The sequence below is a fragment of the Tautonia sociabilis genome, assembly GCF_003977685.1.
Lineage (GTDB): Bacteria > Planctomycetota > Planctomycetia > Isosphaerales > Isosphaeraceae > Tautonia > Tautonia sociabilis.
This window is the reverse complement of the sequence record NZ_RYZH01000012.1, coordinates 64,778-122,237: the sequence shown is the minus strand read 5'-3', so window position 1 is coordinate 122,237 and position 57,460 is coordinate 64,778. Positions and strand designations below refer to the sequence as shown.

Genomic DNA, 57,460 nt, shown 5'->3' with positions numbered 1-57,460 from the left:
GCTCGCCGGTCGCCTTGTCGAAGGCGTGGATCCGTTCGTCCTTCGTGCCGGCGATGAACACCAGGCCGCCGGCGGTCACGATTGAGCCTCCGAAGGTTTCGGTGCCGGTCCGGGGGATGCCCCGGGCGGTCAGCTCGGGGTGTTCCCCGAGGGGCACCCGCCAGGCGAACGCTCCCGAGTTCAGGTCGATCGCGTTCAGGACGCCCCACGGGGGCTCGATCGCCGGGTAGCCCTCGAGGTCCCGGAACTGGACGTAGCCGAGGTGGCCGAACGGCCCGTAGCGACGCGATTGGTCCCCCGACTCCTCGACCAGGGTGATGATGTTCGGGACGTTGTTCGAGTTGACGTAGAGCAGCCCCGTCTCCGGGTCGAACGAGGCCCCGGACCAGTTCGCCCCGCCGTGGTAGCCCGGAATCACGACCGTTCCCTGGAGGCTGGGGGGAAGGAAGGCGGGACCGCTGCGGAGCTGCCGCAGTTGCCGGAGGACCGACTCGCGGTTGGCCTCGCCGATGGTGGTGATGTTCGACTCGTCGAGGTGCTGCGCGGAGATCGGCGGCGGCTTGACCGGGATCGGCTGCGTCGGGAAGGCCCGCTCGCCGGGGACGTCGGAGGCGGGGACCGGGCGCTCCTCGATCTCGAACAGCGGTGTTCCCGTCTCTCGGTCGAACAGATAAACGAATCCGGTCTTGGTGACCTGGGCCACGGCATCGACCGGCCGGCCGTCCCGAGTCACGGTCACGAGGTTCGGGTACACCGGCAGGTCGTGGTCCCAGAGGTCATGGTGAAGGGTCTGGAAGTGCCAGATCCGTTCGCCGGTCCGGGCGTCGAGGGCGATGGTGCAATTGGCGAAGAGGTTCGCGCCGAGGCGGTCGCCGCCGTAGAAGTCGAACGCCGCCGAGCCGAGCCCGGCGAAGACCATCCCGCGATCGGTGTCGACGCTGAACCCTCCCCAGGCGTTCGCGGCCCCTCGGTCCTTCCATGAGTCCCCTTCCCAGGTTTCGATCCCGAACTCTCCCGGCTCGGGGACGGTGTGGAATCGCCAGCGCTCCGCTCCCGAGCGGACGTCGAACGCCCGGATGTCTCCGGGGGCGGCGATTCCCGGTCCCTCCCCGCAGGAGACGCCGACGATGATCGTGTCCTCCCAGATCGCCGGCGCGGAGGTCGGGCCGTAGCTGAGCCGGGCGAACCTCGGCTCCAGGCCCTCGCGGAGGTTGACGATCCCGCCGTTCCCGAACGCCGGGTCGAGCGCTCCGGTCCTCGCGTCGATCGAGAACAGGCGGCCGTCCGACGTGCCGTGGATGATCCGCCGCTGGCCGTCGGGATCCCCGTCGCTCCAGTAGGCGCAGCCCCGGTTGACGCCGCCCGAGGCGGGAGCATGCTCCCAGGGATGCTCGTTCAGGGGATCGACCTCCCAGAGCGCCTCGCCGGACGCCGCGTCGAGGGCGACGACCCGGAGGTATCCCGTGGTGACATACATCACGCCGTCAATGATGATCGGTGTGCATTCGATCGTCTTTCCGACCCGGCCCTCGAGCTCCCCGGTGCGGTAGGTCCAGGCGGGCTCGAGCAGCTGGACGTTGCTCCGGTTGATCTGGTCCAGCTCCGAGTAGCGCATGCAGCCGGGGTCGTTTCCGACGGCGGGCCAGTCGACGGTCCTCGATGGCTGGCCGCCAGCGATCCCGGAGCAGGCCAGGAGGACGACGAGGGCGATCGGGTCAGGTCGCATGGTTCGGTTCCGGATGTCACTCAGGAGAAGAGGCCCCCAGTCTACCTGCCGGGGCCCCGGGGAGGGAGGTTCCGATCCCACCGAGGGGAGAACCGGGGCCGGGGGCGGGGGTGTGTTGACGATCGCCCCGCGGCGGGCTATTCAGGGTCGGTTCAGGCCGCTCGACGAGCCGTCCTCCTCGACGAACGACGCGGCTTCCGGGGCGTTGGGTCGCGCCCTGGTTTCTTCCAGAAGCGGAGTCGTCCTCTGATGCTTTCTCTCCTCGACCGAGCTACCGGGAGGGCCGCGATCGCCGCGGTTCTCGTCCTCGGGATGTCGACCACCCGGGAGGCGGTGGCCCAGGAGTCGCCGTCCGGGATCGCCGCGTCGAAGGCCGACCTACTGGCGATGACGAGTCAGTGGACCGGCGACCGATCCCCCGACGGCAGGCCGATGGTCCCCGACAACCTCCTCCGGCGGATGGAGAAGGTTTCGATCGAGGAGGCCTGGGACGTCCTCCGCCGGCACGGTTACGAGCACCAGTTTGAGGGAGGCTGGCAGACGATCCACCCGGACCGGCCGGTGGTCGGCCGGGCGCTGACGGCCGCCTACCTGCCGGCTCGCCCCGATCTCGTCGAGCAGGTCAACCGAACCGGGCAGGCCGAGGGCCGGATCGGCCCGTCGAATTCCTGGCCGATCGACCAGTTGCAGCCGGGGGACGTCTACATTGCCGACGGCTGCGGCAAGGTGGCCGATGGGACGCTCATCGGCGACAACCTCGGCAACGCCATCTACGCGCGCTCCGGCAACGGCGTCGTGTTCAACGCCGGCGCCCGGGACCTGGACGGGCTGAGCCAGATCGAGGGGTTCAACGCCTTCGTGCGCGGCTGGGATCCGTCGTTCTTGAAGGGGATGGTCCTGACCTCGATCAACCGGCCGATCCGGATCGGCGCGGTGACGGTCCTGCCCGGCGATGTGGTCCTGGCCAAGCGGGAGGGGGTGATAATCATCCCCCCCCACCTGGCGGAGGAGGTCGTGGTCACGTCCGAGGTCATCGCGCTGAAGGACGAGTTCGGCCACATCCGGCTCCGAGACGGCGTTTACACCCCCGGGCAGATCGATATCCCCTGGACGGAAGAGATCAAGGCCGACTTCTACAAGTGGCTCGACCAGAGGCCGGAGAAGCCTCCGATCCCTCGAGCGGTGATCGAGCCCCTGCTCTGACGCGGCCTCGCCCGCCGAGGGCCTCGGGGCCCTCGGCGTCCTCGGCGCCCTGCTGGGGGCTCGGGCCCGGTCACGCGCCGGCGAGGATCTCGCGGAGCCGGTCGCCGACGATCGCGTCGTCGCCGGGCTCCATCATCCAGACGCCGATGACCACGTCGCGACGGCCGGAGCCGGGGCTGGGCTCGATGCTGGGGTCGCCGTTGCGGAGCTTCTCGACCGCCTCGCTGGGCCGGATCCCCCGCTTCTCGGAGTCCCACCGGATGCGGAGGTGGGGGACGGCGTTGGCAATCTCGGGGACGTAGATCTCGGTCTGGACGTCGTCGAATTCCGAGAGGGCCTCGATGATCCGATGGCAGCGCCCCTCCCACTCCTTCCAGATCGCGTCATGGTCGAGCTGGAGGTAGCGTTCCAGGGCGACGAGCATGCCGACGATCTCCTCCTTGTTCACCTTGTTGGTGCGGCAGAGGGAGTCTGAATTGGGGCTGTTGTTGAGCTTGGCGGCCTCGATCAGGTCCTTGCGGCCGAGCAGCAGCCCCGAGGACTGCGGCCCCCGGAGCCCCTTGCCCCCGGAGAAGCCGACGAGGTCGAACCCCATCTTCGTGTACTTCCAGAGGTTGTCGACCGGGGGAACGTCGGCGGCGGCGTCGAGCAGCGTGGGGATGCCGTGGCTCTTGCCGATCTCGATGAACTCCTCGCGGTGGATCTGACCTCTCGGGTCGGCCGCGTTGAAGAAGAACATCATGGCGGTCCGGTCGCTGATCGCTCGCTCCAGCTCCTCTCGGGTTTCGACCTCGATCATGCGGACGCCGGCGTTGCGGATGGCGTGGTCGTAGCCGACGCGGTGGGTCCGCTGGACGAGGACCTCGTCCTTCATGCCCTGGGTGTCCGGGAGGCGTCGGATTCGCTCCGGGTCGTCGCCGGCGACGCAGGCCGCGGTGGCCAGCGACAGGGCCGAGGCGCAGCCGGCGGTCACCAGGGCGGCCTCGCAGCCGAGCAGCTCGGCGATCCGGGCCCCGACGGCGTTGTGCAGGTCCTCCAGGCGGACATACTTGCGCGCGGCGACCTGGATCGCCGAAACCACTTCCGGCGGCATCAGCGAGCCGGTCAGCGCCGTGAACGTGCCGGCCGCGTTGATGAACGAGCGGACGCCCAGCTCGCCGATCACGTCTCGGCCGGCGGCGGGCGTCCGGGCGTCTTCCCGGGGCGCCGCCCGGCCTTCGGAAGCCAGCAGGTGGAGGCCGGGCAGGCCGGCGAGCGAGGCGAAGAACGTCCGTCGCCGGGTGCGGAAGGGTTGGATCATCGTCGGTCTCCGAATGGTCCTCGGGTCGATCGTCATGCGCACGGGGGTTGGCTACGGCCTCTGGTCCGGTTCGTCTTCTTCCGAGGGCCCGGCCGGGGGCCCCGGGTCCCGAGGGGGCTGGAGCCGGCGATTGCGGCGGCCCAGGGTTCCGTCCCAGCGCGGGTCGCCGGTGTCCCGATAACCGGGGGGCAGCGTGGTCCAGTCCGGCCGGGTCAGCCCGTTCAGCTCGTAGACGACCTTGCCGTCTCTGAGGGTCATCTCGCAGGTCAGCTTCCGGTCGCCGTTGAGGCGGGCGTTGTACGAGTCGAGGAAGCCGAAGTTCCCCTCCTCCAGCCTCAGGACGGCCACATCGGCCGGAGCGCCGACGGAGAGATTCCCGAGCCGCTCCCTCCCGATCGCCCGGGCGGAATTCCAGGTCGATCGGAGGATCACCTCGTCGAGCGGCATGCCGAGGGCGAGGAATTTGCTCATAACGTTGAGCATGTCCTTCATCCCCTCGTTGATGCTGGCGGAATGCAGGTCGGTCGAGATCGTGTCGGGGGGGAAGCCCTCGCTGATGATCGGCACGGCCACCCCCCAGACGAAGCTTCCCCCGCCGTGGCCGACGTCGAAGAGGATCCCCCGGCATCGGCCCTCGAACAGCGCCGGGTTGGCGTGCCCGTCCGGGGTCAGTTCGCCCCGGAGGCCGGAGTAGACGTGGGTGTAGATGTCTCCGGGCCGGAGCTTCTCGGTCAGCAGGGCCTCGAGGGACTTCTCGGGATAGACCCGGCCGAAGTCGACCATCACGGGGAGGCCGGCCAGCGTCCCGGCCTCGACGGCCCGCTCGACCGCGGTGAATTCCCGGCCCATGTAGTGGGCGGTCTTGATCCCGACGATAAGGTCGGGGTGGCGCCGGGCCATCTCGGCGGCGGGCTCGGGCTGCATGTCGTCCAGGTCGCCTTCATAGCGGCGTCCCCGCATGCCGTGGCCGACGATGTTCAAAAAGGCGAGAACCCGGGTGCGGGAGCGGTCGATGACGAGCCGGCGGAACTCCTCGAAGTTCCGCCAGCCGGCGCAGCCGGCGTCCACCACGGTCGTGACGCCGCTTCGGATCGAGACGACGTCCGGATGGACACTGCTGTCCCCGGTGAACGAGCCGGGCTCCCCCGTCCCGGTGAAGACGTGGACGTGCAGGTCGATCAGGCCGGGGGTCACGTAGAGGCCGGAGACGTCGACGCTCTTCAGGGCCGCCTTCGGGTCGATCTCCGGAGCGACGGCCGCGATGACGCCGTCCCGGATCGCCACGTCGCGGACCGCGTCGATCGCGTTCGCCGGGTCGATCACGTGTCCGCCGCGGAGCACCAGGTCGAATGGCTCCTGGGCGGGAGCCGTCCCCGCGATCAAGAGGAGCAGCAAGGCGAGCAGCGGTCTCATGGAGCCCTCGGTGCGACAAGAGTCTTGGTGGTCCATCCCGGCCCCCGCTATGCTGCGTCATGGGACCCCCCGGGTCAATCGACTGGGAGATCGTCGGGGGACGGGGGAGGGCCCGAGGCGTCGTCGTCCGGCCCGTGACGGTGATCCCCCGGCCCCGGGGGGAACGATGGCTCGAGGCCGGTCGGGCTGCTAGACTCGCCCTCCGAGTCGTCGGATGATCCCTCCAGCCTCGTCGAAGGAGAGGAAGCGGCATGGAACGATCCGGAATCATCGTGCTCCCCGTCATCGCGATCGCGATCGCCCTCGGATCGGGCGATCCGGCCGCGGCCCAGCCCCCCGAGAAGCGGTTCCTCACTCGGGACGGAGCACGCCCGACGGGCCTCTTCGCCCCCGGGATCATGGTGGGCAAGACCGTCTATGTCGCGGGCAAGGGAGACTACCGCCCCAACGAGGACTTCCCGGAGAAGGTCGCCAACTGCCTCAACGAGGTCCGGGGGACCTTGCAACAGGCCGGCCTCGATCTGGGGGACGTCGTCAAGTCGTTCGTCTATCTCGAAGATCCCGAGATGTATGACGAATTCAACACGGAATATGCAAAATTCTTCCCGGAAGACCCCCCGGCTCGGACCACGCTTGGCGTCGCGCAGGTCCCGGGAGAGTCCCGGCTGGAGATCACCTGCATCGCCTACAGCGACCCCTCGGAACGACGTCGCATCGGCGATCCCCCCGGCGGGTTCCCGTTCAGCCCGGGGATCCTGGCCGGCGACACCCTCTACATCTCGGGCAAGGGGGACCAGCTCCCCGGCGGCGGCCACCCCGAAGGGTTCGAGGAACAGGTCCGCCAGGCGATGCGGAACGTCGAGGCGACGCTCCGCCAGGCGGGCCTGGGCTTCGAGCACGTGGTCATGAGCCACGTGTTCCTGGATGATCCCGCCAACGTCGCGGCGGCCAGCGCGGTCTACGGCGAGTTCTTCGACGACGGGAATGAGCCCGCCTGCGCCACCGTGGCGGTCGACTGGATCCCCGGCGGGTCCCACGTCGAGATCACCTGCATCGCCACCACCGACCTCGACGGTCGAGCGGTGGTCCGGGTCGTCGAGGCGGAGGAGGGGCTGGACGGGGCGGTGGTCGCCAGCCCCGCCGTCTGGGCCGGCGACACGCTCTATCTCTCCGGCCTCTCCGGGATCGGGCCCGATCCCGGGGAGGACCTCGGGGACCAGGTGCACCGGATGGCCCGCCGCCACTCCTCGATCCTCCGGGAGGCGGGCCTGGGGCTCGAGAACATCGTCTCGGGCTGCGTCTACCTCCAGGACATGGAGGATTATCAACCGATGAACGCGATCTATCGCGAGTACTTCTCCCGGGGACCGGGGGTCCGAACCTGCCTGATGCCGAACTCCGGCTCGGGGGAGATCGGCGGTCGGGTGGTGGCGTCGTTCATCGCGGCTCGGACGCGATAGGCCATCGGACGGCGACGGCCCGGCGACGGCGGTCGTCGCCTCGGTCGTCGCCGTTGTTGTTGCGGTTGCCGACCAACCCCTACGGCCCAGGTCGATCCCGAGAACCGGCGGTCGACCTGGGCCGTTGGGCGATTCGGGCGATGAAGCCGGAGAAGAGGTCGTCGAGCCCTCACCGGCGGGCGGACCCGACCCAACGGGGCCCGGCGGCGGTGGGGGGCGGGCGATCATCGCCGGTCGAGGATGAGGTCAGGGGCGAGGGCGATCACTCGGCTCGCTTCGCTTCCCAGGGACGCTTGACCGTCTCTCCCTGGCGATCGAACGAGATTTCCCCCTTGATCGTCTCGTCGTCCACCTTGCCCTGATACGAGATCACGAACCGGTTGCCGTTGAATTCTCGAGTCACCTTGAAGGTGATCGTGTCTTCCGAGACCTTGCCGTCCTCGATCTCGGTTTCGCCGCCCTGGCGTCCGCTGATGGTGCCGGTCAGCTTCTCCCCGTCCTGCTTGAGCTTCAGGGTCTGCTCGATCGTGTTGTCGCCGCGCTGGACCGTCCAGGTCCAGGTCCCGGTCGCGTCCGCCGCGAGGGCCGAAGACCCCAGGGACAGGAACGCCAGCAACACCGCGACCATCATTCGCCGAGGAGTGTCCGTTCGTCGCTTCACCGCAGCCTCCCTTGGATCTGATGGGGGAACGCCGGGTCGCGGGCCGAGTTGCGGAAGAGGTGTCGTGACCCCGGATCGACACGACCCGAGCCGGGGACCCGGCCCGCGATCGGCGCGATCATCATCGCCGGCGCCGGTCGCCGTGGCAATCCTGCGATCAGGAATTGCAGGACCGCTGTTCTTCGCCGACGGCCAGGGGAGGGACAGGCCGGGGGGCGGAGGATCTCGGCGAGGGGGGCGTCGGCCGCCAGGTCGGATCGCCCGAGTCGCTCTTGTGATCGGATCGCCCCGGCCTGATGCCGGACCTGGGGAGGGTGGGAGCGGGGATCGCGTGCGCGTGCCGGACGCTCCGGATCGCGGCCGGGCCGAGCCGAGCCCCGCCGGCTGGGCCGTCGCGATCGGAATAAGGGACGGGCCTTGCGCGTTTTTGGTTCTTGCAATCGATGCGGTTCTTCCGTGTAATCGCTCTTGGGTCAAACAAATGTGTTTCGTCACCAAATCTTCGATGTCCTCGGAGGGATTGCCGGGGAGGGGATTCGGTGTCCGGCCCGAGCGTGCTCGGCGCCGGGGAGGGACACGTCGAGGCCCAACTCGGTCTGAATGGTCCGCTTCGGTCCGTTCACTCCCAAGGGCAAGGGGATCCGACCATGAATCAGGAGATCCGGACGCGATCGCGCCGGCTCGGCTTCACGCTCATCGAATTGCTGGTCGTCATCGCCATTATCGGTGTGCTCATCGCCCTGCTGCTCCCGGCGGTGCAGTCGGCCCGAGAGGCCGCCCGACGCGCTCAGTGCACCAACAATCTCAAGCAGCTCGCGCTGGCCTGCCACAACTACCATGACGTCGTGGGCAAATTCCCCACGGGCATGTATCTCCACCCGGTCTTCGGGCCGGCCACGGGCCTGGCCTGGAACAATTCCAGCTGGCTGGTGTTGCTGACTCCCCAGATGGAGCAGCAGTCCCTGTACAACGCCGTCAATTTCAGCATCATGTGGGGCACCAACCTCGGCGGCGGCTGGCGCTGGAACCCCCAGTACATGGGTCATCAGAACGCCACGGTTCGCGAGACGGTGATCAACTCGCTGATCTGCCCCAGCGACGACAGCGATCCCATCGACACCACCAACGCCGACGAGATCTGGGACAGCCCCGCCGCTGGCACCTCCTACGTCGGCAACATGGGCGACAACTGCCTGGCCTGCTCCGGCAGCCTGGGCGATCCGCGCAACGGCCAGTTGATCCTCTGCTCCGACACCGGGCGCTACTGCCGGCTGCCGCAGTTGGGCCACAATCGGCTCTCCAACGAGCAGCATGACAACGGCACCACCGCCGGCAGCGGCATCTTCTGGGCCTGGGGGTCCAACGTCGGCATCGACAGCATCCGAGACGGCACCTCGAACACGTTCCTCGCCGGCGAGCAGATCCGCCGGGTCACCCGGTGGAACTCCTGGTGCCACGCCAACCAGTCGGTCGGCTCGACGGCCGTCCCGTTGAACTTCAAGCGGGTCGCCTCCAACGGCACCTACCCGGACGTCGGCAACTGGACCAAGCAGATCACCTTCCGGAGCCTCCATCCCGGCGGCGCCAACTTCGCCATGGCCGACGGCTCGGTGAAGTTCATCAAGGAGACGATCAACTTCAACATCTACCAGGCCCTGAGCACCCGGAAGCAGGGCGAGATCATCTCCGCGGACGCCTACTGATCCGAACGTCACGGAACCGGCCCCGCCGCGACCCGGCGCCCTCCGGCCCGGGCCGCGGCGGGGCCCCCTCCTGGGAGACATCGGGTGGTGATTGATCGAATCGGAATCCGGCGATCGTTCTCGAAGCTCGGCCTTGCCGTCGCCCTGGCGGTCGTCGCCCCGGGCTGCGGCAGTTCCGGCCCGGAGATGGCCCGCGTCTCGGGCACGGTGACCTACCAGGGACAGCCGCTCGAATCGGGGTCGGTCTCCTTCATCTCCACCGACCCCGAGCGGGCGAACGCCGTGGGGACCATCGGCCCGGACGGCTCCTACGAGCTCCAGACCCGCGAGCCCAACGACGGCGCCGAGCTGGGGGAATACAAGATCGCCATCAGCGACATCGACCCCGAAGCCATGAACTCCGCGCTGCCGGGGGAGCCCGTCCCACTGACCTCGAAGCTTCCCCAGAAGTACCAGGACCCGTCCACCTCCGGCCTTACCCGGACCGTCGAGCGCGGGCGCAACACCTTCGACTTCGACCTCCAGTAACCCCCCCTCCCCCCCTCGACCGGCCGCCCCCTCTCCGGAGGCGGCCGGCCCCGCCCCCCGTCGGCCCGCCCGGATCTGAGCCCCGAGGTGCCTCGATGACCCCCAGCCCTCCCCTGGCCTCCCGACTGATCGCCCTTCTCTTTCTCTTGCTCCTTGGCGCCGAGACGCCGGGGGCCGCCGGCCAGGAGGTCGACCCGGTCTCGGCCGCGTTCGACCGAGAGATCCGCCCCATCCTGGAAGGGCGCTGCCTGAAGTGCCACGGTCGGGGGAAGTACAAGGGGGGCCTTTCGCTGGAGAACCGAGCGGCCCTGCTCCGGGGAGGCGAGGGCGGCCCGGCCGCCGAGCCAGGAGACGCCGCCGCCAGCCTGATCGTCGAGCGCATCACCGAGCCCGACCCGCTTCTCCGGATGCCCGCCAACGCCGACCCCCTGCCTCCCGACGAGGTCGAGACGCTGCGGGCCTGGATCGATCGCGGGATGCCCTGGCCTGACGCCGTCGACTTCGGGTTCCGACGAGCGCCGATCGCCCCCCGATCTCCCGAGATCCCTCCTCCCCCCGCCGGCCTCCCGCTCGACAACCCGATCGATCGCTTCATCGCCCGATTCCTGGCCGACCGAGGAGTCGCCATCGACTGGGAGCCCGTCTCCGACCGCGCCTTCTACCGGAGGGCCTCCCTCGACCTCGTCGGCCTTCTCCCCTCCCCCGAGGACCTCGACGCCTTCGACCGCGACCGCCTCCCCGACAAGCGCGATCGCCTCGTCGCCCGCCTGCTCGCCAACCGCCGCTCCTACGCCGACCACTGGCTCACCTTCTGGAACGACGCCCTCCGCAACGAGTACCGCGGCACCGGATTCATTGACGACGGCCGGTCCTCGATCACCCGATGGCTCTACCGGGCCCTCTTCGAGAACCTCCCCTACGACCGCTTCGCCCGGGAGCTCGTCAGCCCCGTCCCCGGCTCCGGCGCCGAGGGGTTCACCAAGGGGATCATCTGGCGAGGGGTCGTCAACGCCAGCCAGACCCCCCCGGTCCAGGCGGCGCAGAACGTCTCCCAGGTCTTCCTCGCCACGAACCTCAAGTGCGCCAGTTGCCACGATAGCTTCGTCAACCACTGGACCCTGGACGAGGCGTATGCCCTGGCCGCCGTCTTCTCGGAGGAGTCGCTGGAGATCCACCGCTGCGACCAGCCGGTCGGCCGGATCGCCGAGCCCGGCTTCATCTACCCCGAGCTGGGAGCGATCGACCCGGACGCCCCCCGGGTCGACCGCATGGCCCGCCTGGCCGAGCTGCTCACCTCCCCGGACAACGGCCGGTTCGCCCGCACCATCGTCAACCGCCTGTGGGCCCAGCTCATGGGCCGGGGGCTCGTCGAGCCGCTCGACGACCTCGACCGAGAGCCCTGGAGCCAGGACCTGCTCGACTGGCTGGCCGCCGACCTCGTCTCCCACGGTTACGATCTCAAGCATACTCTGGCGTTGATCGCCTCCTCGGGCGCCTACCAGCTCCCCGCCGACCACCTCGACTCCCCGCCGTCGCCGGGAGAGCCGTATTCCTTCCGAGGGCCTCTGGTCAAGCGGATGACCGCCGAGCAGTTCCTCGACGCGTTTTCGACCGTCACCGGCTCGTGGCCCGAGCCCTCCGGCGCCATGCTCAAGGTCGACGGCCGAGGCCAGGGGGGCCAGCTTCAGGCGGTTCGAGCCGCCATCGCCGAGGCCGAGGGGGCCGCCCCGGCCGAAGGCCCAAGGCCCGCTCGCGTCGAGGCGTCCTGGATCTGGAACCATGCCGATGCGTTGAAGGACCCCGGCGGGACGATCTTCCTCCGCAAGGTGATCCGGCTCGACCAGGTCCCCGATCGGGCCCTGATCGCCGGGACGTGCGACAACGAGCTGGTTCTCCTTGTCAACGGCACCCCCGTCGCCCGGGGGAGCGACTGGAGCCGGCCCGTCTCGGCCGACGTCACGGCGCTGCTCCGCCCGGGGGAGAACGTGATCGCCGCCGAGGCGACCAACTGGCCCGACCCGGCCCGAGGCCGAGGCGTCCGAACGGCGGCGGGGCCGAACCCCGCCGCCTTCATCGCCTGGGTCGGCGGCTTCGAGGGGGATGCCCCCTCCTGGGGCTTCGGCACCGACGAAACCTGGCTCTGGTCCTCCTCCGACGCCGAGGGCTGGGCCCTTCCCGGCTTCGATGACGCCGGCTGGCAGCACGCCGTCTCCCTCCCCCTGGCCGGACGCACGTATCCCGGCATCGACCTCTCCGCCGCCCTGCTCGAGGCGACCGGAGACGCCGGAGGGCCGATCCGGGCCGCCCTCGCCTTCAGCGACCCCCTGTCGTCCGCCCTCGGCCGCCCGAGCCGGGAGCAGGTCGTCACCCGGCGCGATCCGGTCGCCTCCACGATCCAGGCGCTGGAGCTGACCAACGGCGAGGTCCTCTCGGGCCGGCTCGCCGAGGGGGCCGCCTTCGTCCTCGACCGGCTCGGCGACGACCCGGACGCCATCATCTCCGACCTCTTCCTCCGCTGCTTCGGCCGTCCCCCCGCTCCCGAGGAGCGGGAGATCTCCCGAGGCCTGCTCGGCGATCCGGCCGCCCCCGAAGGGGTCGAGGACCTGCTCTGGGCGCTCCTGATGCTTCCGGAATTCCAGCTGATCCCCTGAGCCCTCCCGGGCCCGCCGCCGCCTCTTGCCCCCGCCCCCGCCCCCGCCCCCGCCAGGCCCGCCGAGCCGAGGACGAGCACGATGAACCGCCCCTCCCACCGCCGAGACTTCCTCCGAACCGCTTCCGCCGCCACCCTCTCCGCCCTGCTGGCCAACCGCCCCGAGCCGGTGCTCGGCCAGGAGGAGCTGGACACCGCCCGCCGAGCCGCGACGGCCGACGCCGTGATCGTCCTCTGGATGGGAGGCGGCATGGCCCACGCCGAGACCTTCGACCCCAAGCGGCACACCCCCTTCCGCCCCGGGATGAAGGCCGCCGAGGTCGAGAGCACCTTCCCCAGCGTGCCCACGGTCGTCGACGGCCTCTCCTTCTCCGCCGGCCTGGAGCGGATCGGCCGGGTGATGGACCGGGGGACCCTGATCCGGACCCACACCGCCGCCGACCTCGGCGCGATCCTGCATTCCCGTCACCAGTTCCACTGGCACACCGGCTACGAGCCGCCGGTGAGCGTGGCGGCCCCTCATCTCGGCGCCTGGATTGCCTACGCGCTGGGGCCGAGGAACCCGGCGGTGCCCGCTTATATTGATATCGGCCAGCGCTACGAGGGCAACGGCGAGGCCGAGGAGCTGAAGGCCTTCCAGACCGGCGGCGTCCTGGGCGCCGAGTTCGGCCCCTTCCGCGTCCCCGACCCGGCCGACGCCGTCTCGGTCGTCCGTCCCCCCGCCGGCATGACCCCGAGCCGGTTCCGGGCCCGTCGGGCCGCCTACGAGGCGCTGCTGGCCGCCAGCCCGATCGGCACGTTCGGATCGGATTATCAGAAGGAATCAATGCTCCGGTCGCTGGAGAACGCCGACCGCCTGCTCAACTCGGAGGCCGCCGGCGCCTTCGACCTCGCCACCGAGCCCGAGGCCAGCTCCAAGGAGTACAACACCGGCCGATTCGGCCTGGGCTGCCTGCTGGCCCGCCGCCTGGTCGAGGCGGGAGCCCGCTACGTGGAGGTCACCACCGAGTACATCCCGTTCCTCAACTGGGACACCCACGACAACGGCCACACCCGGGCGGCTGACATGAAGCGGCAGATCGACGCCCCGGTCGCCCGGCTCGTGCTCGACCTGGAGGAGCGAGGGCTGCTGGATCGGACGCTGGTTGTGCTGGCCAGCGAGTTCAGCCGGTCGGTGCTCGTCGAGGGGAAGGCCGACCGCCGCGTGCCCAACCAGGTCGAGCAGCCGGACGAGCTCCAGGAGCTGGCCCACTTCGGCCACCATCGGCACTTCACCGGGGCCGGCTCGGTCCTGCTGTTCGGCGGGGGAGTGCGGCGGGGCCACGTCCACGGCGAGACGTCGGACGAAAAGCCGTACACCTCGATCACTCCCCCGGTGACGGTGACGGATCTGCACGCGACGATCTATCACCTGCTCGGGATCTCCCCCCGCTTCGGGATCATCACCGAGGAGCGGCCCTTCTACGTCACCCGGGACGGCCTCGGCCGCCCTGTGGCCGACCTGATCGCCTGAGCCCTCGGCCCTCGGGGCGTTCGGGCGGTCGGGCTCTGGACTTCGGTGGCACGCCGCTCCCGCCGATTCGCAGGGATTGGGAAGGGGGCCGCGCCCGCCGGCCGAGGCGGGCGGGGAGCCCTCGGACCGACCGGGAGGGAGGAGAGGCCGATGTCCACCGTCGTCGAGGCCCCGGGGCCGGGGGCCGTCCTGGCCCGATGGGCCGGGAGGATCGCGAGTCTGCTGTCGCTGGGGCTGCTGTCGCTGTTCGTGGCCGCGGAGCCGCCTTGGCCGTGGCGGCTGTCGCCGCTGGAGGGGGCGCTGGTGCTGTGCTTCCCGGTCGCGACCGCGTTGGGAATGGTGCTGGCCTGGTGGCGGGAGGGGTGGGGGGGGCTGGTGACGGTGCTCGGGGTGTCGGAGTTCTCCCTGATCCACCTGGCCGGCACCGGGAGGTTGCCGGGGGGGCCGTGGTTCCTGATCTTTTCGAGCCCGGCGGTCGGGTTCCTGGCGTCCTGGGCGCTGAGGGGAGGGTTCAGGCGGTGGCCTCGGTGGGCTCGGGGTCGGAGAGAAACCGGCTGGAGCGAGTGAAGGGCTCGGGGGGGGCCAGGCCGTCGCGCTCGGCCTCCCAGGTCTCGACCCATCGGGACCAGGAGATCGGGTCGAGCCGCAGCAGCAGGCGGTCGAGCTCCAGCGGAGGCAGGGGAGGCACGGGGCGGGGGCCGGAGATCTGGGGGTAGCTCAGGCGGGCGTCGGTCGTCAGGTCGTAGGTCGCCTCGGTCTGGAGGCGGTCGCCGACCCAGGCGACCATCCCCTGGTCGTTGAAGCCGAAGGAGCGGACCTGGGGAGGCAGCAGGTGCTCCAGTTGCGGCCGGGAGAGGTCGGCGTCGGCCATCCGGTCGAGCCCGGCCAGGGCGGCCTGGAGGACCCGGCGGCGGTCGTCGGAGAGGCGGTCGATCCAGCTCGGCGCCCGGACGTCGGACAGGATCCAGCCGGAGGCGTGCTCAAAGGCCAGCCAGAGCGGCTCGTCCCCCAGCTCGGGGAAGCGGAGGGCGATCCGGATGCGGTTGGAGCTGGTTTCCACCCCGGCGACCTCGCCGGGCAGATCCCCCCAGGCCCGGGTGTGGGCCAGCAGGTTGAGCAGTTCCCGGCGGATGAAGTCGGCGACCGCCTCCTCGACGTGGTGGCGGCCCTCGCGCAAGCGCTCCAGGCGGGCGTCGGCCTCCAGGGGGCGGCGCCGGCGACGGCCGGCCCGCCGCATGCGATTGAAGAGCCGGGGAAGCGTGCCGGAGTGGAAGCCGGGCCGGAGCAGCCGGGGCATCGTCTCGCCGTGGCCGCCAATGAGCACCGTGGGCAGGTGCTCCGGCCGGTTGGCCCGGTACAGCCGCCAGTTCTCCTTCAGCTCCCAGACGAGGAAGCCAAAGACCCCCGGCAGCAGCAACTGGGTGAGGAACCAGATGGTCGTGGCCAGCTCCTTGTCGTCGAGCCACTCGGCCAGCGGAGGGATCATCAGGATGAGGATCGGCGCCATCACCTTGTGGGAGACGGTGACCACCGGGAAGTGCTTGATCGGGTTGAGCTGCGGCTCGACCAGCAGGTTGATGACGAACCGGACGGCATAGGTGATGTAGAACCAGAAGACGCCGAGGACCGCCTTGCCGACGGCCGAGCCGCGGCTCTCGCCGCCTCGGAAGCGGAGCCACTCGTCGACGGTGTAGAGCAGCCGGTCGACGTTCTCCAGCACGGTGGCGAAGAAGTCCACGATGAACCGGAACAGATCCCCAAAGATGTTCACCCGGATGACTCGCCAGGTGTGCACGAGATAATCCGAGGTGATCTCCTCCATGTCCCGGCCGATGCGGAGGTTGAGCACCAGGCCGACGAGGACGAAGGTCAGCAGGGCGAGCTGCCGGGCGTCGTCGGGGCGGACCCCCGCCAGGGCCAGGACGAGCCAGGCCAGCAGCGCCGGCCCGATCGGCTTGACGAGCATCCGCCAGAGCAGCACGAAGCCCCGGGTCGAGATCAGCATCCGGACGTAGTGCTGCCGGAGGATCCAGCGGGGGAAGTCGAAGACGAACCCCTTGGCCACGTCGTAGAAGGCCCGCAGCAGCCAGCCGACCTGGCGGCGGAAGCGGGGGGCGTGCAGCAGGCCCATCAGGACGAGGCCGGCGACGAGCGTGACCCAGACCCAGCTCTCCAGGTCGTGGGGGATCAGGTGCAGGCCCCCCTCGTGCTCGGCGGCCTCGGGGGGCGTGCCGGCCTGCTCGGCGGCCAGCCGCTCGCCGACCAGCCGTTCGGCCTCGGCCAGCGCGGCGGCGTCGGTCGCCGTGCCGGCGAGCATCGCCGAGGCGCTGCCAAGCCCCCCCCCCGAGGCCGAGGCCGCCGCCCCGGCCGCCCCGGCCGCCTCGACCAGGCCCGCCGCCCCGGCCGCCGCCGCCCGGGCCGCCCGGGCCGCCTCCTCGGGGTCGATCCCGTAGCCGAGCTGCTTGGTGACGACCGCGAACAGGTGGTCGACGAAGAACAGCACCACGAACGCCCCGCCGAAGGGCAGCACCACGAACTGCGTGAGGAACCGGCCGCCCGGGGTGCCGAAGGCCAGCGAGCTGAACCGCTGGAGCCACCGGAGGTAGACCTCCCCCCGGCGGTAGATGCCGTCCAGCGCCACCGAGATCCGGCGGTTGGCCATCAGCAGGCGGTCTCCCCGGAAGAACTCTCGGGGGCCGGAGAGGTCCGGCAGCTTGACCTGGTTGCGGGCCACGGCGTCCCGGAGGTCCCCCATGGTGAGGAACCCCTGGGAGACGACCTTGTCGAGCAGCTCCTCGACGATCTTGTCGAAGGAGACGCGCTCGGCCACGTTGCCGGCCTCCAGGCCGGTGTGGCGGAGGGCTTCGGCCAGGGGCTCCCGGCAACGGTCTCGGAGGGTGACCTCGGCCCGGTGCCGGGCGCCGGCGATCAGGCGGCCGAGCTGACGGCGGTCCGGCTCCGAGATCCGGGCCCGACGCAGGCGACGCTGGGCCGACCGCAGGTGCTTGACCGCCAGCAGCTCCCGCTGGTAGGGCAGCAGCCGCTTGATCGGCCGCTTGCCCAGCGTGAGGAACCACTCGACGAGGTCAACGGTGTAGATCGGCCGCTCGTAGTCGACGCAAAGGCGCTGGAGGTCGAACAGCAGGCGGGCCTCGACGGCGTAGATCCCCTCCGACGCCGGCGCCAGCAGGGCCGGCAGGGCTCGCCTCCAGTCGTCGGCCTCGGCCGGGTCGAGCCCCAGCGCCTCGACCAGCCGCTCCCCCAGCAGCCCCAGCGCCAGCCGGGCCCGGGGCCAGGGGTGCGAGGCCGAGGGGGGGCCGAGCGGGTCGAGGAACTTGGTCGATCGGGCCAGTTGGATCGCCGCCCGGACGACGTTGCCGCGGCGCATGGACCGCTCCGAGCGCCGGACCAGCCGCTCGGCGAGCTGCCGGGCCGGCTGGGGGGAGGGGAGCGGGTAGGTGCCCACCGCCTCGTCGGGGGGAGGGGCGAAGTCGGCCGCTTCGATCAGGGCCCCCAGGGCCGAGGGCTCCGGGGCGCCGGGGGGGCGGGTCCGGGAGAAGAGGGCCGGGGCGTCGACGTCCTCGGCCAGCACCGCGTCGACCGCCTCGGGGTCCTCGATCGAGGGGAAGTAGCTGCCCAGCAGCCGGGGGGCGAAGTGCCGCACCTCCAGGTAGACGGCGGCGAACTCCCGGTAGTGCTCCCAGAGGTCTCGGGGGGGGAGCAGGTAGTCCTCGACCCGGAGGACCAGCCTCGCCTCGTCGAAGACCCCCTGGCCGATCCGGTCGACCCGGGCCCGGAGGTCGGCGTCGGTCAGCCGGCCGGCGGATCGCCGGCGCTCCAGGGCCTCGTCGACCCGGGCGTGGAAGAGCAGCCGCCAGTAGCGGAGCAGCGCCTGCCCCCTGGTCATCGAGGCGAGCCGCTCGGGGGTCGGCTCGGCCAGCAGGAAGACCGGGCCGCTGAGGGCGGCCTCGGCCTCGACGTCCAGCCGGAGCTCGTCGCGCTCGACGATCGTTGTGGCGGTGGCCGCGTCGAGGACATACGACTTGCGGTGCGGCACCTGGATGCCGAGGGTCGCCATCTTCCGGTCGTGCTTGATGACCCTCCTCAGGACGCGCGCCGGCACGAGGACCGCGTTCGGGTCGGCCGCCCGCATCGCGTCCCGCAGCTCCTCCAGCGACATCGCCCCGCTCTGGCCACCGCGACCGCCCGACTGGCTGACCATCGTCCACCTACTCCCGTCCTCGGCGACGTTCGACGACGCGAGGGTTGTATGCTATCCCGCCCGACCTCCCCTGACCAGTCGACGCACTCCCCGGGCCCGACGGGGCTCCGCCCCCCCTCCCCCACCCTCCAAGCCCTCCCCCCAGGCCGACTTGAATCACTCCCTCCGGCCCCTGGATCCTTCCGGCAGGGCGGGGACCGGCCTCGGCTCCTCCCCGCTCGGGAGCCCAGGGCAGGCCGATCGGTGCGCTTCCGGTGCGCTCCTGGTGCGCTCTCGGTGCGCTTCCGGTGCGCGTAGGCGATTTTCCCGATCTCATGGAATGGTTAGGTTTTGCGTCGGATGGCTTGGCTTCGTTCGGTCGAACGTTCCGCATTGGCTGGCCTCGCTGTTGAGGGTTCCGACCGGGACGAACGAGCACGGTGTTTGGTCACAACAGAGCAGAGAGCAAGGAGTTCTGCCTCGGGGAACGTCACGGTCGCTCGACCGGGACGGGCAAGGCCGACCACCAGGGGAAGGCCAGGGAACGCGACCCTCCCTTCGCTCCGAGAGCGGGCCGCCGGACTCGGGGCCGGCCCGCCGTGGTCGGTGGGGGAGTCGCTCGGATGGCCGAGACGGCCGAGGAGCGGGCGCCGCCTGCCGGAACGCCGCGATCATCGGGGCGGTGCGCTGCGGTGCGCTGTGGCGGGATCGGCCGATCTCGTGAAGTGGTCGTCGGTTGTGTCGATCGTTCTGGGTCGGAATGGGTTCGTTCCGTTGCCGAGGACGCCGCGGTCTGGATTCTCCCCGCCGGGGCTCCCCGAGGATTCGGGCCGGCCAGACTCGCCGGCTCCGTTCGCTCCGGTGCGCTCCTGATTGTCAAAGAGGGGGAATCGAGTTCGAGAGCGATCGGTCGGCGTTCGAGGCGGCCGAGACGGACGGAGAACGGCCCGGGAGCGCGTTCTCCCCTTTTCTTGGAATCATCGGGGAAGGACGCGCTCCTGGTCAGGAAAACCGGAGAGGTCGGAGGGGGGCCGGCGCAGGATCGGATCAGGAGGACGGGCCGGGGGTGGTGATCATCCAGCCGATCCCGAAGCGGTCGGTTACCATGCCGAAGCAGGGGGACCAGAACGTCCGGGTCAGCGGCATCTGGACGGTGCCGCCGTCGGCGAGGGCGTCGAAGGCGAGTCGGGCGTCGGCCTCGGTGGGCAGGGTGAGGGAGAGGCGGAAGCCGTCGAACCGGGAGGAGGCGTCGCAGCCGTCGGAGGCCATCAACCGCTGGCCCCACACGCGAATCGAAGCGTGCATGATCTTCGACTCGAAGCCGGGGGCGAGCAGGCCGGGAGGGTGAGGGTCGGGGCTCTCGTCGTGGCGCATGACCAGCTCGACCTCGGCGCCGAGGGCCGAGCGGTAGAACTCCAGGGCTTCGGCGCATCGGCCGCCGAAGAACAGGTAGGGGGTGAGGGCTGTCTCGGCCATGAGGACCTCCTTCCGGGGAGGAGGGTGGCGGGGAGGATCGGGCGAGCTCCCGTCGAGCCACCCCTCCTGAGAGATCGACGATCGGGAGGGGAGGGATTCGACATTGAGCTCGGGAACCGAACCGAGGGGGAAGATTCCCGGGAGAGGGCCTCAGGGCTCGAAGGCGGGCACGGGGGAGGGCTCGACGGTCGGCTCGTTCTGGGGGGAGAGCGCGGAGACTCGGCGAGACCAGGCCCAGAGCAGGAGCAGGCCGGCGACGATCAGGCCGAGGGCCAGGCCGATCCACATGCCGATCACCCCCCGGCCGAGGACGAAGCACAGGAGCACGCCGGTGGGCAGGCCGACGAGCCAGTGCGAGGCGAGGTTGGCGAGCATGGGGGTCCGGGTGTCTCCGGCTCCCCGGAGGATGCCGGTGGCGATCACCTGCACGCCGTCGAAGAGCTGGAAGACGGCGGCGGCGGCGAGCAGGATCACGCCGACGGCGAGCACTGCCGGCTGGTCGGTGAAGGCGGAGAGGATCGCCCGGGGGACCAGGACGAAGGCAACCGCCGCCAGGGCCATGAAGGCGGTGCCCAGGGCCAGGGCCGACCAGCCCGCCCGGCCGGCTCCGGCCGGGTCCTGCCGGCCCATCGCCTGGCCGACCCGGACGGCTCCGGCGGAGCTGATGCCGAGGGGGACCATGAACGTCAGGCTCGCGACGTTCAGGGCGATCTGGTGGGCGGCCAGGGAGGGGGCGTCGAGCCGTCCGATGAGCATGGTGGCGGTGGCGAAGGCCCCCATCTCCAGCAGGAGCTGACCGGCGGCGGGCAGGCCAAGGGCGATCAGGGAGCGGAAGCGCCGGAGCTCGGGGGCCCAGCCTCCCCGCCAGGCGGCCGGGCCGGCCCGGCGGTCGACTCGGACGATCTCGGCGAGCAGGACGAGGGCCATCCAGGATCGCGAGAGGACCGTCGCCCAGGCGGCTCCGGCGACACCGAGCCGGGGGAAGCCGAGGTTGCCGAAGATTAGCAGCCAGTTGACCGCCAGGTTCACGAGGTTGGCCGAGACCAGGGCGAAGACGATCGCGACCGTGCGGTCCTGGGCCTGGAGGTAGCGCCGGAAGGTGAAGTAGAGCAGCAGGGACGGAAGACTGAGCGTCACCAGGCGGACGTACGACTCGGCCCCGGGGAGGACGCTCGGCGCGACGCCGAGGGCCTCGAGCCGCCCGCCGACCGTCCAGGAGAGGGCCATCAGCGGAGGGCAGAGGGCGATCGCCAGGTAGACGCCGTGCCGGAGCCACCGACGGCAGTCGTCGGGACGGCCGGCGCCGAAGGCGTGGGAGATCAGGGTGTCCAGCCCCAGCAAGAGGCCGAGGCCGGCGATGGTGCTGGCGAAGAAGACGGCGTGGCCGAGGGCGACGGCTCCGATCGCCTCGGCGCTGAGCCGGCCGACGCACATCGTGTCGACGATGCCCATGGCCATCCAGCCCAGCTCGGCGAGCACGACCGGCCCGGCCAGGCGGGCCATCGGCGGCAACTCGGCCCGCAGGGCTCTGCCCGCCTCCCGAAACCTCGGGCCGGCGATCCTCCCCCGAAGCCCAGGCCGAGGCGTCGCTTGCGAATTCTCCCGAGGCATCGTCCTTTCCCCTGATTCGCCCGGGTTGCGGGCGCGCCGGAATCCCGCCCGATCTGATCCGATCCGATCTGATCCGATCCGATCTGATCCGATCCGATCCGATCCGATCCGATCCGATCCGGACACGCCCCGCCCGGGGTCGGTTCGGCCGGTCTCGGGGATGCTCCATCCTACCGGGCGGGAGAAGGTCCGGGCGGACACCTGGGCTGGTGGTCCGGAACGATCGTTCGAGGGCCCCGGGAGCGATCGGGGGGGCCCATCCCGAGGCCCGGATTGTCGCGGTCGGTGCCGACGCCGAGGCCGGGAGGAGGATCGAGGAGGCGATGGACTGGGAGCGAGCCCGCCGTTCGCCTGTACCCCCGGCCTGGTGCGCGGGGTATGCTGGGGCGAGGTCGGCATGCCGGACCTGAAGCGGCCGCGGGTCTCCGATCGCGAGCACCCCGCTCACGAGGCCGGGCTGCCCCGGGGGGCCGACCGGACCTTCGAGGGGTGCCGCCATGAAAGAGGTCGTACTCGGCCTCGGCCACCAGAAGAGCTTCTGGTCGATCGTGCAGTTAGCCGACGAGCAACTGAGGTCGATCCACGGGGCGCCGAGGAGGATGGTCGCCCGGTCGCCGGGGATCGAGATTGTGGCGTCTCGGCCGAACTTCGACGGCGAGTTCCACGACTTCACGGTGCGCTTCCCTCAGCCGGGGGTGCACCTGGCCGGTTCGCTTCGGGAGTTTGCCGGGCGAAGCCCGGTGTCTTGCGAGCTGGCCGAGGTGGACGGGGCGCTGGTGCTGCACTGCTCGGCGCCGTCGGGGGAGAACGTGCAGCAGTTGCACGATGCCTGCGACCTGATCTCCGGGGCCTTCCCGCTGCCGGAGGTTTGGCGGGTGCACGGGGAGGAGTACCGCTCGACGCCGCTGAGCCCCGAGACGCTGTTCAAGGCGATGATCAAGTTTCGGTCCAGCGACGTGCACCTGTATCCGGGAGCGCCGCCGGTGTTCCGAGTGGACAACGTGCTGCGGCGGGTCCAGGCGTTCGACACGCTCTCGTCGGAGCAGATCCTGGAGTTCCTCTCCGCGATCGCGCCGGAGAAGCACGCCCAGGAGTTCGCCGATCGGCAGCAGTGCAGCTTCATCTATCACCAGGTGGGGCTGGGGTACGCTCGGGTGTCGGCGTTCATCAAGGCGAGCGTTCCGCACCTGACGATGCGGTTTTTGCCCGAGACGATTCCGTCGTTCGAGGACCTGAACATCCCTCGGGGGGCGATGGAGCGTCTGGGGGCGTTGCACTTCGGGCTGATCCTGGTGACGGGGATGACCGGCAGCGGGAAGTCGACGACGGTGGCGTCGCTGGTCGACTGGATCAACACGCACAAGTCGCTGCACATCCTGAGCATCGAGGAGCCGGTCGAGTACGTGCACAAGAGCAAGAAGAGCGTCGTCTCGCAGCGGGACGTGGGGGAGGACATCGGCAGCTTCCACGAGGCGGTGCGGGGGGCCTTGCGGCACGACCCGGACGTGATCGTCGTGGGGGAGATGCGCGACCCGGACACGATCCGGTCGGCGATCAACGCGGCGGCCACCGGGCACCTGGTCATCAGCACGTTGCACTCGGGGACGGCCTACGAGGTGGTCAACCGGATCGTCAGCTTCTTCGACCCGGTGGAGCGGGACCTGGTGAAGCTGCAACTGCGGGACGCCTTGAAGTGCGTCATCTGCCAGCGGCTGCTGCCGAGGACCGGGGGCGGCCGGATCCCGGCCCTGGAGTTCCTCTTCAACGACACGAAGGCGATCGCCGACAGCATCCTGGCGGGGAACACCATCGGCATCAAGATCGGGATGCAGCAGGACGCCTCGGCGTCGTTCATCTTCGAGAAGTACTTGTACGACCTGTACAAGAAGGATCTAATCTCGCTGGATGACGCTCGGGATTACGCCTCGGAGCCGGCGATCTTCGACCAGATGAAGATGGGGACGTACGTGATTCCGTCGCTCGACTCGATGCTGCACCGCTGATCGGGGCTGATCGCCCGGGGGAGGTCCCTCCCCCGGGCGATTGGCGCGCGACGGCCGCCGGGATAGCCTGAATACCCGATCGGGGCCCCGGGCCCCTGGGGCGATGACGCCTCCACCGGGCCCCTCCGGCTGTTTCGACGCGGAGCCGCCCCCCCTTGCCCCCCCCCGACCCGACCTACCGCAATGCCCGTCGCGAGGCGATCGTCATCCTCTCGGTGTGGTTGGCGAGCACCGTCTACTGCTGCGTCTACGCGTATTTCGCCGGCTACCAGCGCTCGGGACATCCGCTCGGCGTTGGGGACATCCGGCCGGTGCTGGGGATCCCCTCCTGGGTCTTCTGGGGGGTGATGGCGCCTTGGCTGGTGTGCTCGGTGTTCACGGTCTGGTTCGCCGGCTGGAAGATGGCCGACGACGACCTGGGGCTCGACCACGCCGCCGAGCTGGACCGGGACATCCGAGAGGCCGCCGGGGAGGGGGACGCCGATGCCCGAGCTTGACGCCCCCTCGACCGGCGCCCCGCTGGTGGCGCTGGTGCTGTTCACGATGGTTTCGCTCGGCCTCGGCGTGGTGGCGCGCTGGGCGGAGCGAGGCGCCTTCCTCCGCCGCTACTTCCTGGGCAATCGGTCGCTCGGGCCGCTCTCGGTGGCGCTGACGGCCGCGGTGATGAGCGGGGGGACGTTCCTGGGCTTCCCGGGGTTCGTCTACGCCTTCGGCTGGGTGGTGGCCCTGTGGATCGCCAGCTACATGGTGGCGCCGCTGACGGTCTTCGGGCTGCTGGGAAAGCGGATCGGCCAGCTTTCGAGGAGGACCGGGGCGATCACGCTGCCCGACCTGCTCCGGGAGCGGTTCGGCAGCCCGGCGCTGGGCGTGGTGACGAGCCTGCTGATCATCGCGTTCCTGTCGGTGAATCTGATCCCCCAGTTCAAGGGGGGGGCGATCATCCTGAAGACGAGCCTGCCGACGTCGTGGATCGCGTCGTTCTCGGGGATGCTCCCCGGGCCGGTGGAGGACCCCGGCTACCTGCTGGGGCTGGTGATCTTCGCGACGACGGTGATCGCCTACACGGCCTACGGCGGCTTCCTGGCGGCGGTCTGGACCGACGTGTTCCAGAGCCTGGTGATGGCGGTGGGGGTGATGATCCTGCTGCCGCTGGCGCTGGTGGCCGCCGGGGGGCTGTCGGCGGCGACCGAGGCGGGGATCGCGCAGACGGACGTCAACTACGCCTTCGGCCCGGGAGCGGGACGGGCCTTCCACCCGATCGGCCTGGCGGTGTCGTTCTTCTTCATGTGGGCGATCACCGGGATCGGCCAGCCCTCGACGCTGGTTCGGCTGATGGCGTTCAAGGACTCGAGGACGCTGCGGTACGCGATCCTCTGGGTGACGCTGTATAACGTGGTGATCTATGTGCCGCTGATCCTTATCTTTGTGGCGGCCAGGGGGATTCTGCCGGAGCTGGAGAAGCCCGACGAGGCGATGCCGGCGCTGGTGCGGCGGCTGACCAACCCGTACGTCTCGGGGCTGATCATGGCCGCGCCGTACGGGGCGGTGATGAGCACGATCAGCGGGTTCTTGCTGGTGATCTCCTCCGGCCTGGTGCGGGACGTCTACCAGCGGTTCCTGAGGCCGAGGGCGTCGGAGGGGGAGATCGCCACGGCCGGGTACGCGGGGACGGTGGGGGTGGGAGTGCTGGCGGCGCTGGTGGCGACCCGGCCGCCGGACTTCCTCCAGTTGGTGATCGTCTTCTCCAGCGCGGGGATGGCCTCGGCGTTTTTGATTCCGGCGGCGATGGCCTGCTTCTGGAGGAGGGGGACGGCCGCCGGGGCGATGGCGGCGATGGTCGCCGGGGCCGCGACGGTGATCGGCCTGTATGCGGCCGGGATCATCGCGAGGAACGCGTTCGGTTACGAGCCGGCGGTCGGCCCCGGCTCGGCGATCGCGCCGTATTACCTGCTGGGCCTGGATCCGTGCGTCTGGGGGCTGGGCGGCTCGCTGCTGGCGGGAGTGGTCGGCAGCCTGCTGTCGCCGAGGCCGGACCCGGACCGCGTCTCGCTGCTGTTTGATCTCCAGCCGAGGGACGCCCCCGCGCCGGCCTCGCTGGAGCTGCACCCGGAGCTCTCCCGGCCGCCGATGCCCCCGGATCCGGCGGTTCCGTGACGGGAGGCCCGGGCACCTCCGGAGCGTCCGGGCGCATCCGATCCGGGGGGGGTTGACTATGATGGAGCATGCGTGGGCCGCCCGGAGGGACGGGCGGTGCGGCGAGATTTGGCGGGAACCTCCCGGGTCCCGGGGGCGTCCAAGGGCGTACGATGACCGGGACCGATGACGACCAGCCGTTGGTCGAGGCGGCCCGGGCGGGCCGGGCGGAGGCCTTCGGCGAACTGGTCAAGCGGCACCAGGATCGGCTCTACCCGACCTTGCTGCGGCTGACCGGATCGGCCGAGGACGCCCAGGACCTGCTCCAGGAGTCGTTCCTCCGCGCCTACAAGAAGCTCGGACGGTTCCGGGGCGGGAGTTCGTTCTACACGTGGCTCTACCGGCTGGCCGTCAACCTGGCGCTCAGCCACCGGCGCCGCCGGAAGGGGCCGGTGCGGCTCTCGGAGCTGCGGGGCGAGGGGGCCGCCCCTCTCGAACCCCCGGCCGACCCGACACGATCCGACCCCACCCTGCCGGCCGAACAGGCCGAGCGGGAGGCGATCATCCAGGCCGCCCTGGATGCCCTGGCACCCGACCACCGGGCCGTGGTGGTCCTCAAGGAGTTCGACGGCCTGCGGTACGAGGAGATCGCCGCGACTCTTGGGGTGCCGGTCGGCACGGTTCGCAGCCGGCTGCACCGCGCCCGCCGCGAGCTCCGGGACCGGCTCTCGGGGATCGTCGACGAGCCGGCCGTGCGCCAGGGCACCCCCGACGCCGAATGATCCCGAGAATTCGGCCGATCGCCGCTCGCGTCGCATCGCATCGCATCGCGAGGCATTGCGCCGGTTCCCGGATACCCGGAAACCGGGGTGCGTCGCGGGCCCGTGTCCGAGAGCTCTCCATCTTCCTCATCTTTCCGAATCGATCCGAGATGTCACAGTTTGACGAAACCCTGCTGAGCGCCTACCTCGACGACGAGCTCGATCCCGAGTCTCGCCGGGAGGTCGAGGAGGCGATGCGGGCCGATCCCCGGCTCTCTCGGGAGCTGGGGGAGCTGGCTCGGGTGCGGGGGCTGGTGGAGGGGCTGCGCCGGCCTCTGGAGGCGCCCGACGTCTCCGGGGAGGTGCTGGCCCGGATCGCCCTCGAGCGGGCCCCGACGCGGGCCCTCCCGCCGATTGCTGCCGCCTCGGCGCTGGCCGCCGCGGCGCTGCTCGTGCTGTTCTTCCTTGGGAGCCGGCCCCACCGGGCCGAGCCGCCGAGGGGAGGGCCGGTTGAGGTCGCCGGGGCGGACGTCCCGGAGCAGAGCGGATCGGGAACGGTCGCCATCGCCAGCGTCCCCGACCGGGACGACTCGGCCGAGGGGCTGGCCGGATTCCCCGAGGTGGCCGAGGGGGGGCCGGCGGTCGGCGACGCCGACCGCGCCGGTGCCGGCGACGGCGGCCTCCTGGGCTTCGTGCTGGACCTGATCGACTACCCCGAGGGTGAGCAATTCGAGATCGAGCCGGCCCCCGGCACCTCGGCCGAGGAGCTGGCCGCCGGGCTCGACGTCCTCCTCCGAGAGCAGATCGTCCGCCTCGATCCCCGATACGCCCTGATCCATACCGGAACATCCCCCGGGCCGGGGGCGATCGCCTTCGCGCTGGTGGCCCGGCCGTCGGAGCGGCAGACGCTGCTCAGTCTGATCGAGGAAGCCCTTGGCGCCCGCCCCCGGAAGGCCGGCTGGGCCGACCGGGAGGAGGCGGCCGGGATGCTGGTGGCCGAGGCCGGGGGGCTGACCCTCTCGACCGCGACGACCGGCGTGCCGATGCGCCGGGAGCTGCCCGACCGGATCCACGCCATCCCCGTCTTCCCGCAAGACTCGGCAACCTCTCCGGAGCCCGGCGAACTCGGGAGGCCGCTCCCCGGCGGCCTGCCTCCGGTGTCGGTGGCCCCGCCGGCCGCTCCGGTTTCCCCCCTCCCGGAGGGGACGGCGCCGGAGCCGACCGGGCCCGACTCGGGAGCCGAGCCGGAGCGGCCGGGCGTCATCCTGCTCTGGGTCCGGGACGCGGCGGGGGGCTCCCCCGCGCCGGGGAGCCCGGATTGATCGGAGGAGAGCACCGGGGCCCGGGAGGGGCGTGGCCTCCTGCCGGGCCATCGGAGCGTCGCGCCCGAGATGCGAGCCGAATCCGAAGCCGAACCCGATGACCTCCTCGGCGGTGTCGGCGAGCCGATGCCCCCCTTCACGTACATTCCCGGGGGGCCCTGGCCTCGCCCGAGCCTCGGCGCCGCCGGCCTCCTGGCCGGGAAGTCGCCGAGGGGGGAGATTCCCCCGATCGGGGAGGAGCACGGGGCGTCGTCGCCGGCCTTCCGGCTCGGGGTCCGGCTGTACAACGCCGGCTATTACTGGGAGGCTCACGAGGCCTGGGAGACGCTCTGGCATGCGATCGGGCGTACCGGGCCGACGGCCGATGTGCTGAAGGGGCTGATCACGCTGGCCGCGGCCGGGGTGAAGGTCCGGCAGGGGCAGCCCCGGGGCGTGGCGACCCACGCCGGTCGGGCCGCCGTGCTGTTCCGGGCCTCCCGGGAGCGGACCGGCCGGGACCGGCTGCTGGGGATCGACCTGGTCGGGCTGGAGGCGGTCGCGCTGCGGGTCGCGGCTCGTCCCCCGGTCGGGCCGGGCCCGGAGGCCGGGGTTGTGCCCGGCCTGCTCGGGCCTCCCATCGAGCCGTTGTCGGAGGAGTGACGGAGGCGGGGGCGGCTCGATTCCGGCCTCCCCGATCCTCGGACGGTCCCCGATCCGAGCAGCCGAGCGTCACCGGAGGGCGTGCTCGCTGGTTAACTGTGCTGGCGGTGCTCGGCGGGGTGCTCGGTGGCGGCGCTGAGGTTGTAGGCGGTGTTGATGAGGCCGATGTGAGTGAAGGCCTGGGGGAAGTTGCCCACGAGGCGGCCGGCGGCGACGTCGTACTCCTCGGAGAGCAGGCCGAGGTCGTTTCGGATCGAGAGCAGATTCTCGAACAGCTCGATGGCGTCGTCGCGCCGGCCCATCATGGCGTAGTTGTCGGCCAGCCAGAAGGAGCAGGGGAGGAAGGAGCCTTCGCCGGGGGGCAGGCCGTCGACGCGGGGATCCGACTCGTAGCGGTCGACGAAGCCGTCGCGTTTCAGGCGGCGCTCGATGGCTCGGACGGTGCCGACCATGCGGGGATCCCTCGGGGAGATGAAGCCGACCAGGGGCATCATCAGGACGCTGGCGTCGAGGAGCTTGGAGCCGTAGCTTTGCATGAAGGCGCCGACCTCGGGGTCGTAGGAGCGGTCGAGGATCTCCCGGTGGATCTGGTCGCGGAGGGATCGCCAGCGGTCGACGTTGCCGTCCCGGCCGAAGTGCTCGACGGCCTTGACGGCGCGGTCGAAGGCGACCCAGGCCATGACCTTGGAGTGGGTGAAGTGGCGACGGGGGCCGCGGACCTCCCAGATCCCCTCGTCGGGCTGGTCCCAGACACCTTCGAGGAAGTCCATCAGCTCTTTCTGGAGGTTCCAGGAGATGCCCATCGGTTCCAGTCCGACACGTCGGCACATATGAAGTGCATCCATGACCTCGCCGAGGACGTCGAGCTGGAACTGGTCGTAGGCGGCGTTGCCGATGCGGACGGGAGAGGAGCCCTCGTAGCCGGGGAGCCAGGGGAGCTGCAACTCGGGGAGTCGGCGCTCGCCGGCCAGGCCGTACATGATCTGCATCTGCGACGGCTTGCCGGCGACGGCCCGGAGCAGCCATTCGCGCCAAGAGCGGGCTTCCTCGTGGTAGCCGGCGATCATCATGGCGTAGAGGGTGAAGGTGGCGTCTCGGAGCCAGCAAAAGCGGTAGTCCCAGTTGCGGACGCCGCCGAGGTGCTCGGGCAGGCTGGTGGTGGGAGCGGCGACGATGCCGCCGGTGGGGGCGTAGGTGAGGGCCTTCAGCGTGATCAGGGAGCGTCGGACGGCCTCCGCCCAGTGCTCGCGGTCGAAGGCCCCGTCGCAGGAGCCCTCGCCGAAGGAGCAGCGGTCGGACCACTCGCGCCACCAGCGCTCGGTGTCGTGGATCGCGCCGGAGTGGTCGATCTGCCGGGGCTCTCGCTCATGGGAGGGATACCAGGTGAGATCGAAGGAGGCGGACTGCCCGGCCTGGAGTTCGAACTCGGCGACGGTGCGGAAGTTCTCGCCGTGGACGGGGACGTCGGTGCGGAGTCGGAGCATGTCGGGCCCGGCGATGGCGGAGATGCCGTGGTCGGTGCGCTGGACCCAGGGGACGATCGAGCCGTAGTCGAAGCGGATGACCAGGTCCATGCGCATCTTGACCGAGCCGCGACGGCATTCGACCAGGCGGAGGACGTCGGGCAGGGCGTCTCGGGGGGGCATGCAGTCGGTGAGGCGGACGGTGCCGCCGTCGACGTCGAACTCGGTTTCCAGCACGAGGGTGCCGGGGCGGTATCGGCGTCGGCAGGCTCGGATCTCTCCCTGGGGGGCGATACGCCAGTGGCCGTTCTCCTCGTCGCCGAGCAGCGCGGCGAAGACGGCGCCGGAGTCGAATCGGGGGAAGCAAAGCCAGTCGATCGAGCCGTCGCGGCCGACGAGGGCGGCGGTCTGGCAGTCGCCGATCAGGGCATAATCTTCCAGCGGCAGGGGCATGGGCGGGCTCCGGGATCGGGGGGCGTCCAAGACGGGCGCTCCGGGGCCTTCGGGTTCCTGCTACCCTAATGGGAGGCACGCCCCGGGGCAATTCCAGGGCTGGGCGGGGGGATCGGGGACGGGAGGGGTCGAGCCGTGGTGGCGATGCGGGTGAGGCTGGGGAGACTGGAGCTGGAGAACCCGGTGCTGGTGGCCTCGGGGACGTTCGGCTACGTCCGGGAGATGGCCGGGTTCGTGCCGCTGGCGAGGCTCGGGGGGGTGATCCCCAAGACCGTCACGGCGAAGCCCCGAGCCGGCAACCCGACACCCCGGACGGTGGAGACGGCCTCGGGCCTGCTCAACGCGATCGGCCTGGACAACGACGGGATCGAGCACTTCCGGGCCCATCACCTGCCGTACCTCCGTTCGGTGGGGACGAAGGTCATCGCCAACATCGCCGGCGAGGACGAGGACCAGTTCGTCCGGATGGCCGCCGACCTGGGAGAGGAGCCGGGGCTGGCGGCGGTGGAGCTGAACCTGTCGTGCCCGAACGTGAGTCACGGGCTGGACCTGGGGGTGGACCCGGCGGCCGTGGGGCGGGTCGTCTCGCGGTGCCGGCAGGAGTGCCCGCATCCGATCATCGCCAAGCTGACGCCGAACGTGACGAGCGTCGCGACGGTCGCGAAGGCCGCCCACGAAGCCGGGGCCGACGCGGTGAGCCTGATCAACACGGTGGTCGGCCTGGTCGTCGACTGGCGCCGTCGCCGGCCGATCCTGGCCAACGACATCGGCGGCCTGAGCGGCCCGGCGATCAAGCCGATCGCGCTGCGGATGGTCTGGCAGGTCCATCGCGCGGTCCCCGGGCTACCGATCATCGGCATCGGCGGCATCTGCTCCAGCGACGACGCGATGGAGTTCCTCGTCGCCGGGGCCTCGGCCATCCAGGTCGGCACGGCGACCTTCGCGGATCCGACGCTGGCCGGGAGGATGGTCGACGAACTGCCGGCGAAGCTGGCGGAGGCGGGAGTGTCGGACGTCAATGCGTTCATCGGCACGCTGAGATCGAACAAGGACTGATCCCTCGGGGAGCAGGAAGCCCGGGGACGAACTCCCCGGCTCCTCGCTCCACCGGACGGGCCGGCGGGCCAAGGGGCGCCCTCGGGGGGGATGACCGGGGCGGTCCGTCCTCGGTCGAGCCGGCAGGAGAGGAGGACCGGGCGGGGGCGGTCAAGGGGTCGGTCAATATGGGGGGCGGGGTCGCGAATCCACCACCCGGAGGGATGGACCGGGCCGACGCTCGGGCCGATCGGAAGGGATCGGGCGGGGTCGGGCCGACGACGATCACCCGAACCGGGCGAAGCGATGATGACCGACGCGACCGCCAACCCAATCACAACCGAGGGCGCACCGGAGCCCCAGACCCGGTATCACGGCTTCGACGCCCTGAGGGCCGTGATGATGCTGCTGGGCGTGGTTCTGCACACGTTCCAGTTCTACCTGCCCAATCCGCTGTTCCCCGGGTTCGACTTCCGGGACGTCCGCACCTCGGAGCTGGCGGGGCCGGTCTTCTTCGGCATCCACGCCTTCCGGATGCAGGTCTTCTTCGTGATGGCCGGCTTCTTCGCCGCGCTGCTCTGCGCGAAGCGAGGGGTGAGGGGGATGTGGTCGAACCGGATGAAGCGGGTGGGCCTGCCGCTGCTGGTCGGCTGGCCGATCCTGTTCCCGATCACGATGTCCGCCTTCGTCTTCGGCGTGGCCAAGCACGAGGGCTTGCCGGGCTGGGAGGTGCTGCGGGGCTGGTGGTCGACCGGAATCATCCCCTGGGCCGAGGACTGGCAGCCCTGGTACAACCTGTTCCTGATCTCCCCGCTACACCTGTGGTTCCTGTACGCCTTGCTCTGGTTCTACCTGGGGGCGGTCGTCTTCCGGTTCGTCGCCCGGGCCGGAGGGGGGGCGATCGGCCGGGCCTGGAGCGGCCTGTTCCGGAGGCTGGCGCGGTGGCACCTGCTGCTGCCGACGGCGGTCGGGATGTCGTTCCTGACGCTCATGGTGCCGTTCTCCTCGGGGCTGTTCGCGCAGGAGTTCCCGCTGTTCCTGCCGAACCCGCTGGCGCTGCTGGCCTACGCCCCGTTCTTCGGGTTCGGCTGGATGCTGTATCGGAACGTCGACCTGCTGCCCCTGCTCGGCCGTCGGCCGGGCCTGACGCTGGTGGCGGCGCTGGGGGTGCTGGTGGTCGATCTCGGCGTCCTCGGCTCGGCCTTCGGTGAGAACGGGCAGGTTGTGAGGAAGCCGGAGCTGGCGATCACCGGCGCCCTGGTCGCCTGGCTCTGCGTCTTCGGCTTCATCGGGCTGTTCCAGCGGCTCTTCGATCGCCCGAGCCCGGCGATGCGCTATGTGTCGGACTCGGCGTACTGGGTGTACCTGGCGCACCTGCCGCTGATCTACTGGATGCAAGGGCTGATGTTCGACCTGCCGATCCCCGCCCTGGCGAAGGCCGCGATCATCCTGGTGGTCGCCTCGGCGCTGCTGTTCGCCAGCTACGACCTGATGGTGCGGCCAACGTTCCTCGGCCGGTTCCTCAACGGCCGGACCTACCCTCCGGCCCGGCTGGGACGGCGGGCCCGGCCCGAGGAGGCCTCCGCGGCGTTGCCCGAGGCGCCGGCGGCTCACTGAGGACGCAGGGAGGGCCTCGGGGGGCCCTCGCCCCGGAGATCGCCAGCGTCTCCGGGGCGAGTCAGGCCGAGGGGAGCCGACGACCAGGGCTCGATCGGGGCCAGATGCGGTGCAACGTCCCGCGCAGGGGTTTGCCGGTTTCGTCTCGGGAGCAGATCGGGGAGGACTCGAACCGGAGGCCGGCGGCGGCGAGGGCGGGCTCGAGGTCCTCGGTGGCGACGCGGTAGGGGCCGGAGACCAGGGCGAACCCGTCGGGGTCGAGCATGGCGCGGAGGACGCCAACGACCAGGGGGATGAGGCGGCGCTCATAGAGCACATCGGCGCCGAGGATCACGGGGAAGCGGTCCTCGGGAGGGAGGCGCCAGTCGAGCAGGTCGACGGCGAACCGATCGGAGGAGAAGCCGTTGATCTCGGCGCTGGCGGCGACGAAGCGGAGGGGGGCGCGGTCGTAGTCGGTGAAGACGACCCGGGAGAGCCCGGCGTCGAGGCCGACCAGGCCGGCGAGGCCGAGGCCGCAGCCCAGCTCCAGGGCGGTCAGGCCGGGGGCCCAGGGCTCGGCGGCGACGGCCTCGGCCAGCAGGAAGGCGCCGGGCCAGAGGAAGGCCCAGTAGGGCATGTAGTCGTCTCGGGCGTTCCAGGAGAGGACGACCGGGTCGTCCAGCAATCGCTCCGGCTCGGCGGGCCGGCACAGTCGGAGCGATCGGCCGCCGACACGGAGGTCGGAGATCGCCTCGGGCCCTTGGTAACAGGAATCCGGCTCGGCTGTCGACATGATCCCCCCGACCCGCTTTCACAAAAGGTTTGACGGCCCTCGGCCGGTTCCTCTATAATTCGGGTGTTGAGATTGAATCTCAATACGCAGCCCGCCCGAAGGTGGCCCGGACGTGCCCGGGACGCCCTGGATCGGGCCCCCCCGCCGATGCCCACCGCCCAACGACGGAGCGCCCCGATGTCGGTCATCGCCGCGATGCCCTCGACGGAGGCCGAGCTGATCCCCCTGACCCTGTTGCGGCCGGGCCAGGTGGCTCGGGTCGACCAGGTGCTCGGGGGCGGCGCGCTGGTGCACCGCCTGCGGGAGATGGGCCTGCGCCGCGGGGCCGAGGTGGAGATGATCCGCCCGGGGAGCCCGTGCATCCTCCGGCTGGACGGCCACAAGCTGGGGGTCCGCTCCGACGAGCTGTCCGGCGTGCTGGTCCGATCCGGAGTGCCGGTGGCATGACGACGACGGCCCGGCTCTCGGACCTGACGGTGGGGCAGTCGGCCCGGGTCGTGGCCGTCGACGCGACCGGGGACGCCGGCGTCCGCGCGATGGAGATGGGGCTGATCCCCGGCACCGAGGTCACGCTCGTCGCTGTCGCCCCGCTGGGGGACCCGCTGGTCTTCGAGCTGCGCGGCTACCGCCTGAGCCTGAGGAAGGCCGAGGCGGCCGGGGTCGAGGTCTCGGTGTCGTAGCCTCGGCTCGTCTCCTCCCCCGGCGTCGGGTCGCGATGCGGTGCCTCGCCTCGTTTCGTCTCCCCTCGACGTGCCGAGCCGAGCCGAGATGGCGGCCGCCCCGCCCGCCCGCCCGACCGACCGGGTTCGGCTCGCCGCCCTCCTCCTCCCGATCCCGCCGCCCGAGCCGACCCTCGCCATGGCCATCGCCGCAGACCCGCAGACCCGCACCGTGGCCCTGATCGGCAACCCGAACACGGGGAAGTCGACCGTCTTCGGCGCCCTGTCGGGGGTGCAGCAGCGGGTGGGGAACTACCCGGGCGTGACGGTCGAGAAGAAGACGGGGAGAATGACGATCGGCGATCGGCGCTGGACGCTGATCGACCTACCGGGGACGTACAGCCTGGCGCCGAGGTCGCCGGACGAGATGGTGGCCGTCGATGTGCTGCTCGGGCGGCGGGCCGACACGCCGGGGCCGGACGCGGTGCTCTGCGTCGTCGACGCGACCAACCTGGAGCGGAACCTCTACCTCGTCAGCCAGGTGCTCGAGCTGGGCCGGCCGGCGGTCGTCGCGCTGACGATGACGGATCTGGCCGAGGAGCGCGGGGTGGCGATCGACCTGGATCGGCTGCGCGATCGGCTTGGCGGCGTTCCCGTCGTTCCGGTGCAGGCGCACCGTCGCAAGGGGCTCGACGCGCTGAAGGCGGCGCTGGCCGAGGCGGCGGATCGGCCTCCGGCGGTCGTCGAGAGCCCGTTCCCCGAGCCGTTCCGGGAGGAAGTGGCCGCGCTGGAGGCCTGGCTGGCGGAGAGACGCCCGGGGGGCCCCCCCCTGCCCCGCTATCTGGTCGAGCGGCTCTTGCTGGATCTGAGCGGGTACCTGGAGGGGGTCGTTGCGCAGGTCGACCCGGCCGAGCTGCACGACCGGGTCGTCTCGAGCCGGGCCCGGCTGGCCGAGGCTGGCTGCCCGGTGCCGGCGGTGGAGGCGATGGCCCGGTATGGCTGGGCCGCTGGGGTGCTCGACGGGGTGGTCTCCCGGCCGGACCAGCCGAGGATGACGACCGGCGACCGCGTGGACCGGGTGCTGACGCACCGGGTCTGGGGCACGGTGATCTTCGTGGCCCTGATGGCGATGATGTTCCAGGCCGTCTTCACCTGGGCCGGGCCGGCGATGGACCTGATCGACGCCGGGGTCGGCTGGCTGGCCGAGGCGGTCGAGGGGGCGATGGCCGAGGGGGCGTTGCGGAGCCTGGTCGTCGACGGCGTGATTGCCGGCGTCGGCGGGGTGATCGTGTTCCTTCCTCAGATCTTCATCCTCTTCTTCTTCCTGGGCATCCTGGAAGACTGCGGCTACCTGGCGAGGGCGGCCTACCTGATGGACCGCCTGATGACGAGGCTGGGCCTGAGCGGCAAGTCGTTCATCCCGCTGCTGTCGTCGTTTGCCTGCGCGATTCCCGGCGTGATGGCGACCCGGGTGATCGAGGACCGTCGGGACCGGATGACGACGATCCTGGTGGCTCCGCTGATGAGCTGCTCGGCCCGACTGCCGGTGTACACGCTGCTGATCGCGGCGTTCATTCCTCCGGCGGCGATCGGAGGGGTGCTCAGCGTGCAGGCGGCGACGATGGTGGGGCTGTACTCGGTGGGCGTCGTCGCGGCGGCGGGCGTGGCCTGGGCGCTGAAGCGGACGGTCTTCCGGGGGCCGACGCCGCCGTTCGTGATGGAATTGCCGGCCTACAAGTGGCCCTCTCCCCGGGTGGTGATCTTCCGGATGCTCGACCGCGGCTGGTCGTTCGTGAGGAGGGCGGGGACGATCATCGTGGCCGTCTCGGTCGTGATGTGGGCGTTGCTCTACTACCCGAGGCTGCCGGAACGGGAGGCCGATCGGTACGAGCAGGAGGTCTTCGCCCTGGAAGCGGCCCGGGAGCGGGCCGACGACCCGGATCGGGTGGCGGAGCTGCAGGCGAGGATCGCCGCGATCGAGGCCCGGGCGCTGGGGGAACAGCAGCGGAACAGCCTGCTCGGCCGGGCCGGGAGGATGATCGAGCCGGCCGTGAGGCCCCTGGGGTGGGACTGGCGGATCGGGGCGGCGGCGCTGGCCTCGTTCCCGGCCCGGGAAGTGGTGGTCGCCACGCTGGGAGTGGTCTTCGACATCGGCACCGACGTGGAGGGCGAGGAGGGGGCCAGCCGGCTCCAGTCCGCGCTCCGGGAGGCTCGATGGCCGGACGGCAGGCCGCTGTTCTCGGTGCCGGTGGCGCTGTCGATCATGGTCTTCTTCGCGTTGTGCGCCCAGTGCGTCTCGACGCTGGCCGTGATCCGTCGCGAGACGAATTCCTGGGCCTGGCCGGCGTTCAGCTTCGCCTACATGACGGCGCTGGCGTATCTGGGGGCGTTGCTCGCTTATCAGCTCGGCTCGCTGCTGGCCGCTTGATGGGCTCGAGCGGGCCCGACGCGACGGGAGGGCCGGGCGTCGCCATCGAGGAGGACCGATCGGATGGGGATCGGCGGGCAGGACATCGCGGCGATCGGCCTGGCGGTGGCGGCGGCGGGCTTCCTGGCGAGGTCGGGCTACCGGGCGGTGGCGGGCCGTCTGCCGGCGTCGGGGTGCGGCTCCGGATGCGGGGGCTGCCCGTCGTCGGGGGAGTCGGGCGGGCGGGCAGCGCCTCTGGTTTCGCTCTCGATCGGCCCGCCCCCGGGCAAGGCCGGGCGAGCCAAGGGCTCGCCCGGCGACGACTGAGCTGATCCCGGTCAGATCACGGCCCCGATCTGCCGGCACAGGGCGCCGATGAGCCGGACCTGCTCGATGTTTGGTCCGGTGCGGCCTCGGGCGATGCAATTGACCCGGTTGACCAGCCGGCCGCAGGAGGCCTCCATCGCGGCATGGAGCCGGCGCAGGTCGCACGGCGGCGCCCCGGCCAGCGCGGCCTGCCGGAAGGCGAGGGACGACTCGTAGAGGGCCAGCGCGTCGGCGTAGATCCGCTCCCCCTGGGGGACGCAGCGCACCGTCGGCCCGAACACCTGGAGGAAGGCGGCCACCTGGCCGATCAGCGTGTCGACCGCTCCGATCACCGGCGAGGCCCCCGGCACGCAGCCTCCCCCCAGCCCCGGGCCCAGCACCAGCGGATAAACTCCGGCGGCCGGCGGAACGGCGCCGATCGGGAAGCCTCCCGGCCCGCCCGGGAGGGGCCCCCCCCCGTATCCCAGGGCCGCCTCGACGGGGGGCAACACGCCGGGGAACCGCCCCGGCCCCGGCGAGACGAGGCCGAAGCCGTGGTTGAGGTTGAGGTTGGGGTTGAGGTCGTGGTCGTGGTCGACGTGCCGAGCCGGGCGAACTCCTCGGTCGGCAAGGTGCGGGGCCGATCGGCCGGAGAGGTGCGACGGGCCGCGGTGGACCATCGCCCCTCGGCCGAAGGGGGGGAGGCGGAGGTCGATCGTCTGGGAATGGGCCGACGTGCCGAGCATCGTCAGGGCGACCAGGGGGGCCAGGGCCGCCGCTCGAATCGTGGACGTCAACATGGTGCGCTCCTCTCGCGATGCGATCGCGGCGGCCGTCGGCTCGGACGGGAATCGCTCGGGCCTCGGGCCGGTGCAGACTCGATGGGATCGGGCTCGCGTCCGGCACCCGGGTGCGACCGTTGGGGCCGGACACGATCGGAGTGAATTCAAGGAGCGTGCCAAATGAGGGAGAGTCGGGGTGTCGGATGGCGCAAGAGGTTTTGAGCGTTTGGCTTACGTGATTGCGTGTGGAACGCGAGCCGGCCCGGAGGGTGAGGGACGGCAGGATCCTGGCGGGGGATCCTGGCCTGGGGGGAGGGAGAACGGATCTCGAAAGGAGGAGCAGAGGGAGGAAGAACAGAGACGCAGAGGAGGAGACGCGGAGGAGGAGACGCGGAGGAGGAGACGCGGAGGAGGAGACGAAGAGGAGGAGACGAAGAGGAGGAGACGAAGAGGAGGAGACGAAGAGGAGGAGACGAAGAGGAGGAGACGCGGAGGAGAGGAGGAGAAGAGAAGCGGAGGACGTCCGAGGTCGCGGCTCTCCCTCCGTTGCTTCGTCCTCGGTCGCCTCGGAGACTCGGTGGTTTGGCGTTTCGGCGTCTGGAGGTTTCGGCGGCTCGGGGTTCGAGGGGTCGGGGGGCCAGCGGGGGATGCGATCGGGGGGGGCGTTGCAGGGCGCTCGCTCCGCCCGGTGCGCGCCGGTTATACTCCGGGGACTTGCCGCCCAGCCCCGCCCTGCTCCGAGCCGCCGAGGAGTCCTGCCCATGAGGCCCCGCCGCCTGCCGGTCGCGCCGATTGGCGCGCTCGCCCTGATCGCCAGCCTCGTCCCGGGATTGGTTCGGGGGCAAGAGCGTCTCCCCGAGGAGGTCCCTCCGGAGGGGCTCGCGCCGGCCGAGGCGAGGGAGGCGATTCGGGTGCCGGACGGGTTCGAGGTGGAGCTGGTGGTGAGCGAGCCGCTGGTGATGGACCCGGTGGCGTTCGACTGGTCGGCCGACGGCCGGCTCTGGGTGGTGGAGATGGCGGATTACCCGCTCGGCGTGGAGGGGGGAGGCCGGGTCCGGGTGCTGGAGGACGAGGACGGCGACGGCCGGTACGATCGGTCGACCGTGTTCCTGGACGGACTCTCGTATCCGAATGGAATTATGCCCTGGCGCGAAGGGGTGCTCATCTCCTCGGCGCCGGAGATCCTGTACGCCGAGGACTCGGACGGCGATGGCCGGTGCGACCGGCGCGAGGTGCTGTACTCCGGATTCGCCGAGGCGAACCCGCAACACCGGCTCAACGGGTTCTCCCTGGGGCTGGACGGCTGGGTCTACGCGGCCGACGCCGACGGGGGCCGGGTGCGCTCGACGAGATCGGGGGACTCGGTGGAAGTGAGAGGCCGCGATCTGAGGCTAAGGCCGGACTCGGGGGAGATCGAGCCGGCGAGCGGACGGTCGCAGTACGGCCGGCTTCGGGACGACTGGGGGGACTGGTTCCTCAACAACAACTCGGTCTGGGCGTGGCATGTTGTGCTCGCCGACGAGGACCTGAGGAGGAATCCGTCGTTCGCGGCCTCGGGGGTTCTTCAATTGCTGGAGCCCGACACCGCGTTGTATCCCGCCAGCCGTACGGTCGCTCGCTTCAACGACCCCGGCGCCGCCAACCGGGCCACATCCGCGTGCAGCCCGAGCCCGTACCGGGACGAGTTGCTGGGATCGTCCTTTCGATCCAATCTGTTCATCTGCGAGCCGGTTCATAATCTCGTCCATCGGATGGTGCTCAGGCCGGACGGCGCCTCGTATGCCGGCCGTCGGGCGGAGGGGGAGGAGACTTCGGAATTTCTCGCGTCGACCGAGCATTGGTTCCGGCCGGTGTCGGTGCGCACCGGCCCCGACGGGGCGCTGTGGGTGGCGGATATGAACCGGGCGGTGATCGAGCACCCGGAGTGGATCCCGGACGATTGGGAGGCTCGGATTGATCTGAGGGCCGGGTCGGATCGGGGGAGGATCTATCGGGTCGTGCCGTCGGGGAGCCGCCCGAGGGGGATCCCCCGGCTGGACGGGCTCGACGGGCCGGGCCTGGTCGCGGCGATGGACAGCCCAAACGGGTGGGTGAGGGATACGTGCCAGCGATTGTTGATCCACGAGCCGGATCCGTCGGCCATCGTCCCGCTGCGCGGGCTGGCGGCGTCGTCCGGGTATCCGGAGGCCCGGGTGCAGGCGTTGTGGACGCTGGCCTGCCTGGGGGGGCTGGACGCGGAGGCGGTGCGCGTCGGATTGGAGGATGAGCATCCGGAGGTCCGTCGGGCGGCGATCCTGGCGGGCCGCTCGCTGCTGCCGGAAGACGCCGAGGCCGGGGGGCTGATGCGGGCCGGGGCGGAGGACCCGGAGCCTCGCGTGCGGTTCGCCTCGGCGCTGGCGATGGGAGACTGGCCGGACCCGAGGGCGGCCGAGGCGCTGGCAACGATCGCGAAGGCCGACGGGGACGACCCCTGGATGCGGGCGGCGGTGCTCAGCTCGGCGAGGCCCCACGCCTCGGCGCTGCTGGCTTCGCTGCTGGGGGGAGACAGGATTGACGCGTCGACGGCCGAGGAAATGATTGCGCCGCTGTTCGCCTCGGCGGTGTCGGGGAGCGGACCGGAGGCGGTGTCGGGGATCGTCCGAGAGGTGCTGGCGGCGATCGGCTCGGCGGAGGATGCGGGCCCGGCCCGGCTGTCGGCCGTGGCCGCGCTGCTCGACGAGGCGGCCCGAGCGGGGGTTCCGGTCGATCGCTGGGTCGAGGCCGACGCCGATCCGGGACTCCGAGCCCTGTCGGCTCGGCTCTCGCCGTTCTTCGAGGCCGCCCGGGAGATCGCCGGAGACGAGGAACGCGACGAGGAGGCTCGGGCGGCGGCCGTGCGGCTGCTGGGCCGGGAGCCGGGAGGAGCCGGCCGGGACTCGGGGGTGCTGGCCCAGCTGCTTCGGCCTCAGGAGGCGTCGTCGGTCCAGCGGGAGGCGGTGGCCGCGATCTCCCGGCTGGGGGATGACCGCGTGCCGGCGCTGCTGCTCGACGGCTGGCGAGGGCACGGCCCGGCACTCCGGCTCGCGATCCTGGACACGCTGCTGACTCGGGACTCCTGGCGGGACGCCTTGCTCGACGCGATCGAAGGGGGGAAGGTGCCGGCGTCGGAGGTGGGGCCGTCGCATCGGGAGCGGCTGCTGGGAAGCCGGGACGCCCCGGCCCGAGATCGGGCGGCGGCGCTGTTCGGGAAGACGGGAGGAGAGCGGGCCGAGGTGGTGGCGAGGCTCCGATCGGCCCTGGCGCTCGGCGGCGACCCCAAGGCGGGGCGGGCCGTGTTCTCGAAGTCGTGCGCCCCGTGCCACCGGCTCGAGGGGGAGGGGTTCGACGTGGGGCCGGACCTGGCGAGCCTGTCGGACCGCTCTCCCGAAGCGCTGCTCGTCGCGATCCTGGACCCGAATCGGGCCGTCGAGGCGAAGTATGCCTCGTATACCGCCGCCACGGTGGACGGGCGAGTGGTGACGGGGCTGATCGCCGAGGAGACGTCGAACGCCGTCGCCCTGCTCCGGCAAGGGGGAGAGCGGGACGTCTTGCTGCGGTCGGAGATCGAGGAGATCGCCGGGTCGGGCAAGTCGCTGATGCCGGAAGGATTGGAACAGGACATCTCCGCGCAGGAACTCGCCCACCTGATCGCCTTCCTCCGAGAGCTAGGGCTCCGGCCGAAGGAGGTGCCGGGAAACCGGCCGGAGCTGGTCAAGCCGTCGCCCGACGGCGCGATCCGGCTGCCGGCGGCCTTGGCGGAGATCTTCGGGAATCGCCTGACGTTCGAGCCGACGCACGAGAACCTCGGCTGGTGGCTCCGTCCCGACGACCGGGCGGCGTGGACCTTCGAGGCGGCGCGAGGCGGGCGGTTCGAGGTCCGGGTGGAATGGGCCTGCCAGGACGAGGCGAGCGGCGGGCCGTTCGCGATCGAGGTCGGCGCCGACCGGATCTCGGGCACCGTGCCCGGAACGGGGACCTGGGACGATTACCGGACGGACACAGTCGGCACCGTCTCGCTCGGGCCGGGTCGGCACCGGCTGGAAGTCCGGATGGACGGTCAGCACCGGGCGCCGCTGATGGACCTGAAGGCGGTCGAGCTGGTGCCGGTCGGGGAAGAGACCAAGGGAGAGGGACGTTGAGATGAGCATGTCGACGATGATGGTCGCGGGGCTGTTGCTGGCCGTGGCCCCGGCCCCGGCCGAGGGCGGGTCGGTGATCCAAGAGGAGAACGCCCGGCCCGGCACCTTGGACTGGCAGCTCACTCGGGTCCGGCCCGACGGCGACGGCTTCCGGTCCCCCTGGATCGAGGGATACTGCTCGAAGCAGAGCGTGGCGGCGGGAGAATCGATCGACCTGATGGTCTCGACCGACCCTCCTCGGCCATTCACGATCGAGATCTTCCGGATGGGCTACTACGACGGGCTCGGCGCCCGGCTGATGACGACGATCGGCCCGCTGCCGGGCAAGGCCCAGCCCGTCCCGACACCGGGCGAGAAGAATTTGCACGAATGCGACTGGACGCCGTCGACGACGCTGACGATCCCCGACGACTGGGTCAGCGGCGTCTACCTCGGCCGGCTGACGACCGTGCCCGGAGACGAGGACGAGCCGTACTGGCAGAGCTACGTGGTGTTCATCGTCCGGGACGACCGGCCGGCGGACATCCTCTTTCAGTGCTCGGACAACACGTGGCAGGCGTACAACCGCTGGCCGAATGACGATTCCGTGTATACGCATCCGAAGGGAACGCAGGGCCCGTGGGCGGCGGTGAGCTTCGACCGGCCTTACGGCAGGGAGGCGCAGTACGAGGGCGTGGTGAACGACCCGCTCACGTTCGGCTCAGGGGAGTTCCTGCCGCTGGAATTCCCGCTGGCGTACTGGCTGGAGCAGCAGGGGTACGACGTGTCGTACTGCTCGAACAGCGACATGCTCTCGCCCGATCGGGGACTGAAGTGCAAGGCGTTCATCAGCGTCGGCCACGACGAGTACTGGGATATCCGCCAGTTCCGCAGCGTGTCGGCGATGCGGGACGCGGGAGTGGACCTGCTGTTCCTGTCGGGGAACAGCGTGTGTTGGGTGTCGCCGTACTCCCCCAGCTCAGACGGGAGGCCGAACCGGATCTTCTTCCGGGGAGGGCCATACGGGGCCGAGAACGACTACGCCGTCAACCGGGAACGGGACCACGGCCCCTTCCCCGAGCGCGGGCCGGATGAAGGGCTGCTAATCGGCGCTCGCAACGTGGAGCCCGTCAACGGCGGTGGCGACTGGGTGATCACAAGGCCGGACCACTGGATCTTCGAGGGAACCGGCGTGAAGGCCGGCGACCGTATCCCGGGCCTGGTCGGCTGGGAATATCACGGGGATCCGGCCGACATCCCGGGCCTGGAAGTGGTGGCCAGGGGGACGGCGTGGGTCGGCGGCGTGAGGCCCCAGCGCTGGACGGCGACGATCTATCCCGGCCCGAACGGAAACTTCGTCTTCAACGCGGCGACGATCTTCTGGGCCCAGGGGCTCTCGACGCCGCCGGGGCATGTCTTGCCGTGGTCGCACTGGAGCCGGCCGCACGGGCCGGACCCGAGGGTGCAGCGCATCACGAAGAATCTGCTCGACCGGGCGATCGGCGATCCCGAACCGGAGGAAGATCAATGATGATGCGTCGCCGCGAGTTCCTCGCCGCCGCCTCGGGAGCATCGGCCCTGGCCGGCCGGGTCCCGGGCGTGGCCGCTCCCTCGCCGCAGGGAGGGCGGACGTTCACGATGGATCTGGTTCCCGGGATGGTCGGGGTCGACCTGCCGTTCCCCCGGCTGGTCGAGCTGGCCTCGAGGGCGGGGTTCGAGTCGGTGGCGCCGGACGCGGGCGACCTCGGGTCGCTGGACGACGAGGGGATGGCCGCGCTGATCGAGCACATGCGGGAGCACGGCCTGGTGTTCGGCGCCTCGGGATTGCCGGTCGACTTCCGGAAGGACGACGAGGCGTTCCGCGAGGGCATGGCGGCGCTTCCCGGGTTCGCTGACGTCCTAAGACGTGCGGGCGTGACCCGGGTGGGGACCTGGCTGATGCCCCGGAGCGACGAATTGACGTATCTGGCCAACTTCAAGCAGCATGTGCGGAGGCTGCGCGAGGTGGCCTCGGTGCTGGGGGATCGGGGCCTTCGGTTCGGGCTCGAATACGTGGGGCCGAAGACGCTGTGGTCCTCGGGCCGCTACCCGTTCGTTCATACGATGGCCGAGGCGAGGGAGCTGATCGCCGCGATCGACCGCGAGAACGTGGGGCTGGTCCTCGATAGCTGGCACTGGTACACCGCGGGAGAGTCGGCCGATGAGATCCGCTCGCTCTCGAATGAGGATGTGGTCGCCTGTGATTTGAACGACGCGCCGGCCGGGATCCCGGTGGATGAGCAGATCGATAATCAAAGAGAATTGCCTGCCAGCACGGGAGTGATTGACGTGGAGGCGTTCTTGGAGGCCCTGGTGGCGATCGGCTACGACGGGCCCGTCCGGGCCGAGCCGTTCAACGCGACGCTCAACGCGATGGACGACGAGGAAGCGATCGAGGCGGTCGCCGAGGCGATGAGGAGGGCCTTTGCCCGCATCGGCTGACCGCCTTGGCTCCGGGACGATCGTTGCCCCAAGGGGTCGGGCGAGGGGTCAGCGATCGGCGCGGAAGCGTTTCAGTTGCTCCTCGTCCAGCTCGACGCCGAGGCCGGGGGCGTCGGGGACGAGGGCGGAGTCGGCGCGGAGGTCGAGGGGGGTGGTGAGCAGGTCGGCCTCGTGGTAGTTGGGGCCGAGGATGTCGGCGGGGAAGCGGTCGCTCTGGATGTTGGGGCAAGCGGCGGCGAGGTGGAGCATGGCGGCGCTGGCGATGCCGAGCTCCAGGTTGCTGCCCATGTGGCAGGGCAGGCCGGCGGCGGCGGCGACGTGGGCGACCTCCAGCGAGGCGAGCAGGCCGCCGTTCTTGCCGGGGTAGAGGCTGATGACGTCGGCGGCTCGGGCGGAGCAGACGCGGAGGGCGTCGGCGGCGGTCCAGACGCTCTCATCCGCCATGATGGCCAGGCCGATGCGGCGGAGATCCCGGGTGGCGTCGTCGAGGCCGGGCATCAGCGGTTGCTCGGCGACGAGCAGGTTGAAGGGGCGGAGGCGTTCCAGGGCGGAGCGGGCGGCGGGGACGTCCCAGCCGCAGTTGGCGTCGACGGTGATGGGTAGGTCCGGGCCGGCGGCCTCTCGGACGGCCCGGACCCGGGAGACGTCGCCGTCGGGGTCGAGGCCGACCTTGACCTTCAGGCAGGTGACTCCCCAGCCGAGGAAGCGTTCGGCGAGGGCGACCGCCTGGGGAGGGTCGAAGGCTCCGATCATCATCTTGGTGCGGATGCGGTCGCGGAGCTTCCCGCCGAGCAGCTGATGGACGGGGACCCCGAGCGACTTGCCGAAAAGGTCCCACAGGGCCATTTCGACGGCGGCCTTGGTGAAGGGATTGTTCTTCAGGGCGCGGTCCATCGCGAATCGGCAGGCGTGGATCCGGGTCGGATCCTGGCCGACAAGCGCGGGGGCCAGCACTTGCTCGACGGCGAAGACGGTCGATCGGTTCGTCTCGCCGCTCCAGATGGCGGAGACGGTGGCCTCGCCGAGACCGACCAGGCCGTCATCCGAGTGGACGCGGACGATCGCGTAGTCGGAGGTGACGTGGTCGCCGTGGGCCGTTCGGGTGGTGAGGCCGGCCTTGAGGGGGACGGAGACGGGGATGGCTTCGAGGCGGGCGATCTTCATGCGAGGGTCCGTTACGGTCGGGTCGAGACCGGCCCCTCGTCGAGGAACCGGCGGAGGATGTTGGCGGTCAGCGTCGAGACGGTTTCGTCGACGAGCAGGCACGCCGGGAAGGTGATCGAGCCGGCGGCGAAGACGGCGCCGCCGGAGGCAGTGGCTCGCAGAGCGAGATGGGCTCCGCCCTCGTCAGGGTTCTCGCCTCGGGCGAGCACGACGACGTCGGGAGGAGAATGGGGCGTAACCTTGTCGGTTTCGTGGCCGGAGGCTCCGCCTTCGCAGCGCATGTGCAGGCTGCGGGTGCCGAAGCGGTCGCCGTCCTGCAGCCCGGTGCCGGCGAAGGCCCAGTGGCGGGCGTCGAGCACTCGGAAGGGGGCGGCGGTCATGATGCCGGCGTAGGAGAAGGCGACGCCGAGCAGCTCGGCCTGGGAGACGCCGGTGCTCCGGTGGAACCGGCTCTCGAAACCCTGGGGGTAGACGAGGGATTCCCGGCCGTTGTGGACGATCATCGCGTCGGGGGTCGGCAGCGAGACCTCGCAGTCGATCCCGTTGCCGCCGAGGTAGAGGAGCCGGCCTCCTCGGTGCTCGACCCAGTCGTTCACGCGATCATACATGACCTTCGTCCAGTACTCGGGGTGGGGGCCGAGGACGAGGACGCGGTAGGAGTCGAGGTCGAGGGTGCCGTCGTGGAGCTGGTTCTCGGCGTAGACGTCGTGGGGAACCCCCTCCCGTTCGAGCCAGGCGAGGATTCGCCACTCGGCCGGGGCGAGGTGGCACGCGGCGCGGCCCTGGATGGGGTCGGTCGCCCGCTCGTCGGGATCAATGTCGGTGTTCGGGTCGGGGCGGTCGAAGGAGAGCGGGGCGTAGGAGTCGGCGTCGTAGGTGACGAAGTTCGGGTCGGTGTAGCGGCGGAGTTCCTGGCGGGCGTTGACGGTGGGCTCGGAGGGGAGCCGGTCGGGGCTGATGTAGTTGCTCCGGCCGCCGAAGTTGTTGTAGGCGTTCCAGGTGATTGTGCCGGCGAGGTAGGCGACCGGCGCCGTCGGCCGGGCCGGGGCGACGACCCAGGGGAACCCGAATCGGAGCCCCGATCGCGTGCTCGCGAGGAAGTAATAGAGCCCCGACCGCTCGGGCCCGGCGACGAATTGCCGGTGGACCCGGCTCGGGTAGCCGACGCTGTTCCAGCGGACCCCCGTCTGAGAGTAGTCGCCGTCGGGGGTGATCTGGGCGGTGGCGCGGGGGCCGTGCTCGTCGTGCCAGCCGAGGTTGCGGACGTGTTCGACCTGGAGGCCGTACCGCCAGAGGTCCAGGCGGTAGGGCTCGGGAGCGTGGACGCGGAACTCGGACTCCTCGCCGGAGCGGACCCACTTCGGCCAGGCGTAGCCCAGGAGCCGGTCGGACAGGAGGCGGAAGTGGTGGGGGCGGCCCGGGGGAACGTCCAGGAGGACGCGCTTGGCGCCGAAGCCGGAGGCGGCGAGGGTGACGACGTAGGGGCCGGGCACGAGGGCGGCGTGGACGGAGCCGTCGGCCCGGGACCGGGAGGAGACGGAACCGGAAGGGCCGAGGAACTCGAGCGAGACGCCGGGCAGGGCGACGTAGCGCTCGTCGCTGACGAAGCCGATGAGCATGGGGGAGGGAGCTCCGGGGAGGAGAGGCGGAGCGGCCGATCGGGGCGGCCGGCCGGGTCAGTCGGTTGGGTCAGCGGCGGCCGAAGCCGGGAGGGAGGGGGTCGGTCATGGGGGCGATCTCGGAGGTGAACTTCTCGCCGGAGAGGCGGTCGCAGTTGTCGGCTCGGCGGCGGTAGCGGGGAGGGAAGTCGCCGGTCGCGGCGATCCAGTCGTCGAGGCGCCCGGAGAGTTCGGCGACGACGGCGGCGTACTCGGGAAGGGAGGCGAGGTTGACGAACTCGGCGGGGTCGGCCTGGACGTCGTAGAGCTCGACCGGCGGGCGGGGAGCCTGGAAGAGCTGGGCCTGGGAGGGGGAAAGGGCGCCCCGGGCCTTCAGTTCGAGGAGGGCGTCCCAGGAGGGGCAACTGCTGACGTCGGAGGGGTTGCCGAGGGGGAGGTCGAGGTAGGCGTTGCGGATGAGCTTGTACTGTTCGGTTCGGATGCTGCGCATGTGCTCGTCGCAGTTGTGCCAGTTGCGCTCGCTGAAGACGGCGTCGAGGCCGGGGAGGGCCGGGTCGTCGAGGACGGGGAGCATGCTGCGGCCCTGCAGGTCGGCGGGGGATCGGAGGCCGGCGATGTCGAGGAAGGTGGGGGCGAGGTCGATGACGCTGGCGAGGCCGGAGTGGGTCGAGCCGGGGGGGATGCGATCGGGCCAGGAGGCGATCAGTGGGGTGGCGATGCCGGAGTCGTAGAGGGTGCCCTTGGCTCGGGGGAAGGGCATGCCGTTGTCGGCGAAGAAGATGACGAGGGTGTCGTCGAAGCGGCCTCGGGCTTTCAGCTCGGCGACCATGCGGCCGATGTCGCCGTCCATGCGGGCGATCTCGTCGTAGTAGAGGGCGAGGTCGGCCCGGGTCTCGGGGGTGTCGGCGAGGAAGGGGGGAACGACGGCGTCGTCGGCGGTGTGGGGATTGGCGATGGCCCCTTCCTGGTACGGGCGATGGGCGTCGGTGAAGCCGACCCAGAGGAAGAAGGGGCGGTCGCCGGCCTCGTCGAGGAAGCAGGGGAACTGGTCGACGGCCTTGCCGTACCAGTCGAACTGCGCATTGCCGGCGGGGCCGTAGTGGGTCTTGAGCATGTGGCCGGTGTGGTAGCCGGCTCTCCTCAGCATCGAGGAGACGAACACCTGATGATCGGGGAGCGTCATGTGCAGGTCTTCGGCCCCGGTGGCGTGCGGGTACTTCCCGGTGAGTACGCTGATGCGGGTCGGGCTGCACGAGGAGGTGGTGAGGAAGGCGTTGTCGAAGCGGAGGCCGCCGGCGGCGAGGGCGTCGATGTTCGGCGTGCGGATGGTGGGGTGGCCGTAGCAGCCGAAATCGCCGGCGGAAACGTCGTCGGCGAGGAAGACGACGATGCTGGGAGGCCGAGGGCGGTCGTCCTTCCCGGCGCCGGCGTGGGCCGCGGTCGGGATCAGGGCGAGCAGGGCGAGGGCGGTCGCCAGTCGGGTCATCGGAAGGCCTCCTCGGGGACGGAGATGCCCCCGAGGATGACTTGGCGGCCTCGGCGATGCAACTCACAAGCGGCCGGGAGGGCGGACGCCGGAGCCGTCCTGGCCGGTGCGGGAGTCGCCGAGATCGTCCCGGGCGCGGTCGGCGAGCCGCTGGAGGCGGGCGACGATTTCGGGGTGTTGCTCCTTCACGTCGGTCGTCTCGCCGACGTCGGTTCGGAGGTCGAAGAGGGCGAGCCCGGTCTCGCGCTGGACGTAGGGGGCGGGGCGGCCTCCGGTGCCTCCTTCACCCTCCAGGCTGCGGTACGAATGCGGGAAGTGGAGCTTCCAGCGGCCGGAGCGGACGGCCTGGAGTTCTCGGCCCCAGTAGAAGTAGAGGGCGTCGTGGGGGGACTCGGCGCCGTCTTCTCCGAAGAGGAGCGGGGAGATGTCGAGGCCGTCAATGGGGAGTTCCGGAAGGGGGGCGCCGGTGATGGCGGCGATGGTGGGGAGCAGGTCGATCGTCATGGCCGGCTCGGAGCAGGAGGTGCCGGCGGGGATGCGGCCGGGCCATCGCATGAGGGTGGGCTCGCGCTGGCCGCCGTCGAACGTGGTCCCCTTGCCTTCGCGGAGGGGGCCGGCGGAGCCGGCGTGGTCGCCGTAGGAGAGCCAGGGGCCGTTGTCGGACGTGAAGACGACGAGCGTCTCCTCGTCCAGCCCGTTGCGGCGGAGGGCCTCGAGGATCTGGCCGACGGACCAGTCGATCTCCATGATCACGTCGCCGTACATCCCCTGCTCCGACTTGCCGGCGAATTTGTCGGAGACGAAAAGGGGGACGTGGGGCATGCTGTGGGGGACGTAGAGAAAGAAGGGCCGATCCGCGTTCTCATCGATGAAGGAGACGGCGCGCTCGGTGTACCAGGTCGTGAGGTTCCGCTGGTCGGGGTTCGTCTGGACGATCTCCTCGCCGTCGATGAGGGGCAGCGGCGGGTAGGCGTTGGGGTTGGTGGGGTGCTTCGGCCACATGTCGTTCGAGTAGGGCAGGCCGAAGTAGCGGTCGAAGCCGTGTCGGGTGGGGAGGAACTTCGGGGAGTCGCCGAGGTGCCACTTGCCGAAGATGGCGGTGGCGTAGCCGAGGGGCTTGAGCATCTCGGCGATCGTCGTCTCGTCGTCGTTGATGCCGATCTTCGAGTTCGGCCCAAGGGCGCCGAGGATGCCGACTCGGTTGGGATAGCAGCCGGTCAGCAGGGCGGTCCGGGAGGCGGAGCAGACGGCCTGGGCGGCGTAGAAGTCGGTGAAGAGGCGGCCCTCGGCGGCCATCCGGTCGAGGTTCGGGGTGGTGAAGCCCTTCGCGCCGAAGACGCCGACGTCGGCGTAGCCCTGGTCGTCGGTGAAGATGATGACCACGTTCGGCGGGCGGTCCCGATCCTGAGGCGGCGGGGAGATCGCCAGGCAGAGGAGCAGGGCGGAGCGGGTCGCGGCGAGCGTCATGGGAGACTCCGAGGGCTGATCCGGTGGACGCCTCGGGAGACGGGAGCGTCGGGCGAGGCGAACGGGACGGTCATTGAGGGGGGGCGGCGGAGTCCTCGGCCCAACTGGTTCGAGGCGACCGCCGGCAGGCTCAGCGCATCGCCTCGGCGGGGTCGATGGGCTTGCCTTCCCAGACGGCGGTCTTGCCGTCGAAGGTGAGGACCCGGTGGCGGCTGTCCGGGGCGGGGGGGACGTCGACCTCGGGGAGCCAGCGGCGGTGTTCGGCGAGGACGGGCTCGAAGGAGGGGTCGAGGGCGAGGTTGGTCCATTCCTCGGGGTCGACCTCGAGGTCGTAGAGCTCCTCGGAGCCGTCGGCGTATCGGATGTAGCGCCAGCGGTCGGTGCGGATGCCGTGGTTGCCCTGGTTGTGGGTGGTGATGGCGGGCCAGGGGCGATCGGCGGTCGGGTCGGCGATCAGGGGGGCGAGGCTGTGGCCTTCGAGTGGGAGGCCGGGGCGGTCGGGGAGCCGGCAGAGGTCGATGAGGGTGGGGAAGAGGTCGAGCAGCTCGACGGGGCGGTCGCAGGCCTGGCCGGCGGGGATGCCGGGGCCGGCGAAGATGAGAGGGACTCGGGTGGAGGGCTCCCAGAGGGTGTTCTTGCCGCTGATCTCCTTCTCGCCGAGGTGGTAGCCGTGGTCGGACCAGAGGACGACGATCGTGTCGTCGAGGTGGCCGGAGGACTCCAGGGCGTCGAGGACCCGGCCGACCTGGGCGTCCACGAAGCTGGTGCAGGCGAGGTAGGACCGGACCAGCGACCGCCAGGTGCCGCTCGATTCCAGCCAGGAGAGGCGGGGCTCGGGCAGGTACCAGTGGAGGTACCAGGAGAACTCGGGGGTATCGAGCCGGTCGCCGTGGAAGACTCGGGGCAGGATCAGGGTGTCGTCCGGGTGCAGGTCGAACCAGCGTGGCGAGGAGTAGCAGGGGACGTGCGGCAGGAAGAAGCCGGCGGCGAGGAAGAAGGGGCGGTCGTCGGGCAGGGAGTGAAGCTGCTCGACGGCCCAGCTGGCGACCTGGTAGTCCCCCTTGTCCTCGTCTCGGTGGGGGAAGGTGCCCCAGTCCATCAGGGGGTTGTTGCCGCCGGGGGTGGGGCCGATGAGCTTCTCGTCGGGCCGGGCGCCGACGCCGCTGGGGGGGCCGTAGGAGTCGAACTCTCGGGGGCGGTCGGGGCCGGGAGGATAGCCGCCGTGATAGACCTTGCCGGTCGAGAGGGCGGTGTAGCCGTGCTCCCGGAAGTGCTGGGGGAGGGTGACGACGTCGGCGAGGTCCTCGACGGTGCGGAACCAGGGAGCGAGGCCGTAGATGCCGGTGGTGGAGGGGCGGAGGCCGGTGAGCAGGCTGGTGCGGGAGGGGTTGCAGAGCGGCGCCTGGCAGTGGGCGTTGGTGAAGAGGGTCCCCCGGGCGGCGAGGCGGTCGAGGTTCGGCGTCTTCGCCTGGGGGTGGCCGCCGAGGACGCCGACCCAGTCGTTGAGGTCATCGAGGGCGATGAAGAGGACGTTCGGCCGCTCCGAGGACGCCGAGGAGGGCGTCCCCGGCAGCGTCAGGCCGAGGCAGCATGCCAGGACGATCGCCAATCGCGTCATCGGGTCTCCTCCGGCGGTGGCGGTGGCGGTGGCGGTGGCGGTGGCGGCGGCCGGATCGCCAGTGCGATGGCGATCGTCTGTCGGCCGAGGCGTCAGGGTGACTCCGGGGTGGGCAGGCTCTTCAGCCCCAGCGCGAGCATGACCCAGAACAGTCCGTTGAAGAGCATCTCGATTCCCAGGAACAGACCGATGACCCAGAAGGCCGAGGCGGGCAATTGCTGCCAGATCAACACGCCGAGCAGCAGCGAAATCGCACCGTTGAGGACCATCCAGCCCCAGCCGTAGAACCGCTCGCTCGCCGCGAGGATGATCCGGAGCAACCCGCCAATGATCAACGAGAGGGCGATGACGATCGTGAGGACCGCGAGAGCCGTGATCGGCCGATCGACGATCAGAATTCCCAACGCGACATACAAGACGCCGGCGAGCACCGACAGGAAGAAGCCGCCCCAGCCTTTGGTCGAGAACGCGCCAACGAACTGGAGGATCCCGCTGGCGACCAACAGGAGGCTGATCATCCAGACCGCCGCCAGCGAGCCAAGCCAGGGAGTGGCGATGATCAGCAAGCCAAGCGCGATGGTGCCGATTCCCAAGATGAGGAACCAGATCCAGGTTCTGCGGATCCGGCCCAATTCCCGGCGGACGGCCTCGCCCAGCAAGGAGGAGGAGGTGGGAAATGCGGTCATCAGAAGGCTCCGGGGTTGTTCGATGAATCGGGACGGGTTTCGTCGCCGCGTAGGCTCCTCCCTCTCAAGGACGCCCCTGGTTGGGGGGAACCCGGCGCAGGAGGGAGTCGGGGAACTCAGCGGCGGGGGAGCCGTCCGCGTTGCGGAGGTTCTGGGAGCCGCCGCGGTCGGGGTAGAGCGGGATGGTCATCCCGCCGGTCTCGGTCAGCATCTCGAAGAGCCGGCGCTTGAGCTGCTGGAGGATCTCCTGGTGCTCGGGGCTGAAGACGAGGTTCCTGGCCTCCATCGGGTCGGCCTGGAGATCGTACAGCTCGTCGAGGTCCCAGAGCCCGTGGGGGCGGACGAACTTGTAGCGGTCGGTGCGCAGGGCGAAGAGTGTGGGAGTGTGGGGGAAGTTGCGCTCCCAGTAGTATTCATAGAGGAGGGCGTCGCGCCATTGGACCTCCTCGCCGGCGGCGAGCTGGAGGAAGGAGCGGCCGTCCATGTGCTCGGGGGCGGCGAGGCCGGCGGCCTCGAGGATGGTGGGGGCGATGTCGATGTTGGCGACGACCTGCTCGACCGTGGTGCCCGGCGCGAAGAGATCGGGGCATCGCATGAGCATCGGAACGCGCATCGACCATTCGTAGGCGACGCGCTTGTCGATCAGCCCGTGCTCGCCGAAGCCGAAGCCGTTGTCGCCCATGTAGATGACCAGGGTGTCGTCGAGGACGCCCTTGGACTGGAGCGTGTCGAGGACGCGGCCGATGCTTTCGTCGACGCCGAGGAGCGTCTCGCAGTAGTCCTTGTAGAACTCGGCGACGTCGAGCGTGCTGTGGTAGGGGAACTCGACGCCGTGCCAGCTGTTGCGCTGGTTCTGGGCCCACAGGGGGCGGTCCTGGAACCCCTCGAAGTCGGGGTCCATGGTGGCCGGGGGGGTGAACTCGGCGTGGTCGTAGGTCCCCTTGTGGCGATCGGCGGGCTCGAACTCGGCGTGGACTCCCTTGTGGGAGAGGTAGAGGAAGAAGGGGGTGTCGTCGGGCCGGGCCTCGAGCCACGCGACGGCGTAGTCGGTCAGCTCGTCGGTGATGTACCCCTTCTGGGGGACGGGGGTGCCGTCGACGTTCAGGCCGTTGCGGCCGGGGAGGTAGGTCCCCTGCCCCCGGAAGCTGACCCAGCGGTCGAAGCCGGGGCGGGGGGCGTCGGAGTCTCCCCCCATGTGCCACTTGCCGATGAAGGCCGTGTCGTAGCCGGCGGCCTGGAGGTACTGGGGGAAGAAGACGGTGCCGGGGGGGACGGGGTTGTTGTTGTCGACGACCTTGTGGTTGTGCGCGTAGCGGCCGGTGAGGATCGACGCTCGGCTGGGGGAGCAGAGCGAGGTGGTCACGAACGCGTTCTTCAGGTGCACGCCTTCCCGGGCCATGCGGTCCATGTTCGGGGTCTTCAGGAAGGGGTGGCCCAGGAAGCCCATCGCGTCGAAGCGGTGGTCATCGGAGAGGATGAACACGACGTTGCGCGGCCTCGCGTTCCCGATCCGGGGCAGGTCCAGGCCGTCCGGCCGGGCCCGGGAGGCGGGGGCCAGGGCCAGCATGAGGAGCAGCGTCGAGAGCGCGGTTCGGGCCGTCATCGGGCGGATCCTCGCTGCGGTCGAACAGGGGGATGATCCGGAGGAGGAGGGCCCGGCCGGCCTCGGCGGCCGGGCGACGGGGCCCATTATCGGGGACCGATCGCGAGAAGGCCACCCGTCGCCGGGGGGCCTCGGCGTTTCCCCTGGGCGACGGGCTCGGGTCGAGCGATCTCGGGCCGGCCGTCTCCTCGTCGGTGGGAGAGGTCCTAGGGGCTGGGCCTCGGGGAGCCGGGAGCGACCCGGATCGGCCCCTCGCTCTCCTGGCTCTTCTGGCCCATCGAGTCCTCGGGGATGAGCCGCCGTCGGGGCCAGGAGACGCGGTGCCGGGTCGCGTCGGGACCCCCTCGCCCGCCTTGGCCCGGGAGCGTCAGCCGGCCGGGGCCGGGTCGGCGACGCAGCGGAAGCCGATGTGCTGGCTGCCGCTGTCGACGGCCCCCTTGCCTCGGCTGCCGACGCGATAGCGGACGCAGTAGAGGTCGCTGCACAGGAACGAGCCCCCGCGCTGGACGCGCTTGGGGATGCCGGGCTCGGCGGGGTCGAACGAGTCGGAGGGGCCGGTGGGGTTGTCCTGGGGACTGGAGCGATAGTAGTCGGGGCGGTACCAGTCGGCGCACCATTCCCAGACGTTGCCGGCCATGTCGAAGAGGCCGAAGCCGTTGGGGGGGAACTGGGCGACGGGGGCGATGCCGACGAAGCCGTCCTCGCCGGTGTCGCCGGTGGGGAAGGGCCCCTGCCAGTTGTTGACCATGGGCTGGCCGTCGGGGTGGCGTTCGTTCCCCCAGGAGTAGGTGGCGCGGTCGAGCCCCCCTCGGGCGGCGAACTCCCACTCGGCCTCGGTCGGCAGGCGCTTGCCCGCCCACTCGGCATAGGCGACGGCGTCCTCGAAGCAGATATGGACGACGGGGTGGTCCATCCGGTCGGCGATCGACGAGCCGGGCCCCTCGGGGTGCCTCCAGTTGGCGCCGGGTTTCCAGGCCCACCACTGGAGGTGGTTGTCGAGGGAGACCGGGTGGTCGGGCGGGTTGAAGACGATCGAGCCGGGGGAGAGGTTCTCGGGGGCGACGCCGGGGTAGTCGGCGGGGTTGATCGGCCGCTCGGCGACGGTCTTGTAGCCGGTGGCGTCGACGAATTCCTGGAACTGCGCGTTGGTGACCTCGGTGCGGTCCATCCAGAAGCCGTCGACGGTGACGAGGTGGACCGGCTGGGCGTCGGGGAACTGGGGGTCGTCGCTGCCCATCCAGTAGGTGCCGCCGGGGATCCAGACCATCCCCTCGTCGGGGGGAGGGCCGGGGGGAGTGAGGTCGTTGATCTGGTGGGAGGCGGCTGAGTTCGACGCCTTGGGCGCGGGGGGGGTGTCGCGATCGGAGGCGGAGGGAGCGAGGGCGGCGGCCTGGGTTCGGGTCCGGTCGGACTCGGACTCGGACTCGGACTCCTCGGCCTCCCCTCGGGAGAACCAAAGGGCGGCGGCTCCGAGTACGGCCGCGGCGAGCGGGACGATCCAGAAGGCGGCCCGGCCGTCGGCCGAGCGGGCGGGAGCGACCCCTCTGGTCTTCGATGGCTTCGACACGGGTGCCTCTCGGTGATGTGCGGTGCGACGGTCGAGGGGGAACGCCTCAACGCCTCAGTGTAAAAGGGACGGGGGCCCGCGACCAGCAGGGAAGAGGGCCAGAGGGCCAGAGAGCCAGAGGGCCAGAGGGCCAGAGGGCCGGGCCGCGACGATCGGCGAACCGGAAGCAAACCGGGAGAGGACCGGGGGGACCGATCGGGGTCGCCGGCCTTGCTCGGCTCGCGAGTGCTTTGGTGATCGCTCCGCCGAGGCCCCGGATCGGGTCAGGCTCGTCTTGTCGTCGCTCGAGGAGGCGCCGCCTTCCTTGAAGCGGCTCCCTCCCGCTCCTACGATGAGGTGGGATTCGACGGCCGAAGAGGACCAACCATGCGGGTCTCGGTGGCTTTCCGGGACGATCGACTCGAACTGGACGTGCCCGACGACCGGCTCGTCGGCTCCTGGGAGGGGCCGGAGCCGATGGAGGTCGGGGCGTTCCTCGACCGGCTCCGGCGCGAGCTGGACGGGCCGAGGGGGTTTCCTCCCCTGGCGCAGAACGTCGTGCCGGGGGACCGGGTCGTGCTGGCGGTCGACTCGGAGGTGCCCGAGCTGGCCCGGGTGGTGGCCACGCTGGCCGGGGTGCTCTCGGGGGCGGGGGTGGAATCGATCCGGGCGGTCGGCCTGGGGCCGATCCCCGCCTCGCAGCGGGACGACTGGCCGGCGTCCGTCCCCCTGGGCGAGCACGATCCGGGAGCGGCCGACCCGATGGCGATGGCCTACCTGGCCAGCACCGGAGGGGGCCGGCGGATCTACCTGAACCGGGAGCTGATCGAGGCGGATGTGGTCGTCTCCGTGGGGGTGCTCGGGTTCGACACGGTCCTCGGGTACCGGGGGCCCTGGAGTACCCTGTTCCCGGGGCTGAGCAACGCCGAGACTCAGGCCAGCGAGCGGAAGTCCCCCGCCGGGGTCGGCCGGAGGGGGAGCGTGCTGGAGGAGTCGGCGGAGGTCTCGTGGCTGCTCGGCAGCCTCTTCCACGTCGGCGTGCTGCCGGGCCGGTCGGGAGCGGCCGGGGTGGTGGCGGGCGAGGCGGGGGCGGTGCGGGAGGAGGGGATCCGGGCGATCGAGGGGGCCTGGACCTTCCGCCCCGAGGATCGGGCCGACCTGGTGATCGCCGGCGTCGGCGATCCGGGGCGGCCGACCTCGCTGGACGACCTGGCCGCCGGCCTGGCCACGGCGGCGGGGCTGGTCCGGCGCGGGGGGAAGATCGCCCTGCTCTCCCGGGCCGGAGGGCCGCTCGGCCCGGCCCTCTCCCGGCTCTCCGGGCTCGACGACCCCGCCCGGGGGGGGGCGAAGGCCCTCCGGGGCCTCGAAGGGGCGCCCGACTTCCCCGCCGCGCTTGCCGTCGCCGACGCCCTGGCCTGGGCCGATATCTACCTGCTCAGCGCCCTGGACGACGACACGGTCGACGACCTCTCGATGATCGCCCTCGGCTCCCCCGAGGAGGCCCGCCGGCTGGCCTCGGTCAGCCCCTCCTGCCTCGTCGTCAGCCGGGCCGACCGGACGAGGGCCGGGGCCCGCCGGGCCTGAGTCGAATCCCCAGCACCGCCGGGCCGTCAGGTTTCATCCTGTTGAATGCCGAATCGACCCCGATCGAGGCCCGGAACCAGCCCCTGCCGTTCGCCCCTGCCCGTTGAGCTGCCTCCCGGGTCGACCTCGCGTGATGATCCCAGTCCATCCGCCATCCGCTTCTGCCTTCTGCCCTCTGCCATCCGCATTCAGCCTTCTGCCCTCTGCCATCCGCATTCAGCCTTCTGCCCTCTGCCATCCGCATTCAGCCTTCTGCCCTCTGCCATCCGCATT

Annotated in this window: 41 protein-coding genes (1 of these 41 only partly in view); 23 read left to right on the top strand and 18 right to left on the bottom strand. The window is 70.8% G+C overall.

Annotated features, from left to right (window positions below):
- Window positions 1-1,726, bottom strand: the 5' portion of a protein-coding gene (locus TsocGM_RS08240) for a pyrroloquinoline quinone-dependent dehydrogenase (RefSeq protein ID WP_126724825.1). The gene continues 164 nt to the left of window position 1, outside the view; only the first 1,726 of its 1,890 coding nucleotides appear in the window; it begins with the start codon at window positions 1,724-1,726; the stop codon falls past the left edge of the window.
- Window positions 1,727-1,975: 249 nt separating this feature from the next.
- Here TsocGM_RS08240 and TsocGM_RS08235 point away from each other — a divergent pair, with 249 nt between their 5' ends.
- On the top strand, window positions 1,976-2,929 hold the full coding sequence (locus TsocGM_RS08235) for an RraA family protein (protein WP_199756721.1): 954 nt from the start codon (window positions 1,976-1,978) through the stop codon (window positions 2,927-2,929).
- A gap of 70 nt (window positions 2,930-2,999) precedes the next feature.
- Here the strand turns inward: TsocGM_RS08235 and TsocGM_RS08230 are convergent, their stop codons facing one another.
- Window positions 3,000-4,229: an aminotransferase class V-fold PLP-dependent enzyme gene (locus tag TsocGM_RS08230; protein ID WP_158633432.1), complete on the bottom strand. Its 1,230-nt coding sequence runs from the start codon at window positions 4,227-4,229 to the stop codon at window positions 3,000-3,002.
- Window positions 4,230-4,280: 51 nt separating this feature from the next.
- Window positions 4,281-5,642, bottom strand: coding sequence for an amidohydrolase/deacetylase family metallohydrolase (locus TsocGM_RS08225; protein WP_126724823.1), 1,362 nt, complete (start codon window positions 5,640-5,642; stop codon window positions 4,281-4,283).
- A gap of 251 nt (window positions 5,643-5,893) precedes the next feature.
- Here TsocGM_RS08225 and TsocGM_RS08220 point away from each other — a divergent pair, with 251 nt between their 5' ends.
- Window positions 5,894-7,102 (top strand): RidA family protein, encoded by a 1,209-nt coding sequence (locus tag TsocGM_RS08220; RefSeq protein WP_126724822.1) that lies wholly within the window; start codon window positions 5,894-5,896, stop codon window positions 7,100-7,102.
- Between the two features lie 262 nt (window positions 7,103-7,364).
- Here the strand turns inward: TsocGM_RS08220 and TsocGM_RS08215 are convergent, their stop codons facing one another.
- Window positions 7,365-7,763, bottom strand: a complete 399-nt coding sequence (locus tag TsocGM_RS08215) for a hypothetical protein (RefSeq protein WP_233578587.1) — start codon at window positions 7,761-7,763, stop codon at window positions 7,365-7,367.
- A gap of 647 nt (window positions 7,764-8,410) precedes the next feature.
- Here TsocGM_RS08215 and TsocGM_RS08210 point away from each other — a divergent pair.
- From TsocGM_RS08210 to TsocGM_RS08190, 5 genes are all read left to right on the top strand, one after another.
- Window positions 8,411-9,466 (top strand): DUF1559 domain-containing protein, encoded by a 1,056-nt coding sequence (locus tag TsocGM_RS08210; protein WP_126724821.1) that lies wholly within the window; start codon window positions 8,411-8,413, stop codon window positions 9,464-9,466.
- An 87-nt stretch (window positions 9,467-9,553) separates the two neighbouring features.
- Window positions 9,554-9,994, top strand: coding sequence for a hypothetical protein (locus TsocGM_RS08205; RefSeq protein WP_126724820.1), 441 nt, complete (start codon window positions 9,554-9,556; stop codon window positions 9,992-9,994).
- Window positions 9,995-10,089: 95 nt separating this feature from the next.
- Window positions 10,090-12,645: a DUF1549 domain-containing protein gene (locus tag TsocGM_RS08200; protein ID WP_126724819.1), complete on the top strand. Its 2,556-nt coding sequence runs from the start codon at window positions 10,090-10,092 to the stop codon at window positions 12,643-12,645.
- 81 nt (window positions 12,646-12,726) lie between these two features.
- A complete protein-coding gene (locus TsocGM_RS08195; RefSeq protein ID WP_126724818.1) occupies window positions 12,727-14,157 on the top strand; it encodes a DUF1501 domain-containing protein in 1,431 nt (476 codons plus the stop codon).
- 150 nt (window positions 14,158-14,307) lie between these two features.
- Window positions 14,308-14,724 (top strand): hypothetical protein, encoded by a 417-nt coding sequence (locus TsocGM_RS08190; protein WP_126724817.1) that lies wholly within the window; start codon window positions 14,308-14,310, stop codon window positions 14,722-14,724.
- Here the strand turns inward: TsocGM_RS08190 and TsocGM_RS25910 are convergent.
- The 3 genes from TsocGM_RS25910 to TsocGM_RS08175 all read right to left on the bottom strand — a co-directional run bounded on the left by TsocGM_RS25910 (window position 14,669) and on the right by TsocGM_RS08175 (window position 21,337).
- Entirely contained in the window at window positions 14,669-18,379 is a 3,711-nt protein-coding gene (locus tag TsocGM_RS25910) for a hypothetical protein (protein ID WP_158633431.1), read from the bottom strand. The genes TsocGM_RS08190 and TsocGM_RS25910 overlap by 56 nt on opposite strands.
- A gap of 1,026 nt (window positions 18,380-19,405) precedes the next feature.
- Complete coding sequence (locus tag TsocGM_RS08180) at window positions 19,406-19,834, bottom strand: VOC family protein (protein WP_126724815.1); 429 nt, start codon at window positions 19,832-19,834, stop codon at window positions 19,406-19,408.
- 150 nt (window positions 19,835-19,984) lie between these two features.
- Window positions 19,985-21,337 (bottom strand): MATE family efflux transporter, encoded by a 1,353-nt coding sequence (locus TsocGM_RS08175; protein WP_199756720.1) that lies wholly within the window; start codon window positions 21,335-21,337, stop codon window positions 19,985-19,987.
- A gap of 605 nt (window positions 21,338-21,942) precedes the next feature.
- On the opposite strand from TsocGM_RS08175, the gene TsocGM_RS08170 reads away from it, so the two are divergent.
- The 6 genes from TsocGM_RS08170 (at window position 21,943) to TsocGM_RS08145 (ending at window position 28,303) form a co-directional block, all read left to right on the top strand.
- Window positions 21,943-23,448: a type IV pilus twitching motility protein PilT gene (locus TsocGM_RS08170; protein WP_126724813.1), complete on the top strand. Its 1,506-nt coding sequence runs from the start codon at window positions 21,943-21,945 to the stop codon at window positions 23,446-23,448.
- A 155-nt stretch (window positions 23,449-23,603) separates the two neighbouring features.
- Window positions 23,604-23,945, top strand: a complete 342-nt coding sequence (locus tag TsocGM_RS08165; protein WP_126724812.1) for a hypothetical protein — start codon at window positions 23,604-23,606, stop codon at window positions 23,943-23,945.
- Complete coding sequence (locus TsocGM_RS08160; protein ID WP_126724811.1) at window positions 23,932-25,602, top strand: sodium/pantothenate symporter; 1,671 nt, start codon at window positions 23,932-23,934, stop codon at window positions 25,600-25,602. Before TsocGM_RS08165 ends, TsocGM_RS08160 begins: the two co-directional genes overlap by 14 nt.
- A 152-nt stretch (window positions 25,603-25,754) precedes the next feature.
- On the top strand, window positions 25,755-26,363 hold the full coding sequence (locus TsocGM_RS08155) for a sigma-70 family RNA polymerase sigma factor (RefSeq protein WP_126724810.1): 609 nt from the start codon (window positions 25,755-25,757) through the stop codon (window positions 26,361-26,363).
- Window positions 26,364-26,512: 149 nt separating this feature from the next.
- The gene (locus TsocGM_RS08150; RefSeq protein WP_158633430.1) at window positions 26,513-27,664 is read left to right on the top strand and encodes an anti-sigma factor family protein; all 1,152 of its coding nucleotides are present in this window, start codon (window positions 26,513-26,515) and stop codon (window positions 27,662-27,664) included.
- A 69-nt stretch (window positions 27,665-27,733) separates the two neighbouring features.
- Window positions 27,734-28,303, top strand: a complete 570-nt coding sequence (locus TsocGM_RS08145; protein WP_199756719.1) for a DUF309 domain-containing protein — start codon at window positions 27,734-27,736, stop codon at window positions 28,301-28,303.
- 92 nt (window positions 28,304-28,395) lie between these two features.
- Here the strand turns inward: TsocGM_RS08145 and TsocGM_RS08140 are convergent, their stop codons facing one another.
- Window positions 28,396-30,219 (bottom strand): glycoside hydrolase family 15 protein, encoded by a 1,824-nt coding sequence (locus TsocGM_RS08140; protein WP_126724808.1) that lies wholly within the window; start codon window positions 30,217-30,219, stop codon window positions 28,396-28,398.
- Between the two features lie 144 nt (window positions 30,220-30,363).
- Between TsocGM_RS08140 and TsocGM_RS08135 the strand changes: the two genes are divergently transcribed.
- Both TsocGM_RS08135 and TsocGM_RS08130 read left to right on the top strand, forming a co-directional pair.
- On the top strand, window positions 30,364-31,275 hold the full coding sequence (locus tag TsocGM_RS08135; RefSeq protein WP_233578584.1) for a dihydroorotate dehydrogenase: 912 nt from the start codon (window positions 30,364-30,366) through the stop codon (window positions 31,273-31,275).
- 285 nt (window positions 31,276-31,560) lie between these two features.
- On the top strand, window positions 31,561-32,871 hold the full coding sequence (locus TsocGM_RS08130; protein ID WP_126724806.1) for an acyltransferase family protein: 1,311 nt from the start codon (window positions 31,561-31,563) through the stop codon (window positions 32,869-32,871).
- A gap of 61 nt (window positions 32,872-32,932) precedes the next feature.
- Here TsocGM_RS08130 and TsocGM_RS08125 read toward each other — a convergent pair whose 3' ends face one another.
- Window positions 32,933-33,643 (bottom strand): class I SAM-dependent methyltransferase, encoded by a 711-nt coding sequence (locus TsocGM_RS08125; protein WP_126724805.1) that lies wholly within the window; start codon window positions 33,641-33,643, stop codon window positions 32,933-32,935.
- Window positions 33,644-33,820: 177 nt separating this feature from the next.
- On the opposite strand from TsocGM_RS08125, the gene TsocGM_RS08120 reads away from it, so the two are divergent.
- The 4 genes from TsocGM_RS08120 to TsocGM_RS08105 all read left to right on the top strand — a co-directional run bounded on the left by TsocGM_RS08120 (window position 33,821) and on the right by TsocGM_RS08105 (window position 37,036).
- Window positions 33,821-34,090, top strand: a complete 270-nt coding sequence (locus TsocGM_RS08120) for a FeoA family protein (protein ID WP_158633428.1) — start codon at window positions 33,821-33,823, stop codon at window positions 34,088-34,090.
- Window positions 34,087-34,323: a FeoA family protein gene (locus TsocGM_RS08115; protein ID WP_126724803.1), complete on the top strand. Its 237-nt coding sequence runs from the start codon at window positions 34,087-34,089 to the stop codon at window positions 34,321-34,323. Before TsocGM_RS08120 ends, TsocGM_RS08115 begins: the two co-directional genes overlap by 4 nt.
- Before the next feature lie 178 nt (window positions 34,324-34,501).
- Window positions 34,502-36,730 carry a ferrous iron transport protein B gene (feoB, locus tag TsocGM_RS08110; protein ID WP_126724802.1) on the top strand — a complete coding sequence of 743 codons (2,229 nt, stop codon included), beginning with the start codon at window positions 34,502-34,504 and terminating at the stop codon, window positions 36,728-36,730.
- Window positions 36,731-36,793: 63 nt separating this feature from the next.
- Complete coding sequence (locus TsocGM_RS08105) at window positions 36,794-37,036, top strand: hypothetical protein (RefSeq protein WP_126724801.1); 243 nt, start codon at window positions 36,794-36,796, stop codon at window positions 37,034-37,036.
- A gap of 11 nt (window positions 37,037-37,047) precedes the next feature.
- On the opposite strand, the gene TsocGM_RS08100 is transcribed toward TsocGM_RS08105, so the two are convergent.
- Entirely contained in the window at window positions 37,048-37,815 is a 768-nt protein-coding gene (locus tag TsocGM_RS08100) for a hypothetical protein (RefSeq protein ID WP_126724800.1), read from the bottom strand.
- 743 nt (window positions 37,816-38,558) lie between these two features.
- On the opposite strand from TsocGM_RS08100, the gene TsocGM_RS08095 reads away from it, so the two are divergent.
- From TsocGM_RS08095 to TsocGM_RS08085, 3 genes are read left to right on the top strand one after another with little or no spacing between them, the layout of a single operon-like run.
- Complete coding sequence (locus TsocGM_RS08095) at window positions 38,559-41,954, top strand: PVC-type heme-binding CxxCH protein (protein ID WP_158633427.1); 3,396 nt, start codon at window positions 38,559-38,561, stop codon at window positions 41,952-41,954.
- Between the two features lies 1 nt (window position 41,955).
- The gene (locus TsocGM_RS08090) at window positions 41,956-43,464 is read left to right on the top strand and encodes a N,N-dimethylformamidase beta subunit family domain-containing protein (RefSeq protein ID WP_233578580.1); all 1,509 of its coding nucleotides are present in this window, start codon (window positions 41,956-41,958) and stop codon (window positions 43,462-43,464) included.
- Complete coding sequence (locus tag TsocGM_RS08085) at window positions 43,461-44,414, top strand: sugar phosphate isomerase/epimerase family protein (RefSeq protein WP_126724798.1); 954 nt, start codon at window positions 43,461-43,463, stop codon at window positions 44,412-44,414. Before TsocGM_RS08090 ends, TsocGM_RS08085 begins: the two co-directional genes overlap by 4 nt.
- Before the next feature lie 48 nt (window positions 44,415-44,462).
- Here the strand turns inward: TsocGM_RS08085 and TsocGM_RS08080 are convergent, their stop codons facing one another.
- The 8 genes from TsocGM_RS08080 to TsocGM_RS08045 all read right to left on the bottom strand — a co-directional run bounded on the left by TsocGM_RS08080 (window position 44,463) and on the right by TsocGM_RS08045 (window position 55,624).
- Window positions 44,463-45,578, bottom strand: coding sequence for a mandelate racemase/muconate lactonizing enzyme family protein (locus TsocGM_RS08080; protein WP_126724797.1), 1,116 nt, complete (start codon window positions 45,576-45,578; stop codon window positions 44,463-44,465).
- A gap of 11 nt (window positions 45,579-45,589) precedes the next feature.
- Window positions 45,590-47,197, bottom strand: coding sequence for a N,N-dimethylformamidase beta subunit family domain-containing protein (locus tag TsocGM_RS08075; RefSeq protein WP_126724796.1), 1,608 nt, complete (start codon window positions 47,195-47,197; stop codon window positions 45,590-45,592).
- 70 nt (window positions 47,198-47,267) lie between these two features.
- A complete protein-coding gene (locus TsocGM_RS08070) occupies window positions 47,268-48,683 on the bottom strand; it encodes a sulfatase family protein (protein ID WP_126724795.1) in 1,416 nt (471 codons plus the stop codon).
- Window positions 48,684-48,746: 63 nt separating this feature from the next.
- On the bottom strand, window positions 48,747-50,150 hold the full coding sequence (locus TsocGM_RS08065; RefSeq protein ID WP_126724794.1) for a sulfatase family protein: 1,404 nt from the start codon (window positions 50,148-50,150) through the stop codon (window positions 48,747-48,749).
- A 130-nt stretch (window positions 50,151-50,280) separates the two neighbouring features.
- A complete protein-coding gene (locus TsocGM_RS08060; protein ID WP_126724793.1) occupies window positions 50,281-51,768 on the bottom strand; it encodes a sulfatase in 1,488 nt (495 codons plus the stop codon).
- A gap of 92 nt (window positions 51,769-51,860) precedes the next feature.
- Window positions 51,861-52,454 (bottom strand): HdeD family acid-resistance protein, encoded by a 594-nt coding sequence (locus tag TsocGM_RS08055; RefSeq protein ID WP_126724792.1) that lies wholly within the window; start codon window positions 52,452-52,454, stop codon window positions 51,861-51,863.
- Window positions 52,455-52,518: 64 nt separating this feature from the next.
- Window positions 52,519-54,057 (bottom strand): sulfatase family protein, encoded by a 1,539-nt coding sequence (locus TsocGM_RS08050; protein WP_126724791.1) that lies wholly within the window; start codon window positions 54,055-54,057, stop codon window positions 52,519-52,521.
- A gap of 367 nt (window positions 54,058-54,424) precedes the next feature.
- Window positions 54,425-55,624 (bottom strand): formylglycine-generating enzyme family protein, encoded by a 1,200-nt coding sequence (locus TsocGM_RS08045; RefSeq protein ID WP_233578577.1) that lies wholly within the window; start codon window positions 55,622-55,624, stop codon window positions 54,425-54,427.
- Window positions 55,625-55,990: 366 nt separating this feature from the next.
- On the opposite strand from TsocGM_RS08045, the gene TsocGM_RS08040 reads away from it, so the two are divergent.
- Window positions 55,991-57,187, top strand: coding sequence for a lactate racemase domain-containing protein (locus tag TsocGM_RS08040; RefSeq protein WP_126724790.1), 1,197 nt, complete (start codon window positions 55,991-55,993; stop codon window positions 57,185-57,187).
- The last annotated feature ends 273 nt before the right edge of the window (window positions 57,188-57,460 follow it).

What these genes read in the sequence shown, in the direction of transcription:
- TsocGM_RS08040 (WP_126724790.1), top strand. Translation starts at nt 55,991, where the DNA reads ATGCGGGTCTCGGTGGCTTTCCGGGACGATCGACTCGAACTGGACGTG.
- TsocGM_RS08225 (WP_126724823.1), bottom strand. Translation starts at nt 5,642, where the DNA reads ATGAGACCGCTGCTCGCCTTGCTGCTCCTCTTGATCGCGGGGACGGCT.
- TsocGM_RS08220 (WP_126724822.1), top strand. Translation starts at nt 5,894, where the DNA reads ATGGAACGATCCGGAATCATCGTGCTCCCCGTCATCGCGATCGCGATC.
- TsocGM_RS08130 (WP_126724806.1), top strand. Translation starts at nt 31,561, where the DNA reads ATGATGACCGACGCGACCGCCAACCCAATCACAACCGAGGGCGCACCG.
- TsocGM_RS08115 (WP_126724803.1), top strand. Translation starts at nt 34,087, where the DNA reads ATGACGACGACGGCCCGGCTCTCGGACCTGACGGTGGGGCAGTCGGCC.
- TsocGM_RS08200 (WP_126724819.1), top strand. Translation starts at nt 10,090, where the DNA reads ATGACCCCCAGCCCTCCCCTGGCCTCCCGACTGATCGCCCTTCTCTTT.
- TsocGM_RS08065 (WP_126724794.1), bottom strand. Translation starts at nt 50,150, where the DNA reads ATGACGCTCGCCGCGACCCGCTCCGCCCTGCTCCTCTGCCTGGCGATC.
- TsocGM_RS08145 (WP_199756719.1), top strand. Translation starts at nt 27,734, where the DNA reads ATGCGAGCCGAATCCGAAGCCGAACCCGATGACCTCCTCGGCGGTGTC.
- TsocGM_RS08160 (WP_126724811.1), top strand. Translation starts at nt 23,932, where the DNA reads ATGCCCGAGCTTGACGCCCCCTCGACCGGCGCCCCGCTGGTGGCGCTG.
- TsocGM_RS08090 (WP_233578580.1), top strand. Translation starts at nt 41,956, where the DNA reads ATGAGCATGTCGACGATGATGGTCGCGGGGCTGTTGCTGGCCGTGGCC.
- TsocGM_RS08055 (WP_126724792.1), bottom strand. Translation starts at nt 52,454, where the DNA reads ATGACCGCATTTCCCACCTCCTCCTCCTTGCTGGGCGAGGCCGTCCGC.
- TsocGM_RS08135 (WP_233578584.1), top strand. Translation starts at nt 30,364, where the DNA reads ATGCGGGTGAGGCTGGGGAGACTGGAGCTGGAGAACCCGGTGCTGGTG.
- TsocGM_RS08175 (WP_199756720.1), bottom strand. Translation starts at nt 21,337, where the DNA reads ATGGCCCGCCTGGCCGGGCCGGTCGTGCTCGCCGAGCTGGGCTGGATG.
- TsocGM_RS08230 (WP_158633432.1), bottom strand. Translation starts at nt 4,229, where the DNA reads ATGATCCAACCCTTCCGCACCCGGCGACGGACGTTCTTCGCCTCGCTC.
- TsocGM_RS08100 (WP_126724800.1), bottom strand. Translation starts at nt 37,815, where the DNA reads ATGTTGACGTCCACGATTCGAGCGGCGGCCCTGGCCCCCCTGGTCGCC.
- TsocGM_RS08125 (WP_126724805.1), bottom strand. Translation starts at nt 33,643, where the DNA reads ATGTCGACAGCCGAGCCGGATTCCTGTTACCAAGGGCCCGAGGCGATC.
- TsocGM_RS08235 (WP_199756721.1), top strand. Translation starts at nt 1,976, where the DNA reads ATGCTTTCTCTCCTCGACCGAGCTACCGGGAGGGCCGCGATCGCCGCG.
- TsocGM_RS08195 (WP_126724818.1), top strand. Translation starts at nt 12,727, where the DNA reads ATGAACCGCCCCTCCCACCGCCGAGACTTCCTCCGAACCGCTTCCGCC.
- TsocGM_RS08155 (WP_126724810.1), top strand. Translation starts at nt 25,755, where the DNA reads ATGACCGGGACCGATGACGACCAGCCGTTGGTCGAGGCGGCCCGGGCG.
- TsocGM_RS08085 (WP_126724798.1), top strand. Translation starts at nt 43,461, where the DNA reads ATGATGATGCGTCGCCGCGAGTTCCTCGCCGCCGCCTCGGGAGCATCG.
- TsocGM_RS08080 (WP_126724797.1), bottom strand. Translation starts at nt 45,578, where the DNA reads ATGAAGATCGCCCGCCTCGAAGCCATCCCCGTCTCCGTCCCCCTCAAG.
- TsocGM_RS08150 (WP_158633430.1), top strand. Translation starts at nt 26,513, where the DNA reads ATGTCACAGTTTGACGAAACCCTGCTGAGCGCCTACCTCGACGACGAG.
- TsocGM_RS08120 (WP_158633428.1), top strand. Translation starts at nt 33,821, where the DNA reads ATGTCGGTCATCGCCGCGATGCCCTCGACGGAGGCCGAGCTGATCCCC.
- TsocGM_RS08095 (WP_158633427.1), top strand. Translation starts at nt 38,559, where the DNA reads ATGAGGCCCCGCCGCCTGCCGGTCGCGCCGATTGGCGCGCTCGCCCTG.
- TsocGM_RS08210 (WP_126724821.1), top strand. Translation starts at nt 8,411, where the DNA reads ATGAATCAGGAGATCCGGACGCGATCGCGCCGGCTCGGCTTCACGCTC.
- TsocGM_RS08075 (WP_126724796.1), bottom strand. Translation starts at nt 47,197, where the DNA reads ATGCTCATCGGCTTCGTCAGCGACGAGCGCTACGTCGCCCTGCCCGGC.
- TsocGM_RS08140 (WP_126724808.1), bottom strand. Translation starts at nt 30,219, where the DNA reads ATGCCCCTGCCGCTGGAAGATTATGCCCTGATCGGCGACTGCCAGACC.
- TsocGM_RS08180 (WP_126724815.1), bottom strand. Translation starts at nt 19,834, where the DNA reads ATGGCCGAGACAGCCCTCACCCCCTACCTGTTCTTCGGCGGCCGATGC.
- TsocGM_RS08190 (WP_126724817.1), top strand. Translation starts at nt 14,308, where the DNA reads ATGTCCACCGTCGTCGAGGCCCCGGGGCCGGGGGCCGTCCTGGCCCGA.
- TsocGM_RS08060 (WP_126724793.1), bottom strand. Translation starts at nt 51,768, where the DNA reads ATGACGCGATTGGCGATCGTCCTGGCATGCTGCCTCGGCCTGACGCTG.
- TsocGM_RS25910 (WP_158633431.1), bottom strand. Translation starts at nt 18,379, where the DNA reads ATGGTCAGCCAGTCGGGCGGTCGCGGTGGCCAGAGCGGGGCGATGTCG.
- TsocGM_RS08105 (WP_126724801.1), top strand. Translation starts at nt 36,794, where the DNA reads ATGGGGATCGGCGGGCAGGACATCGCGGCGATCGGCCTGGCGGTGGCG.
- TsocGM_RS08070 (WP_126724795.1), bottom strand. Translation starts at nt 48,683, where the DNA reads ATGACCCGACTGGCGACCGCCCTCGCCCTGCTCGCCCTGATCCCGACC.
- TsocGM_RS08050 (WP_126724791.1), bottom strand. Translation starts at nt 54,057, where the DNA reads ATGACGGCCCGAACCGCGCTCTCGACGCTGCTCCTCATGCTGGCCCTG.
- feoB (WP_126724802.1), top strand. Translation starts at nt 34,502, where the DNA reads ATGGCCATCGCCGCAGACCCGCAGACCCGCACCGTGGCCCTGATCGGC.
- TsocGM_RS08170 (WP_126724813.1), top strand. Translation starts at nt 21,943, where the DNA reads ATGAAAGAGGTCGTACTCGGCCTCGGCCACCAGAAGAGCTTCTGGTCG.